Raw genomic sequence first — 55,042 nt, 5'->3', positions numbered from 1 at the left:
CCCTGAGCGAGGCCGCATCGGGCGCCGACGGCCAGGCGCGGCCCGGCCGCAACGGTGCGACGGACCACGGCATGAGGTCCGCCAGCAGCGGAGCGTCGTCGTGCGTCACGCACGGCATGCTACGACAGCGGGTGGCGCCCCCGAAGGGGCGCCGGGAACCGCGCGACCAGCCCCCGCCACACCCGCAGTGGGCCACCGGCCCGGCGTGGCCCCCCTCGCGGCCGACGGCGGAGCGCTCACGCGTCGAGGGTGACCGTGAACGAGAAGCGGTCGCCCCGGTAGTGGATGACCGCCACGTCCAGCACCCGGCCCTCGGTGTCGTACGTCACGCCCGTGTAGTGCAGGATCGGGCTGAGCAGCGGGACCTGGAGCAGCCGGGCCGTCTCCGGGTCCGCGAGCCGCGCCTCCACCGTGTCCGTGATCCGGCTGATGTCCGCTTTCACCAGGTCCCGCAGCACCTTGGTCATCGGCCAGCGGACCAGGTCGTCCAGGTCGACGTGCTCGGCCAGTTCGGGACGGATGTGGTTGACGGCGTGGTTGGTCGGCTCGCCGGTCTTCTCGTCGCTGCGCAGCCGGTGGTACGCCGCCACCTCCGCGAGGTCCGGGAAGTGCTCGGCGAGCCCGGCCGGCACCGGCACCCGGCCGTGGCCGAGCAGTTCGGTCGTCATCCCGGACTGCTGGGCCACGATCGCGTCCACCGAGCCCAGCAGCCGGACCGGGGCCCCGCGCCGGACGTCGGGTTCGATGAACGTGCCGCGCCGCCGGTGGCGGCTGATCAGACCCTCGTCCTCCAGCTCCTTCAGCGCCTGCCGCATGGTCAGCACGCTCACGCCGTAGTGCTCCGCCAGCTGTTCCTCGGTGGGCAGGCGCAGCGGGTCCTGGGGCGAGCGGCCCAGTATGGAGGCGCGCAGCGACTGCGACACCTGGTACCACAGCGGCAGCTTGCGGTTCAGGACGATCGAATCCGGAGCGAAGGAGGTCACGCGGCTATCCGTACCTGGCGGAGAACGTTCGGCGCAACGGCGGCGGTCACCCCCGGAAGTGCCGCTCCAGTCCCTGCCACACGTCGTCGTAGCGCTGCTGGAGGTGCTCGGCGCCGGCCGCGTGCGGGGTGAGGGTCACCGGCCAGCGGGTCTCGAACATGAAGGCGAGCCCGTCGTCGATCCTCTGCGGCCGCAGCTCGGCCGCGCTCGCCCTGTCGAACGTCTCCCGGTCCGGGCCGTGCGCCGACATCATGTTGTGCAGCGAACCGCCGCCGGGCACGAAGCCCTCGGCCTTGGCGTCGTACGCGCCCTCGATCAGGCCCATGTACTCGCTCATCACGTTCCGGTGGAAGTACGGCGGCCGGAAGGTGTCCTCGCCCACCAGCCAGCGCGGCGCGAAGACCACGAAGTCCACGCCGGCCAGGCCCGGGGTGTCCGACGGCGAGGTCAGCACGGTGAAGATGGACGGGTCGGGGTGGTCGTAGGAGATGGTGCCGATGACATTGAACCGGCGCAGGTCATAGACGTACGGCACATGGTTGCCGTGCCAGGCGACCACGTCCAGGGGGCTGTGGTCGTAGGTGGCCGTCCACAGGTTGCCGCAGAACTTGTTCACCACCTCCACCGGGCCCTCGACGTCCTCGTACGCCGCGACCGGAGCGCAAAAGTCCCGCGGGTTCGCGAGCCCGTTGGCGCCGATCGGGCCGAGGTCGGGCAGCCGGAACGGCGCCCCGTAGTTCTCGCAGACATAGCCGCGGGCGGACTCGTCCAGGAGCTCCACACGGAAGCGCACCCCACGCGGGATCAGGGCGACATGGGCGGGTTCCACATGGAGCCGGCCGAACTCGGTGTGCAGCAGCAGTCCGCCCCGCTCGGGCACGATGAGCAACTCGCCGTCGGCGTCGGAGAAGACCCGCTCCATCGAGGCGTTGGCGTGGTAGAGGTGCACGGCCACGCCGGTGCGCTGGGTGGCGTCGCCGTTGCCGCCCAGGGTCCACAGGCCGGCGAGGAAGTCGGTGCCGTCCGGGGGCTCCGGCAGCGGGTTCCAGCGCAGCCGGTTGGGGTCGGGCACGGTCTCGGTGAAGGGGGCCGTGCGCAGGGCACCGTTGTCGGTGCGGGTGAACGCCGGGTGCGCGGCCGACGGGCGGATGCGGTACAGCCAGGAGCGGCGGTTGTGGGCCCGCGGCTCCGTGAACGCCGTACCGCTCAGCTGCTCGGCGTACAGGCCGAGCGGCGCGCGCTGCGGCGAGTTGCGGCCCTCGGGCAGGGCGCCCGGCACCGCCTCCGAGGCGTGTTCGTTGCCGAACCCGGTCAGATAGGCCAGCCCCTCGGCGGTCTTCCGTGCGTCCCCGCTCATGATCGCTCCCTTGCGCTCCCGATTCCTATGCAACACCGTAGGAATGAGTGGGGGCCCGCGCAAGAGGGCCCCGGGTCCTCCCACAGAGGTAGGCCCGGAACCAGACTTGAGGGGGATCCGGCGTGCCGGGCCGCTGTTCTACGCTCCCGGTCATGTCGTGGACGAAGTGGAAGCGTGGACCGCTCGCCGCGCTCGCGGTGTGCGTCCTGCTGCCGTTCGGAGCGGCGGCCTGCGCCGACGGCGAGGCGCACGGCGGGACGGTCTCCTCCTCACCCGTGGGGAAGGTGCTGGACGAGACGGACACCACCGGCCGGAACCTGCGGGAGGTGCCCACGAAGAACGCCCCCCGGGTCGGCATGGAGGTCACCCCGGACCCGGCCGGCGGCTGGGACGTCCGGCTCACCTTCCGGCACTTCCGCTGCTCCGCGCCGGGTGCGCGGCCGGCGGCGGTCCCCGGCCGCGGCTTCGCCCGCCTCTTCGTGGACGGCCGCGGGATCGCCCGGCTGCACGGCCCCGCGTACCACGTGGCCGCCGGCGTCGTCCCGCGCGGCACCCACGGGGTCACCGCGCGCCTGTACGCCGACGACGGCACGGTCTGGGCCGTCCACGGCAAGCCGGTCGAGAGCACCGCCGACATCACGGTGTCCGACGCGGAGGCGGACGCACCGGACCCGTCGGCCGGGGCCGCGTCACCCGCCGGGGGCGGATGAGCACAGCCGGTGCCTGAGTGCACCGGCCACCCGTCTTCGTACTGGGGGAGAGGTTCACCGGACCCCGGCGGAAAGGCATCATGAAGCCCGTGCCCCACGCGACATCGCTTCGCCGCGCGCCCGTCCAGCGGCGCAGCGCCGAACGGCTGACCAGGATCCTGGACGCCTGCGCCGAACTCCTCGACGAGGTCGGCTACGACGCCCTGAGCACGCGCGCGGTCGCCGAGCGCGCCGGAGTCCCCATCGGCTCGGTCTACCGCTTCTTCGGCAACAAACGGCAGATGGCCGACGCCCTCGCCCAGCGCAACCTGGAGCGGTACGTCGAGCGCGTCACCGAGCGGCTGAAGGACACCCGCAAGGGGGACTGGCGGGCCGCCATGGACGCCGTCCTGGACGAGTACCTCGCCATGAAGCGCACCGCGCCCGGCTTCTCCCTGGTCGACTTCGGCAACCAGATCCCGGTCGGCGTCCGGCAGGCCGAGCCCAACACCCGGGTCGCCGACCGGCTCATCCAGCTGCTCTCCGGCTATCTGGGCCGCACCCCGGACGAGGAACTGGGCCGTGTCTTCCTGGTCGCCGTGGAGACCGCGGACACCCTGGTCCAGCTGGCCTTCCGGGTCGACCCCGCGGGAGACGAGGCGATCATCCACGAGACGCGGGAGATGCTGCGGGCGTATCTGGCGCGGGTGCTGGACTGACGCGTGGTGCACCGGTCGGGCCGGCAGGCCCGCAGACCGGTGCGTCCGGATCCCGCGTCCTGACGGCCGCCGGCCGACGACCGCGGAAAGACAAGCCCTGGCGAGCGGTTCGCCGAGACGGTGGAGCTCGTCCGCGCGCTCGCCGGGACCGGTCCGTGGTGAGGAATCGGGGTGAAACCGGGGCCGGGCACCACCACAGGTCCTGCCGGCCGGCGAGTACGCGATCTCACCCATCAAGGGCTCCCCTTCATGCCGACTGGTCGGTATCCTCGCCTGACGTCCGTGCGGCATCGCCGACGTCACCCACCGGGAGGACCCGTGTCCCGCACCGCCCTGCGTATCTGCCCGCTCTGCGAGGCCACCTGCGGGCTGACCCTCACCGTCGAGGGCACCCGCGTCACCGGCGCCCGCGGCGACCGGGACGACGTCTTCAGCAAGGGGTTCATCTGTCCCAAGGGCGCCGCCTTCGGTGCCGTCGACGGCGACCCCGACCGGCTGCGCGCCCCGCTCGTGCGCGAGGACGGCACCCTGCGCGAGGCCACCTGGGAGGAGGCCTTCGACGCGGTGGCCGCCGGCCTGCGCCCGGTCGCGGAGCGGTACGGCCCCGACGCCGTCGGCGTGGTCCTCGGCAACCCCAACGTGCACACCATGGCCGGCGGCCTCTACCCGCCCCTCCTGGTCGGCGCCCTGCGCACCCGCAGCCTGTTCACCGCCTCCACGGTCGACCAGATGCCCAAGCACGTCTCCAGCGGGCTGCTGTTCGGAGACGCCAACGCGATACCGGTGCCGGACCTGGACCACACCGACCATCTGCTGCTCCTCGGCGCCAACCCGCTGGAGTCCAACGGCAGTCTGTGCACCGCCCCCGACTTCCCCGGCCGGCTCAGGGCCCTCAAGGCCCGCGGCGGCCGGCTCACCGTCGTGGACCCGCGCCGCACCCGCACCGCCAAGCTCGCCGACCGGCACCTCGCGATCCGCCCCGGCACCGACGCCCTGCTGCTCGCCGCGATGGCACACACCCTCTTCGCGGAGGACCTGGTCGACCTCGGCCACCTCGCCCCGCACGTCCAGGGCGTCGAGGAACTCCGGGACGCACTGGACGACTTCACCCCCGAAGCCGTGGCCCCCGCCTGCGACCTGGACGCCGGTGACATCCGCGCCCTGGCCCGCGACCTCGCCGCCGCCCCCACCGCCGCCGTCTACGGCCGCATCGGCAGCTGCACCGTCCCGCACGGCACCCTGGCCAGCTGGCTGGTCGACGTCCTCAACATCCTCACGGGCAACCTGGACCGCCCCGGCGGCGCCCTCTTCCCGCAGGCCGCCACCGACAGGACACCCCGCCCGGCGGGTCCCGGCCGCGGCTTCGCGCTCGGCCGCTGGCACTCCCGGGTGAGCCGGCACCCCGAGGCCAAGGGCGAGTTGCCGCTCTCCGCGCTCGCCGAGGAGATCGACACCGCCACCGACGAGGGCACCCCGGTACGGGCCCTCATCGCCATCGCCGCCAACCCGGTGCTCTCCGCGCCCGACGGCGAACGCCTCGACAAGGCCCTGGAGTCCCTGGACTTCATGGTCAGCGTCGACCCGTACCTGAACGAGACCTCCCGCCACGCCGACGTCGTGCTGCCCCCGCCCCCGCCCGCGCAGAGCCCGCACCACGACTTCGCCTTCAACACCCTCGCCGTGCGCAACCAGGTCCGCTACAGCCGTCCCGCCGTCCCGCTGGAGCCCGGCCGCATGGCGGAGACCGAGATCCTCGCCCGGCTGGTCCTGGCGGCGAGCGGCATGCACGGCACCGACCCGGCAGCCGTCGACGCGATGGTCATCGAGCAGACCCTCGGCAAGGCCGTCCGGGACGCGCACGGGCCGGTGCACGGCCGCGACCCGCACGACCTCGCCGCCCGGCTGACCGGCGACAACGGCCCCGAGCGGCGGCTCGACATGATGCTGCGCCTCGGCCCGTACGGCGACGGCTTCGGCGCCCGGCCCGACGGGCTGAGCCTGGCCCGGCTGCTCGACCACCCGCACGGCATCGACCTCGGCCCGCTGCGCCCGCGCCTGCCGCAGCCGCTGAAGACCCGCAGCGGCAAGGTCGAGCTGCTGCCGGAGCCGATCGCCGGCGACCTGCCCCGGCTCCGCGCGGCCCTGCGCGAGCGCCCGGCGGGTCTCGTCCTGGTCGGCCGCCGCCATCTGCGCTCCAACAACAGCTGGATGCACAACGTGCCCGCGCTCACCGGCGGCAGCAACCGCTGCACCGTGCACATCCACCCCGAGGACGCCGCCCGCCTCGGCGTCCGGGACGGCGCGGCCGTACGGGTCAAGGGCGCCGGGGGAGAGGTGGTGGCCCCCGCCGAGGTCACCGACGGCGTCCGGCCCGGGGTGGTGAGCCTGCCGCACGGCTGGGGCCACGACCGGCCCGGGACCCGGCTCCGCCACGCCGCCGCCGACCCCGGCGTCAACGTCAACCAGCTGCTCGACGGCAGTCTGCTCGACCCGCTGTCGGGCAACGCGGTCCTCAACGGCGTCCCCGTTGAGCTCTCGGCGGTCGCAGCACAGCCGTGACCTGGAGTTTTGCGCTTATTGCTCGCGCGTCAACGTCTTGTTAACGCCGTTTGGACGGACCTAACGTCATCGCACCGCCGACCCCCAGGTGGGATGTTCAAGGGCGAACGTTAGGTATCCACTCATGCTGACCATCCTCGGCTTCGCCATGATCGCGACCTTCCTGGTCCTGATCATGCTGAAGAAGATGTCGCCGATCGCGGCGCTCGTGCTCATACCCGCGCTGTTCTGCGTGTTCGTGGGCAAGGGCGCCAAGCTCGGCGACTACGTCATCGACGGCGTCACCGGCCTCGCCCCCACCGCGGCGATGCTCATGTTCGCGATCGTCTACTTCGGTGTGATGATCGATGTCGGCCTCTTCGACCCCGTCGTGCGGGGCATCCTGAAATTCTGCAAGGCCGATCCGCTGCGCATCGTGGTCGGTACGGCGATCCTCGCCGGGATCGTCTCCCTGGACGGCGACGGCTCCACCACCTTCATGATCACCGTCTCGGCGATGTACCCGCTGTACAAGCGCCTGAAGATGTCCCTGGTCGTGATGACCGGCGTCGCCGCGATGGCCAACGGTGTGATGAACACCCTGCCGTGGGGCGGCCCCACCGCCCGCGCCGCCACCGCCCTCAAGCTCGACGCCGGCGACATCTTCGTGCCGATGATCCCGGCCCTCGCCATGGGCCTGCTGTTCGTCTTCGCCCTCGCCTACGTCCTCGGCCGCCGCGAGCGCAAGCGGCTCGGCGTGCTCACGCTGGACGAGGTGCTGGTCGAGGAGAACGAGACGGTGCTCGTGGGCGCCGGCTCCGGCACGGCGGCCCGGCCCGCGGCGGGTTCCGGCACGGGCATCGCAGACGCGGCGGGTTCCGGCTCCGGCACCGGTCTGCCCGGCGACGAGCACGCCGACGAGGACTTCCAGGGCCTCGACCCGAACCGTCCCACCCTGCGCCCGAGGCTCTACTGGTTCAACGCGCTGCTCACGGTCACCCTGCTCACCGCCATGATCATGGAGTGGCTGCCGATCCCGGTGCTGTTCCTGCTCGGCGCGGCCCTCGCCCTGACCGTCAACTTCCCGCACATGCCGGACCAGAAGGCCCGCATCGCCGCCCACGCCGAGAACGTCCTCAACGTCTCCGGCATGGTCTTCGCCGCCGCCGTCTTCACCGGCGTCCTGCAGGGCACCGGGATGGTCGACCACATGGCAAAGTGGCTGGTGGGCAACATCCCCGACGGCATGGGCCCGCACATGGCCCTCGTCACCGGCGTACTGAGCATCCCGCTCACCTACTTCATGTCCAACGACGGTTTCTACTTCGGCATCCTGCCGGTGCTCGCCGAGGCCGGGCAGGCGCACGGCGTGCCCGCGGTGGAGATCGCCCGCGCCTCGATCATCGGCCAGCCCCTGCACATGTCCAGCCCGCTCGTCCCGGCCGTGTACGTGCTGGTCGGCATGGCCAAGGTCGAGTTCGGCGACCACACCCGGTTCGTGGTCAAGTGGGCCGCGCTCACCTCGCTGGTGGTGCTCGGCGCCGGGATCCTGTTCGGCATCATCTGATCACCCGACGGAGGTCGTACCCATGGCGCCCGGTGGGAACCGCGGCTGGCTGCTCCGCCTCGTCATCGCCTTCTCCTTCGTGCAGGGGGCGGTGTCGATGGCCCGGCCCGCCGTCTCCTACCGGGCCCTCGCGCTGGGCGCCGACGAACGCGCGGTCGGTGTCATCGCCGGTGTGTACGCGCTGCTGCCGCTGTTCGCCGCCGTACCGCTCGGCCGGCGCACCGACCACGGCCGCTGCGCGCCCCTGCTGCCGACGGGCGTGGTCCTCGTCGCCGGCGGCTGCGCGCTGAGCGGGCTCGCCGGCTCGCTGTGGGCGATGGCCCTGTGGAGCGGGGTGATGGGCCTCGGCCACCTGTGCTTCGTGATCGGCGCCCAATCGCTGGTGGCCCGCCAGTCGGCGGCGCACGAGCAGGACCGCAACTTCGGCCACTTCACCATCGGCGCCTCCCTCGGCCAGCTCGTGGGCCCGATCGCCGCGGGCGCGCTCATCGGCGGCCCCGACATGGCGCACAGCAGCGCGCTCGCCCTCGTGGCGGCGGGCGCGGGCGCGGCCGTCGCGTTCACCTCGCTGTGGCGCATCGAGGACCGTACGGCCGCCGGCTCCGGCCCGCGGCAGGGCGCCCGCGTGCCGGTCGCCGGCATCCTGCGGGCCCGGGGCGTGCCCGCGGGCATGCTGATCAGCCTGTCGGTGCTGTCCGCGACCGACATCCTCACCGCCTACCTCCCGGTGGTCGGCGAGCACCGGGGCATCGCTCCCTCGGTGATCGGTGTCCTGCTCAGCCTCCGGGCCGGCGCCACCATCGCCTGCCGGCTCGTGCTCACCCCGCTGCTGCGGCTGCTCGGCCGGCCCGCGCTGCTCACCGTGACCTGTCTGCTGGCCGCGCTGCTGTGCGCGGGGGTGGCGCTGCCGGTGCCGGTGTGGGCGCTCGGCGCGATGCTCGCGGTCCTCGGCTTCTGCCTGGGCGTGGGCCAGCCGCTGTCGATGACGACGGTGGTGCAGGCGGCTCCCGACGAGGCCCGCTCCACCGCGCTCGCCCTGCGGCTGACCGGCAACCGGCTCGGCCAGGTCGCGGCGCCCGCCACCGCGGGTCTGGTCGCCGGTCTGGCGGGGGTCGCTGCGCCGTTCGTGATGCTGGGGGCGTTGCTGCTGCTGTCGTCGGGAGTGGCGCTGCGGTCGCCGGGCCGGGCCGGCGGCCCGACGGGACGGGTGACCGGGAAGGGGCCGAGGCGCCCGGGATTGCGCCGCACGAGCGATCTCTGACGGCGCGTCGGGCCCGGGTGCCGACGGCCCCCGGGGTGGATGACGCAGAGTCCAGGCGGAAGAACGATTTGTATGAAAATCGTCTGAACTTGGAGGATTGCGCATGCCCACCCTGACACTCCCACGCGCCGCCGGCTCCCGCGCGGGCGCCGCAGTCGTCCTCACCGCCCTAGCCGCGGCCGGCGCGTCTTGGGTGGCGGCGCCGGAGGCGGCGGCCCAGGGGGAGAACGGCGACATCCGGATCCACGACGAGCGCCACCTCCACGGACCGCTCGTGGGATCGGCCAAGGACGACCCGGTGGTCTGCAGGTTCTATCTGGAGGCCGTCAACTTCGACACCCTCACCGCCGTCGCCTACACCATCACTCCGCAGCCCCCGCTGGCCACCGCTGCCACCGTCACCGGCACCATCCAGCTCGCGGGGGGCGCCGGGCACACCGACCCGCTGGGCCTGGCGGACGGCCAGTACAAGATCAGCTGGGCCGTGGGCACCCCCGTGGCGCTGAAGGAGAAGGTCTTCCGCGTCAACTGCAGGGACGGGCGCCACGAGGGGGCCAACGGTCCCAACGGGCAGATCGCCGACCCCCAGCACAACGACGGGTCCTGGGGCCAGGGCGGCGACCACAACGGCCCCAAGGGCGGGGTGCACGCGGGCGGCGGCGGTCTCATCGACACGGCCGCCGCGTACTCCCCGGTGGCCGCCGCGGGTGCCGTGGGCCTGATCGCCGTCTGCGGTGTCGTGTACGTCCGGCTGATCCGCCGGCGGCCCCATGGTGCCGCGTAGGTACCGACGCAGGCCCTGGTACCGGACCCGCGCCTACCGCCTCGCCAGGACGGCCCTGCTCGCGGTCGTCCTGGTGACGGTGGGCTCCCGGTGCGGGGCGGGCGGCGCAGCCGCCGGGCACGCCCCGGAGACCGTGGCGGCCGGCGGGGGCGGCGCCGAACCGGCCTCCGCCGCTCCGCCGCCGCCCCGCCCGCTGCCCCGGTCCCGGCCGACATCCTTCCGCGTGCGCTTCCTGGGCATCGACGCCCCCGTCATCCCGCTCCGCCTCGACCGGAACCGGCAGCTGGAGACACCGCCCGTCGACAGGCCCCGGCTCGTCGGCTGGTACGAGGGCGGCCCCACGCCGGGCGAGGCCGGCACCGCCGTCGCCGTCGGGCACCGCGACACCAGGACCGGTCCCGCCGTGTTCGCCGGGCTCGCCCAGGTCGGTCCCGGCAGGCGCATCGAGGTCGGGCGCGCGGACGGCCGTACCGCCGTCTACTCCGTGGACCGGGTGAAGGTCTACGACAAGGCCGGCTTCCCCGACAAGGAGGTCTACGGCCCGGCCGGCCGCCCGGAACTGCGGGTGATCACCTGCGGCGGCCTCTTCAGCCGGCGGACCGGCTACACCAGCAACGTGGTGGTCTTCGCCCACCTGACCGCGACCAGGTGACCGGCGGGCCGGCCGGCGGGGACTGCGTGTCCGCGCCGGCCGGCCCGTTCGCGATGATGTCCCGGAACGTCCGCGGCCCAGGAACGTCTGGCGCCAAAAAACTATCATCGCTAGTTTGTGTGCCGGACGACGCGGACCCGCCGGGAGGACACACCATGAAGGCACATGACGGCCTGTACATCGACGGCGCCTGGCGCCCCGCCGAGAGCAGGGACGTGATCGACGTCGTGAACCCGGCCGACGAGCAGGTCGTCGGCAGGGTCCCGGCGGGCGGCGCGCTGGACGTCGACACCGCCGTACGGGCCGCGCGCGCCGCCCTGCCCGCCTGGGCCGCCACACCGCCCGCCGAGCGCGCCGCGCGCCTGGCCGCTCTGCGGGACGCCCTCGCGGCCCGCAAGGACGAGATCGCCGAGACGGTCACCGCGGAACTGGGCTCGCCCCTTCCGTTCTCGCAGAACGTGCACGCCGCCGTGCCGATCGCCGTCGCGGGCTCCTACGCCGAGCTGGCCGCGACCCACGCCTTCGAGGAGAAGGTCGGCAACTCCACGGTCCTGCACGAGCCGATCGGCGTGGTCGGCGCGATCACCCCCTGGAACTACCCCCTCCACCAGATCGTCGCCAAGGTCGCCCCGGCCCTCGCCGCCGGCTGCACGATCGTCCTCAAGCCCGCCGAGGACACCCCGCTCACCGCGCAGCTCTTCGCCGAGGCGGTGCACGAGGCGGGCGTGCCCGCGGGTGTGTTCAACCTGGTCACCGGCCTCGGCCCGGTCGCCGGACAGGCCCTGGCCGAACACCCCGGTGTCGACCTGGTCTCCTTCACCGGCTCCACGGCGGTCGGCCGGCAGATCGGCGCGGTGGCCGGCGCGGCCGTGAAGAAGGTCGCCCTCGAACTGGGCGGCAAGTCCGCCAACGTCATCCTGCCGGGCGCCGACCTCGCCAAGGCGGTGAACGTCGGGGTCGCCAACGTGATGTCCAACTCCGGTCAGACGTGCAGCGCCTGGACCCGGATGCTGGTCCACCGCGACCGGTACGCCGAGGCCGTCGAACTGGCCGCCACCGCCGCGGCCAGGTACGGGGACCGCATCGGTCCGGTCGTCAGCGCCGGGCAGCAGGCGAGGGTGCGCGGTTACATCGAGAAGGGCATCGCCGAGGGCGCCCGGCTGGTCGCGGGCGGCCCCGAGGCCCCGCGCGAGAAGGGCTACTTCGTCAGCCCCACGGTCTTCGCGGACGTCACACCGGAGATGACCATCGCCCAGGAGGAGATCTTCGGCCCGGTCCTGTCGATCCTGAGGTACGACGACGAGGAGGACGCCCTGCGCATCGCCAACGGCACGGTGTACGGGCTCGCGGGCGCGGTCTGGGCCGCGGACGAGGCCGAGGCCGTGGCCTTCGCCCGCCGCATGGAGACCGGCCAGGTCGACATCAACGGCGGCCGGTTCAACCCCCTCGCGCCCTTCGGCGGCTACAAGCAGTCCGGCGTCGGCCGCGAACTCGGCACGCACGGGCTCGCCGAGTACCTGCAGACCAAGTCCCTCCAGTTCTAAGGAAGTCCGACACCATGGCCGTACGAGCCGCCGTCCTGCCCGCCATCGGCGCCCCGCTGGAGATCACCGGCATCGAACTGCCCGACCCGGGCCCCGGCCAGGTCCGGGTCCGCCTCGCCGCCGCCGGCGTCTGCCACTCGGACCTGTCCCTGTCCAACGGCACCATGCGGGTTCCGGTCCCGGCCGTCCTCGGCCACGAGGGCGCCGGCACGGTCGTCGCCGTCGGGGAGGGCGTCACCCACGTCTCACCCGGCGCCCCGGTGGTCCTCAACTGGGCCCCCTCCTGCGGCGGCTGCCATGCCTGCACGCTCGGCGAGGTCTGGCTGTGCGCCAACGCGCTGAACGGCGCCGCGGACGTCTACGCCCGCACCACCGACGGCACCGCACTGCACCCCGGGCTGAACGTGGCCGCGTTCGCCGAGGAGACGGTGGTCGCCGCGTCCTGCGTGCTGCCGCTGCCGGAGGGCGTGCCGCTGGCGGACGCCGCGCTGCTGGGCTGCGCCGTCCTCACCGGCTACGGGGCCGTCCACCACGCGGCGAAGGTCCGCGAGGGCGAGACCGTCGCCGTGTTCGGCGTCGGCGGGGTCGGCCTCGCCACCCTCCAGTCGGCCCGCATCGAGGGCGCGTCCCGCGTCATCGCGGTCGACGTCTCGCCGGAGAAGGAGGAACTGGCCCGCGCGGCCGGCGCCACGGACTACGTCCTCGCCTCCGACACCACCCCCCGGGAGATCCGCGCCCTCACCGGCAAGCAGGGCGTCGACGTCGCCGTGGAGTGTGTGGGCCGCGCGGTCAGCATCCGCGCCGCCTGGGACTCCACCCGCCGGGGCGGCCGTACGACGGTCGTCGGCATCGGCGGCAAGGAGGAGCAGGTCACGTTCAACGCCCTGGAGATCTTCCACTGGGGCCGCACCCTCTCCGGCTGCGTGTACGGCAACACCGATCCGGCCCGCGACCTGCCGGTACTCGCCGAGCACGTACGGGAGGGCCGGCTGGACCTGTCGGCCCTGGTCACCGAGCGGATCGGACTGGAGGGCATCCCGGCGGCCTTCGAGAACATGCTCGCGGGGAAGGGCGGCCGGGCCCTGGTCCTCTTCTAGCGCTGCGACCGGAGAGGCCGACCGGCACGGCGCCGCCCCGGCCTCCGCGCGAGGCCGGGGCCGCAGGCGTGCGGCGCGACGCGGTGCTCACCGTCTCAATTCCGCGTCAGCTCACCCAGCTCGTGCTGATCCCGGCCGCCGCGGCGCTGTCCGACCGCATCGGCCGCATCCGGATCTACGCGTTCGGCGCGGCCGGCATCGCGCCGTGGGCCGTCCCGCTGTTCCTGCTGATCGACACCGGCTCGCTGCTGTGGCTGGCGGTCGGCACCTTCGGCGCCGGCTGTTTCCTCAGCATCATGTACGGCCCCAGGCCGCCCCGTTCGCCGAGCTGTTCACGCCCGAGATGCGCTACACCGGCGCCTCCCTCGGCTATCAGATCGCGGCCGTGCTCGGCGGGGGCCTCGCGCCCTTCGTCATGGTGCTGCTGGAGACGACGGGCACCTCGATGGCGGTCTCCGGCCACCTCGTCGCCCTCGCCGTGATCGCCCTGCTCTCGATCAGGGTCCTTGCGCGCAGGGCGGGTTCCCGCTGAACCCGGCACGCCCCCGGGCCGCGGCTCCCCGGCCGCGTCCCGGGCGCGTGCCCGCGGACACCGTCGAGCCCGCCCTCCCGCACTCGGGGCCGGCCCGCACGCGGGGCCCCGCGCACGCCGCCCACCCGGGGTCAGCGCAACGCCGTCGCCTCGATGCCCAGCAGGTCGCACAGGGCCCGCTCTCCCGACGGGGTCACCTTCACGGCCCGCTCGGACCCGATCCGGACACACCACCCGGCGTCCAGGACGTGCCTGCACAGTGCGGCACCGGCCGCCCCGGCGAGGTGGGGCCGCCGTTCGGTCCAGTCGAGGCACCCGCGGGCGAGCGGGCGGCGCCCCGCGCGATCGAGGGGGATGCCCGCCGCACCGAACCACTCCAGCCCGGCGTCCGTCAGCGCGAACCCGGAGTCCTGGCGCAGCAGGCCCCGCTCGGTCAGCGCGTCGGTGACCGTGGTGCCGAGCCGCCCGGCCAGATGGTCGTAGCAGGTGCGGCCCCGGGCCATGGCGGCGCCGGCGCTCGACTGCCGCAGGGTGCGCGGAGCCTGCCGCGCGGCCGTCTCGGGCACCTGCGCGGCCAGGTCCTCCACGAGCTGCGCCACCCGCGCGCCGGCCAGCCGGACGTACCGGTGCCGCCCCTGCCGTTCCTCGGCGAGCAGGCCGCCCGCCACCAGCCTGCCCAGGTGCTCGCTCAGCGTGGACGGGGCGACCCCGGCGTGCCGGGCCAGCTCACCGGCGCTCCGGGCCCGCCCGTCCAGCAGTGCGAGCAGGCACGCGGCGCGGGTCTCGTCGGCGACCAGCGAGGCGAGTGCGGCGAGGCCGGCGGCCAGGGGCTCCTTCGTGCGCATGCACCCAGCATGCGGCAGTGACACTTCGGCGCCGGCCGAAGCCTCCTCACGCGCCCTGCCGCACCTGCTCGTACTGCTGCGCCAGCCCGTCCAGCAGCGCCGTCAGCCCCGTCTCGAAGGCCCGCTCGTCGATCTTCTCCTGCTGCTCGGCGAGCAGATGGGCCTGGCCGAGGTGGGGGTAGTCGGCGGGGTCGTACGCGCTCGCGTCGTCCACGAAGCCGCGGGCGAACGAACCGAGTGCCGAGCCCATGATGAAGTACCGCATCAGCGCGCCGATGGAGGTCGCCTGGGCCGGCGGCCAGCCCGCGTCGACCATCGCGCCGTAGACCGCGTCGGCCAGTCGCAGCGCGGCGGGACGGCGGCCGGGGCCGTGGGCGAGTACCGGGACGATGTTCGGGTGGTCGCGCAGGGCGGCCCGGTAGGAGACGGCCCAGTCGTGCAGCGCGGTCCGCCAGTCCCGGCCGTCCTCGAACATCGACAGGTCGACCAGCGCGCTCACCGAGTCCGCGACCGCCTCCAGGATCTCGTCCTTGGTGCCGAAGTGGTTGTACAGCGAGGGCCCGCTCACCCCCAGCTCCGCGGCGAGCCGGCGGGTGGAGACCGCCGCCAGGCCCTCCCGGTCCACGAGGTCCCGGGCCGTCTCGACGATCCGGTCGGGGCTGAGGAGGGGCTTGCGCGGTCGGGCCATGGCGCACATAGTAGGGCTGCGACTGGAAACTAGCAGTGCTAATTTAAATGTACGGCTTTCAAGGTGTGGGGTGATCTCGTGGTGAACCTGGGGCTCGGCGAGGAGCAGACGGCCGTACGGCGGCTCGCCCGGGACTTCGTGGAGCGCGAGATCGCCCCGCACACCGTCGCCTGGGACCGTGCCGAGGAGGTCGACCGGGCCATCGTGAAGAAGCTCGGTGAGGTCGGTTTCCTCGGCCTGACCGTCGACGAGGAGTACGGCGGCTCCGGCGGCGACCACCTCTCCTACTGCCTGGTCACCGAGGAGCTGGGCCGCGGCGACTCCTCGGTCCGTGGGATCGTCTCCGTCTCCCTCGGGCTCGTCGCCAAGACGATCGCCGCCTGGGGGAGCGAGGAGCAGAAGCGGCGCTGGCTGCCGGGGCTCACCTCGGGCGAGTACGTCGGCTGCTTCGGCCTCACCGAGCCCGGCACCGGCTCCGACGCGGGCAACCTCACCACCCGGGCGGTGCGCGACGGCGACGACTACGTCGTGAACGGCACCAAGATGTTCATCACCAACGGCACCTGGGCCGACGTCGTCCTGCTCTTCGCCCGCTCCACCGACACCCCCGGCCACAAGGGCGTGTCGGCCTTCCTGATCCCCACCGACACCCCCGGCCTGACCCGCCGCACCATCCACGGCAAGCTCGGCCTGCGCGGCCAGGCCACCGCCGAACTCGTCCTGGAGGACGTGCGCGTGCCCGCCTCGGCGATGCTCGGCGAGGAGGGCAAGGGCTTCTCCGTCGCCATGTCCGCGCTGGCCAAGGGGCGGATGTCGGTGGCCGCGGGCTGTGTCGGCATAGCCCAGGCCGCGCTGGACGCGGCCGTCCGGTACGCCGGCGAGCGGGAGCAGTTCGGCAAGCCCATCGCCCGGCACCAGCTGGTGCAGGAGCTGATCAGCGACATCGCCGTCGACGTGGACGCGGCCCGGCTGCTGACCTGGCGGGTCGCCGACCTCATCGACCGCGGGCAGCCGTTCGCCGTCGAGTCCTCCAAGGCCAAGCTGTTCGCCTCCGAGGCCGCCGTGCGCGCCGCCAACAACGCCCTCCAGGTCTTCGGTGGCTACGGTTACATCGACGAGTACCCCGCCGGGAAACTCCTGCGCGACGCCCGCGTGATGACCCTCTACGAGGGCACCAGCCAGATCCAGAAGCTGCTCATCGGGCGCTCCCTGACCGGGGTTTCGGCCTTCTGAGTACGTTGCGCCGCGTGCGAGTACCTCTTTGAGTATCCCGGCGGATGGAGCCCGGGCCGCGTCCGCCGATGCTGGGGCCATGAGTGACACACCGGTCAAGCAGCAGAGCACGGCCGCGTTCTACGGCCAGGCCGTCGCCTCCTTCGCGATCGCCATGGCGGCCACCGCCATCGGCATCTTCCGGCTCGACGCCGACGCCTGGGTGCGCGGCTTCCTGGCGATCGCCGTCCTCTACCTCGTCACGTCCGCCTTCACTCTCGCGAAGGTCATCCGGGACCGGCAGGAGGCCGGGCAGCTCGTCAGTCGCGTCGACCAGGCCCGCCTGGAGAAGCTGCTCGCCGACCACGACCCCTTCGAGAAGCTCTGAGCGGCTACGCTAAGCGATCGCTCACCGTCGGCGGTATGGTGGTGCTCCTGTCACGAGAGGGGCGAGCGAGCGATGAGTACGGCGGAGGAGACGACCGGCGGCGAAGTGGAGCCGTGGGAAGAGGTCACCCCTGACGCGGCCCGGCGGCTGCTCATCGCCGCCGTGGAGGCCTTCGCCGAGCGTGGCTACCACGCGACGACGACCCGGGACATCGCGGGCCGCGCCGGCATGAGCCCGGCCGCGCTCTACATCCACTACAAGACCAAGGAAGAGCTGCTCCACCGGATCAGCCGGATCGGCCACGACAAGGCCCTGGAGATCCTGCGCACGGCGGCCCGCCGCGAGGGCAGCGCCAGGGAGCGGCTGGCCGACGCCGTCGGCTCCTTCGTCCGCTGGCACGCGGGGCGGCGCACCACCGCGCGGGTCGTGCAGTACGAACTCGACGCCCTCGGCCCCGAGGCCCGCGCCGAGATCCTCGCGCTGCGCCAGCAGGTGGACGCCGAGGTGCGCGGGATCATCGAGGACGGCGTGGCCTCGGGCGAGTTCGACGTGCTCGACGTCAAGGGGACCACGCTCGCCGTGCTGTCGCTCTGCATCGACGTGGCCCGCTGGTTCAACGTGAACGGCTCGCGCACCCCCGAGGAGGTCGGCGCGCTCTACGCCGACCTCGTGCTGCGCATGGTCGGGGCGGACTAGAGGTAGTACCGGGCCACGGACTCCGCGACGCACACCGGCTTGTCGCCGCCCTCGCGCTCCACGGTGAACGCGACCGTCACCTGCACGCCGCCGGTGACGTCCTCGACGCCGGTGATCTTCGCGGTGGCACGCACCCGGGAGCCGACGGGGACGGGCGAGGGGAAGCGGACCTTGTTCGTCCCGTAGTTGACGCCCATCTTCACGCCCTCGACCTGGATGAGCTGCGGCCCGAAGAGCGGGATCAGTGACAGGGTGAGGTAACCGTGGGCGATGGTGGTCTTGAACGGTCCCGCGGCGGCCTTCTCCGGGTCCACGTGGATCCACTGGTGGTCCCCGGTCGCCTCGGCGAACAGGTCGATCCGCTTCTGGTCGATCTCCAGCCAGTCGGTGTGGCCCAGCTGCTCGCCCACGGCTGCCCGCAGCTCGTCGGGGGAGGTGAAGATCCTCGGTTCTGCCATGTTCCCGGCCCTCTCGCTCGTATCTCTAAGCAACTGCTTAGCATGGTCGGGTCGAGGGGCGATGTCAACGGACGGCGGGCCCTGGCGGAGCGAGTCGTCTCTGTAGGCTCTGAGGGGTGCCCCAGATTCCCGAGAAGATCCACGAGCTGACCGTCGGCCAGTTGTCCGCACGCAGCGGAGCCGCGGTGTCCGCCCTGCACTTCTACGAGTCCAAAGGCCTGATCTCCAGCCGGCGCACCCCCGGCAACCAGCGCCGGTACAGCCGTGACACCCTGCGCCGGGTCGCCTTCGTCCGCGCGGCCCAGCGGGTGGGGATCCCGCTCGCCACGATTCGCGACGCCCTGTCCGAACTGCCCGAGGAGCGCACGCCCACCAGGGAGGACTGGGCGCGGCTGTCGGAGCGGTGGCGCTCGGAACTGGAGGAGCGGATCCACCAGCTGAACCGTCTGCGCGACCACCTCACCGACTGCATCGGCTGTGGCTGCCTCTCCCTGGAGACGTGCGTACTGTCCAACCCGGACGACGTGTTCGGCGAGCGGCTGACGGGGTCGCGCCTCATGGCCGAGCGGCGCTGAGGGGTGCGGCCCGGACGGGCGACGGCTCGTCGCCGGGCGCGGGTGCGGGGGAGTCGCCCGCACAGCTCCCCGCACCCCTTCGGGGCGCCGCCGAGCCGCCGCACAGGTCGGCCGGTGGCCTACTCGTACTCGGTGCCCCCCTTGCGCGTCAGGTACGCCGGGCTCACCGCCTTGGCGATCGCCCGGCCCCCCGTCACCGCGCTGTACCGCTCCACCGCGGGCCGTATCACCACGCCCTCCCGCAGATGCAGCCCCCGCCCGGACACCGTCTCCCGCCCGCTGGTGAACTCCAGCACCCGCTCGACGGCGTACGGCCCGCAGTACAGCCGAGGCGCCAACGGCAGTTCGCCCTCCAGCAGTTCGGCCGCGTCGAGCCACCGCACCGCCCCGTCCACCTCCGCGGAGACGTCGAACGCCGCGTACCCCAGCGTGTCCCGCCGCCCGTCCGCGCCGTACGACAGGTCCTGCACGCCCGCGCCGTACACCTCCCCGAAGATGCCGACCCGCCGGGCACCGAGCCGCTCGCAGAGCCGCGCCGCGGCCTCGGCGACGCCGTGCCCGCGCACCGCCCGCCAGTACAGGTTCCGTGGATCCTCCCTCAGCGCCAGGGACTTGGCGCCGAAGCCCTTGGAGGAGACGTACACGCGCCCCTCGCCGGCGACATACGTCAGCAGGCAGGCCGAACCGTGCAGCTTCTCCGTGAGGACGACCGGTTCGCCCGGCGTGAAGATGTCCGGGTAGCGCTGGATGTTCTCGATGTCGACCCAGGGCAGCAGGTCCGGTGCCGGTTCCACGTCCCCGTTCATCGTCGGCGGAACCGGCGGCACCCACTTGGTGATGCCCAGCCGCTCGGCGAAGTCGGTCCCCTCCGCGGCCGCCCGCGCGAGGTCGACGTCCGCGAGCGCCTTCGGCCGGCACACGAGGCCCTGCGACAGCTCACCGCGCAGCCGCACCGCCTTGACCCGGTTGGACTCGCCGCCCGCCAGCCGCCCGGTCAGTCCCAGCTCCTCGATCAGCCCGGCCGGCAGGACCGCCTGCTCGGGGATGTAGACGGCGGCCTCGCCGGTGCGGTACGCGCCCTTGGCGACGACGGCCCGGTACAGGCCCACCTGGGCCAGCTCCAGCGCGTCGGCGTTCGGATGCTCGTGGACGGTCAGCACTTCGGCGGTGACCCGCAGTGTGGACATGGAACTCCCCGTTCACCAGTTCGGTTTCATCGCGTCCCACTGTCCGGACGTGAAAGGGGTGGAGCGAGCCGATTTCGGTCTGCTAATGTCGCGATCTTCGGCGGGCGGTGACGCTGCGCACGGAGTCACGACGGGACCGCTCCCTTGTCCTCCACCGCTCTTGCCGCCGCCCTGGCGGACATCGACACCGTCTTCGACGGCTTCGCGAACCCGCACGAGACCGGCTGCGGCTACTGCCACGCGCCCGAGGAGACCGCGTATCTGCGCACCCCGCACGTGCGCGTGCCCCTGGACGTCGTGAAGTACTACCTCTTCGAGGTGCCCGACCACTTCGACGACCACGAGAGCGCGATGCGCCGTCTGCTCCCGCAGGCCGCGCGGGCGCTGGCGGACGGCGCCCTCGGGACCATCGGCTTGGGATCGATCGGGCTGTCCCGGGTGGACTGGCGGTCCTGGCCCCCGCAGCAGGCCGCCGCGATCGACGCCTTCCTGCACGCCTGGTGGCAGCACGCCCTGACGCTGCCCACCCCGCCGACCGGCATCGACGAGATATTCGACACGTGCGTCACGGTCGCCCGGACCGTCACCCCCTTCCTGGACGGCTGGGGCCGCGGTCCCGTCGCCGACGCACACCTGGTGGACTGCGCCGACACCTGGCTGTACCACCTGATCCACGACGACTCCCCCTTCTCCTGGTGGTACGGGGACGGCGCGGAGGCAGGCGTCGCCGCGCTGCGCGCCTGGCTGTCCGGCCCGGGCGCCGCCCGCCTGCACGCCCTGGGCGAGCGCGACCTGGCCGCCCGCTGCGAGATCCTGGCCCTGCCCTACGAGGAGCGCCGGGACCACCCGTACTGGGCGAACGCCTCCCGCACCAGCTGAGCGTTGGACGCGGCCCGTCGGCCGTCCGGCAGCAGCAGGGTGTCCTCCAGGCCGATCCGGGTGGCCAGGCCCAGCCGGCCCGCCAGCCGGAGCACCGGCCAGGTGCCGCCCTCCTCGCCGTGCAGCAGCACCGGCCGGCCGTGTGCCGGGCCCAGCTCCGCCAGCAGCGCCCGCGCCGACGCCTCGGCGGTCGCCGGGTCCGGGTCGGTCACCTCGGCCAGCACGCGCAGCACCCTCGGCCCGAGCGGCGAGCCCGCGAAGCGCCCCGCTGCCCCGGTGCCCGACCAGATGCCCGCCTCCACGGCCACACCCCTGGCGAGCAGCTCCTCGGCGACCTCCTCGGCGCCCGGCTCGTGCCAGTTGACGGAGGCGAAGTCGGGCAGCACCGACCAGGCGCGCACCCGGTCGAGCCGGGCCGCCGGGTCGGGCTCGGCCCAGGCACCGGTGGTCACGCCGACCGGCACCTCCACCCGCGCCCGTATCGCCTCCAGCGCCGGGCCGAGGACGCGCGCGGAGAGACTGTCCCGCCCGCACGGCGACTTCGGATGGACATGCACGGAGGTGGCCCCGGCCGCCACCGCTTCGGCGGCCGAACGCGCCAGATCCTCGGGGGACATCGGGACGCCCGCGCCGTCGGCGGCCGAGCGGCACCCGTTCAGACACACCTGCACCATGATCCGATGGTGCCAGTCACCACCGACAACGGCCCCCGGGCTTCGCGAAAGGGGGCGCGGCATCCCCTGCGCACCCCCCGGTACCGGTACCGGCCCGCCGCTCGGGCCGCATCCGGTGACACCTGCACCGCTCAGGCCGACATCAACAGCCGTTCCCGCCGGGCGTACTCGAGGGCCCGCGCGCTGAGGACGGGCCGCGGCACCAGGATCCCGCAGTCCGTGCAGACCGGGCCGGACGACGGCTCGTGGTCCAGGCCGTGCTTCCAGACCAGCCGTTCCCCGCCGCAGACCGGGCACGACGAACCCGGCTCCCGCTCCAGCGCCGCGATCAGCCGGCGCAGCACCTCCGCCAGCGGCTCCTCGGGATGCACCCGCGGGTCGTCGCACCAGGCGACCCCGAACCCGCCCCAGGTCAGCCGGTGCCAGTCGTCCACACTGCCCGGCCGGCGCAGCCCGTCGTGCTTCTCCTTCCTGCGTCGCTCGGTGAAGTCGGTCTCGTAGGCGAGCCAGACGTCACGAGCCTCCTCCAGCTCCTCCAGTGCGGCCACGAGCCGCGCCGGATCGGGGGAGCGGTCCTCGGGACCGAAACCCGCCCGCGAGCACAGGTGGTCCCAGGTCGCCCGATGCCCGTAAGGGGCGAACTTCTCCAGGCACTTGCGCAGCGAGTACCGCCGCAGTGCCAGATCACAGTGCGGATCGCGTACCTGTCTTGCCAGACTCCGGAAACCGGCCATCGCCCTGCACCTCCGTCACACCTGCACCTGTACTTCGGTCACCTCGGCGTCGTCGCGCGGACGTCGCCGAATAGACGTATCGACAGGCGATTCGGCTCCATCTCTTCTCCAGATCTCCTTGCGGACTCCGGAACGTGACGCATGTTCATCTTTGAACGGGGGGATACCGGCGGTAACGTCCGGTCACCCCTGTCGCTAGGAGCTGCCATGCCACGGCGAACCCCACGTATCACCCTTGACAGACAGAGAACGTCCCGCCGTCTCCCCGGGTTCCTGAAGACCGCGTCGGTATGCGTCCTCGTCGCCGGTCTTCTCTCCCCGCTCACCCGGGCCGCGGTGGCGGCGCCCGGCGCCACGGCCGCCAACGACTACTGCGGCGGCCAGTGTTCCGACATCCTGCCGCCCGGCGAGAACGGCAACGCGACGCTCGCCCAGATCCTGCTCAACCAGGCCTTCGGCACCCAGCCCGCGCACGCCGAGGACCAGCTCGGCCCCTACGCCAACCTGGCCACCGGCTACAAGGGCCTGACCGACGCCACGATCAACTCCTTCTTCAACGACTCCTCGTTCGGCGTCCCCGCCGACCAGGTCGCCTCCACCGAGAAGCCGGCCGGCCGCGGTGACGTGACGATCGTCCGCGACAAGAAGACCGGTGTGCCGCACATCACAGGAACCACCCGCTACGGCACCGAGTTCGGCGCCGGATTCGCGGCCGCCGAGGACCGGCTGTGGCTGATGGACGTCTTCCGGCACGTGGGCCGCGGCCGGCTGACCTCCTTCGCCGGCGGCGCCCCCGCCAACCAGGGCCTGGAGCAGCAGTTCTACCGCAGCGCCCCCTACACCGAGGCCGACCTCCAGGCGCAGATCGACAACGCGGTCGCCAAGGCCGGCGCCCGTGGCCAGCAGGCCCTCGCCGACGTCAAGGCCTACATCGACGGCGTCAACGCCTACATCGACGCCTCCGACCGCGGCCGCTACTTCCCCGGCGAGTACGTCCTGACCGGCCACAAGGACTCGATCACCAACGCCGGCACCATAGAACACTTCAAGGTCACCGACCTGGTGGCGCTGGCCTCCGTGATCGGCTCGCTGTTCGGCTCCGGCGGGGGCGGGGAGGTGAACAACGCCCTCTCACTGCTGGCCGCCCAGGCCGAGTACGGAGTCGAGGAGGGCACCCGGGTCTGGGAGTCCTTCCGCGAACGCAACGACCCCGAGGCGGTGCTCACCGTCCACAACGGCGAGAGCTTCCCCTACGGCGCCAGACCCGCCGACGCCCAGGGCGAGGCCCTGCCCGACGCCGGCTCGGTCACCGAGGAACCGCTCGTCCACGACCGCACCGGCAGCGCCGGCAGCGCGGCCGCGAGGAGCGCCGCCGCCACCGCCGCGAAGACCGCCCTCGGCTCCGCGCGACGCGGCATGTCCAACGCCCTCGTGGTGAGCGGCAAGTACACCGCGAGCGGCCACCCGATCGCCGTCTTCGGACCGCAGACCGGCTACTTCGCCCCGCAGCTGCTCATGCTCCAGGAGATCCAGGGCCCCGGCATCAGCGCCCGCGGAGCCTCCTTCGCGGGCCTGAGCATGTACGTCGAACTCGGCCGCGGCCAGGACTACTCCTGGAGCGCCACCACGTCCGGCCAGGACATCATCGACACCTACGCGGTCGAGCTGTGCCAGGACGACTACCACTACCTGTACCACGGCACCTGCACGGCGATGGAGAAGATCGAGCAGAAGAACGCCTGGAAGCCGACCACCGCCGACGGCACCGCCGAGGGGTCGTACACCATGCGCGTGTGGCGGACCAGGTACGGGCCGGTGGAGTACCGGGCGACCGTCGGCGGCAAGAAGGTCGCCTACACCACCCTGCGCTCCTCCTACCTGCACGAGGCCGACTCGATCATCGGCTTCCAGATGCTGAACGACCCCGACTACGTCAAGGGCCCGGAGGACTTCCAGAGCGCGGCGCAGCACATCAACTACACCTTCAACTGGTTCTACGCCGACTCCCGGCACACCGCCTACTACAACAGCGGTGACAACCCGGTCCGGGCCGGCGGGGTCGACACCGAGTTCCCCGTGTGGGCGCAGCCGGCGTACGAGTGGCGGAACTGGGACCCGGCCACCAACACCGCCGACTACACCCCGGCCTCCGCGCACCCCAACTCCGTCGACCAGGACTACTACGTCTCCTGGAACAACAAGCAGGCCGAGGACTACACGACCGCGTCCTGGGGCGACGGCTCGGTCCACCGCGGGAACCTGCTGGACGACCGGGTCAAGAAGCTGGTCGCGGCGGGCGGGGTGACCCGTACCAAGCTCGTGCAGGCCATGGCGGACGCGGGTCTCGCCGACCTGCGCGCCGAGGACGTGCTGCCGAAGCTGCTCAAGGTGGTCGACTCCTCGCCGGTGACCGACTCCACGGCCGCCGCGGCGGTGGGCCGGCTCCGGGCATGGGTGACCGCGGGCGCCAAGCGCACGGAGACGTCGGCCGGTTCGAAGACCTACGCCTACGCCGACGCGATCCGCATCCTGGACGCCTGGTGGCCGCTGCTGGTCAAGGCGGAGTTCCAGCCGGGGCTCGGCGACGGCCTGTACACCGCGATCACCAACAACCTGCCGGTCGACGAGGCGCCGTCCGCCGGCCACGGCCCGACCGGCTCGCACGCCGGCAGCGCCTTCCAGTACGGCTGGTGGAGCTACGTCGACAAGGACATCCGGTCGGTGCTCGGCGAGTCCGTCCAGGGGCCGCTCGCCCGGAAGTACTGCGGCGACGGGAGCCTCACCGCCTGCCGGGACATCCTGATCGGCACCCTGAAGCAGGCGGCCGGACTGACCGCCGCGCAGGTCTACCCGGGCGACGAACAGTGCTCGGCAGGCGACCAGTGGTGCGCCGACTCGATCGTCCAGCGCACCCTGGGCGGCATCAAGCACGGCAAGATCGGCTGGCAGAACCGACCGACGTTCCAGCAGGTCGTGGAGTACACGTCCCACCGGTGAGCACGGGCGTGCCAACGGGCGTCGGCAAACAGCTGTGGGCCGACGCCCGTTGGCCAACGCCGGTTCACCGCCGAGGTCGACGCCGGGAGGTCAACGTGTGTTGGCTGTCGACCGGAAGGCCAACACCGGTAGGCCAACACCGGTAGGCCAACACCGGTAGGCCAACACCGGTGGGCCAACGCGGGTAGACCAACTGCCGTTGACCGCGCGTCAGGTGATCCCGCCCGCCGCCAGGACCAGCCGCGCCAGTTCGGGGTGCACGATGTCGCCGTGTGCCCCGGACGGCGCGCCTCCGCGTCGGACGACGGCCGCCGCGTCCACGTTCACACAGCCGGACGCGGGCAGCGCGCCGCCGAGGGCCGCCGCCAGGTCCAGCCGGGCGGTGTCCGGCACGGCCTGCACCCCGTCGTGCCCCATGGCCCCCCAGCGCGGCCCGAGCACGGCCGCGATCTCGCTGCCCGCGCACGCGCGGTCGTCCCCGGCGAGCCGGGAGGCCAGCGGGTAGAACGTGCCGAGGGCCGCGTCGAAGTGCGAGTAGCAGCACACCAGCGGTCCGTCGACGTACCGCTGCCGGCCCTTGAGCGCCCCGGACCGGTCCGGGGCGTGCGGCAGCCGGTCCGCGAACGCGTAGTGCGAGAAGGCCCCCTGGAACAGGGTCACCGACTTCACCGTGCTCACGCCCGCGGGCAGCCCGCGCAGCGCGAATGCCACCAGCCGGCCGCCGAAGCTGTGCCCGGCCAGGTGCACCCGCACCCCCGGCGCCACCCCGGCCAGCTGCCCGAGGACCGGCCCGAGCCCCCGCTCGCCGACCGTCCCGGCCCGCCGTTTCATCCGGTAGTACGTCGCCTGCCGCAGCAGCTCCTTCGCTCCGTCCCAGGGATTCGGCAGGCTGAATCCCGCCCCGCCGCCCTCCGGTCCCAGCGCGGCCAGGGCCTCGGCGAACTGCTCGCACACGGTCACCGGATCCCCGCCGAACATGGCCGGTTCGCCCTCCTCGTCCGTGTCGGCCACGTCCGGCCGTCCGTCCGGGTCCAGCAGCAGCCGCACCAGCCGTCCGAACTCGGTCAGCCCCTGAGCGCCGCCGGGCCGTTCGTCCAGCATCCGGGCCAGCTGGTCCAGCACGGGCGCCCGGCCCGGAAAGGTCTCCAGCAGGGCGCGCCGGGTGTCCTTGTCCAGTGCCGGGCGCGGTGCCGCCTCCGCCTCCACGGCCGCCACGGACCTCGGGAAGTCCGGGATCGGTTCGTCGCTGAACCGCATCGACGGCCAGATCACGCCGACGTACCCGAGCCGCGCCTTCGGGGCCAGCTTCGGGATCGGGGCGAAGAAACGGCGGTACAGGGCGGTCGCGCCCGAACGGTCGTTGTTCCAGCCGTGCGAGAAGACGATCAGGTCGCGGACGCCGTGCTCCGCGACCTGCGCCAGCAGCCGGTCGCGTTCGGGGCCGTCCGGGTCCCCGTCCGCGTCGAAGGTCAGCTCCCAGTAGGGAGTCACGCTCATCCCAGCATCCGCCATACCAGGCTCCCTCGGCCCCCGAGTCACGGTGCGAAACGGTGCGCTTCGCGCGTATCGTCCTGCGCGGACGCGGGATTGGCCATACCGCGCGACTCACTCGTAGAGGAGATATTCCTTTCGAATCCGCCGGAACGCGGCGAGCTCCTCCTGCCAGGCGCCCGTGACCTCGTCCGTGCCGGCGCCCGCGTCGATCATCGTGCGCACCCTGGCGGAGCCGGTGAGCTTGTCGATCCAGTTGTCGGACCGCCAGGCGAAGCCGCTCCACACCTTCCGGGCCGTCACCAGCAGCGCGATCCCGGTGCGCACGGGGTCGTAGGCGGCCCGGTCGGTCAGGTGGATCTGCACCCCGCCGACGGTCCTGCCCTGGAACTTGGAGAACGTGGGCGTGAAGTACGCCTCCCGGAACCGCACGCCCGGGAGCCCCAGTTCGTTCGCGGCGGCGGCCCAGCGCCCGTCGACGCCCTCGGCACCGAGGAGTTCGAAGGGCCGGGTCGTGCCGCGCCCCTCGGAGAGGTTGGTGCCCTCGAACATGCAGGTGCCGGAGTACACCAGCGCGGTGTCCGGGGTGGGCATGTTCGGGCTCGGCGGCACCCAGGGCAGGCCGGAGGCGTCGTAGAACCGGGAGCGTCTCCAGCCCGTCATGCGTACGGTCTCCAGGGGGACCGGCGTGGTCAGGAACTCCCCGTTGAACAGGCGGGCCAGCTCCGCGACGGTCATCCCGTGCGCCTGCGCGATCGGCTGGCGGCCGACGAAGGTGGCGAACTCCTTGTGCAGGACCGGGCCGAGGGCCTCGCGGCCGGTCACCGGGTTGGGGCGGTCCAGGACGACGAAGCGCCTGCCGGCGAGCTGGGCCGCCTCCATGCAGTCGTAGAGGGTCCAGATGTAGGTGTAGAAGCGGGCGCCGACGTCCTGGATGTCGAAGACGACGGTGTCGACGCCGGAGGCGGTGAAGATGTCGGCGAGCGGCCGGCCGCTCTTGAGGTACGTGTCGTACACCGGGAGGCCGGTGGCGGGGTCGTCGTAGCGGCCCTCGGAACCGCCGGCCTGGGCGGTGCCGCGGAAGCCGTGCTCCGGGCCGAAGACGGCCGTCAGCTCGACGCGGGGGTCCTGGTGCATGACGTCGACGACGTGCCGGGCGTCCGTGGTGATGCCGGTGGGGTTGGTGACGATGCCGACGCGCTGGCCGCCGAGTACCGAGTAGCCGGCGGCTGCGAGTCTTTCGAAGCCGGTGCGGAGGTGCTCGCGGTGCGGCACCCGCGACGGCAGGGCTGTCATCGTGGTCGATGCGAGGAGGGTCCGTCGGGACAGGGGCATGGGGTCCTCCGGTGAGTGGACACGTGCGGACCGTGCGTGGTTCTCGCGCAACGCGCGGCGGAGCCGCCTGTCGGCAACCCGCGCCCCTAGAGGTTGGTGCAGTGACCCTTTCCTTTACACATACCGACTGGTTAGTCTGGACCGTCCAGAGCCGATGCGCGCCGCGCGAAAGTCGTGTCGAAGGAGACCGATGGTGGAAGCCGTGCAGGATGCGGGAGTGGTCGTCACCGGAGCCGGCGGCGGGATCGGGGCCGCGCTGGCCCGGCGGTTCGCCGCCGCGGGGGCCCGGGTCGTGGTGAACGACCTCGATGCCCGGAAGGCCGAGGCGGTGGCCGACGAGATCGGCGGGACCGCCGTGCCCGGCGACGCCTCCACGATCGTCGCCGCGGCCCGCGACGCGCTCGGCGGCACGGTGGACGTCTACTGCGCCAACGCGGGCGTCGCCTTCGAGGACGGCGACCTCGACGGCCCGCTGGACGAGAAGACGTGGGCGACGTCCTGGGACGTCAACCTGATGGCCCACGTCCGCGCGGCCCACGCGCTGCTGCCCGGCTGGCTGGAGCGGGGCAATGGACGGTTCGTCTCCACCGTCTCCGCCGCCGGACTGCTGACGATGATCGGCGCACCCTCCTACAGCGTGACCAAGCACGGCGCCTACGCGTTCGCCGAGTGGCTGTCCCTGACGTACCGCCACCGGGGGATCAAGGTGCACGCCATCTGCCCGCAGGGCGTCCGCACCGACATGCTGGCCGCCACCGGCAGCGCGGGCGACCTGGTGCTCCAGCCCACCGCGATCGAGCCGGCGGCCGTGGCCGACGCGCTGTTCCAGGGCATCGAGGAGGACCGCTTCCTGATCCTGCCGCACCCCGAGGTCGCCGGCTTCTACCAGGGGCGGGCCGGTGAGCCGGACCGCTGGCTCGCCACCATGAACCACATCCAGCAGAAATGGGAGGCCGCCCGGTGACCGCATCGCCCTACGCCGCCCGCCCCTGGCTCGCGCTGCTCGACGAGGCCCAGCGCGCCCCGCTCGACCCCGCCGACTCGCTCGTGCACGCCCTGCGCGGCGCCGTCGCCGAGGCCCCCGACCGCACCTTCCTCGCCTACTTCGACGCCCGGCTCGGCTACCGCGAGGTGGACGAGCTGAGCGACGGCGTGGCCGCCCACCTCGCCGCGCGCGGGCTGGAGCGCGGCGACCGGGTGGCCGTCCTGCTGCAGAACTCCCCGCACTTCGTACTGGCCGTGCTCGGCGCCTGGAAGGCGGGCGCGACCGTCGTCCCGGTCAATCCCATGTACAAGTCGGCCGAGGTGGCGCACGTCCTGCGGGACGGCGAGGTGACCGCGCTGATCTGCTCCGACCGGGCCTGGGAGGCGTACCTGCGGGAGACGGCCGCCGGTTCGCCGGTGCGGATCGCGCTCACCGCGTGCGAGCGGGACTTCCAGACGCGCGACGACCCGCGCGTGCTGGCCTTCGAGCGGCTGCCCCAGGCCCCGGACGCCGACGACCTGGTGACGGTTGCCCGGCAGGGCGGCCGGGCCCCCGAGGGCCGCCTCCCGCGCCCGGACGACATCGCCCTGATCAGCTACACCTCGGGCACCAGCGGCACCCCCAAGGGCGCCACCAACACGCACGCCAACATCATGTACAACGCCGAGCGGCAGGCCACCAGCCTCGGCCTGCCCGCGGCACCCGGGTACTACGCGCTCGCACCGCTGTTCCACATCACCGGCATGGTCTGCCAGTTCGGCGCCTGTCTGAGCAGCGCGGGCACCCTGGTGCTCACCTACCGCTTCGAGCCCGGCGTCGTCCTCGACGCCTTCGCCGAGCACCGCCCGCACTACACCGTCGGCCCGTCCACCGCCTACATGGCGCTCGCCGCCCACCCGGACGTCCGCCGCGAGCACTTCGCCTCCCTCGTGAACCTGTCCTCGGGCGGCGCCCCCGTGCCGCCGGCCCTGGTGGAGACGTTCCGGGAGCGCTTCGGACCGTACATCCGCGTCGGCTACGGCCTGACCGAGTGCACCGGCCCCTGCGCCTGCGTGCCACCCGGCCTGGAGGCGCCCGTGGACCCGGTCTCCGGGACGCTCTCCGTGGGCCTGCCCGGCGCCGACACCGTCGTGCGGATCCTGGACGAGCAGGGCGCGGAGGTGCCGTTCGGCGAGCAGGGCGAGATCGTCGTCCGCGGACCGCAGGTGGTGCCCGGCTACTGGCGGCGCCCGGACGCCACCGCCGAGACCTTCCCGGACGGCGAGCTGCGCACCGGCGACATCGGGTTCATGGACGAGCAGGGCTGGCTGTACGTCGTGGACCGCAAGAAGGACATGATCAACGCGTCCGGCTTCAAGGTGTGGCCGCGCGAGGTCGAGGACGTCCTCTACACGCATCCGGCGGTGCGTGAAGCGGCCGTCGTCGGGGTCCCGGACGGGTACCGTGGCGAGACCGTCAAGGCCTATATCAGCCTCCGTCCAGGGGCCGAGGCGGACCCGGACGAACTCGCGGTGTACTGCAAGGAGAGACTGGCCGCCTACAAGTACCCGCGGCAGGTGGAGGTCCTGCCCGACTTGCCCAAGACGGTGAGTGGGAAGATCCTCCGGCGGGAACTGCGTTCCCGCACCGGACGCGACTAGCAGCAGACACGATCAGCACAACGGGAAAGGCAGGTGGCGGCAGTGCCCAGGACGACGGACGGAGACGGCACGCCCGTCCCGCAGCGGCTGCTGGCCGCCGCCACCCGGCTCTTCGCCGAGCAGGGCTACGACCGCACCTCCGTGCAGGAGATCGTGGAGGCGGCCGGCGTCACCAAAGGGGCGCTGTACCACTACTTCGGTTCCAAGGACGACCTGCTGCACGAGGTGTACGCGCGCGTGCTGCGCCTCCAGCAGGAGCGGCTGGACACCTTCGCGGGCGCCGACGAGCCCGTGGAGAAGCGGCTCAGAGACGCGGCGGCGGACGTCGTCGTCACGACGATCGAGAACCTCGACGACGCGATGATCTTCTTCCGGTCCATGCACCACCTGAGCCCGGAGAAGAACAAGCAGGTCCGCGCCGAGCGCCGGCGCTACCACGAGCGCTTCCGCGCGCTGATCGAGGAGGGCCAGAAGGCCGGCGTCTTCTCCACGGCCACCCCGGCCGACCTGATCGTGGACTACCACTTCGGCTCCGTCCACCACCTGTCGACCTGGTACCGCCCCGACGGCCCCCTGAGCCCCCAGGAGGTGGCCGACCACCTCGCCGACCTGCTGCTGCGGGCCCTGCGCCCCTAGTCCGCGGGCCGGCCGGCTAGCCGATGATCTCCTTGAAGAACAGCACGGCGGAGCCGGCCGCGCCGCCGCCCACGCTCACCGCGACCCGCCACGGGTTGCCGGCCAACGCCGCCAGCACGGTGGCTCCGGCCCCGGCCAGGGCGGCCAGCAGGAGCCCGTCCCGGTCGGGCCGCGAACGCCCCCGCGGCGGCCAGGCCGGCCCGCACCACTCCCACCAGCTGCTCCCAGTCGCACCACCGGGTGCGGTACAGCACCGCCACCCCGGTCTCCTCGGCGGCCGAACGCAGGGCACGGGCGGACTGTTCGGTGCGCTCGGGTCCCAGCACCACACCGCCGGCCCCGGCGGCACCGGCCCGCCGCACGACGTCCAGGGCCTGGGCCGAACCGGGATCGACGCCGAACGCGAGCAGCAGCACCCGCGGCCTGATGTCGGGGTCCAGCACACACCGGGCCCGCGCTCAACGGCGCACGCGGGCGGCGAGGGGGAGAGGGCCGGTGCGGTGACCTGACCGCACCGGCCCGGGCGTCACAGGTACTGCTTCAGCTCCCGGCGGGCCAGCGACCGCTGGTGGACCTCGTCCGGGCCGTCGGCGAGCATCAGCGTGCGGGCGCTCGCGTACAGCTCGGCCAGCGGGAAGTCCTGGCTCACCCCGCCCGCGCCGTGCAGCTGGATCGCGCGGTCCAGGATGCCGACCACCGCGCGCGGGGTCGCGATCTTGATGGCCTGGATCTCGGTGTGGGCGCCCTTGTTGCCGACGGTGTCCATCAGCCAGGCCGTCTTCAGCACCAGCAGCCGCAGCTGCTCGACGGTGACCCGGGCGTCGGCGATCCAGTTCTGGACGACGCCCTGCTGGGCCAGCACCTTGCCGAACGCGGTACGGCTCACGGCCCGCCGGCACATCAGCTCGATCGCCCGCTCGGCCATGCCGATCAGCCGCATGCAGTGGTGGATCCGGCCGGGGCCGAGCCGGGCCTGGGCGATGGCGAAGCCGCCGCCCTCCTCGCCGACGAGGTTCGCCACCGGCACGCGCGCGTGGTCGAAGACCACCTCGGCGTGGCCGCCGTGCGAGTGGTCCTCGTAGCCGAAGACCTGCATGGCCCGTTCGACCGTGACGCCGGGGGTGTCACGCGGGACCAGGACCATGGACTGCTGGCGGCGGATGTCGGCGCCGTCCGGGTCGGTCTTGCCCATCACGATGAAGATCTTGCAGTCCGGGTTCATCGCCCCGGAGATGTACCACTTGCGGCCGGTGATGACGTACTCGTCACCGTCCCGCTCGATGTGGGTGGTGATGTTGGTGGCGTCCGACGAGGCCACCTCCGGCTCGGTCATCGCGAACGCCGAGCGGATCTCGCCGGCCAGCAGCGGCTCCAGCCACTGCTTCTTCTGCTCCTCGGTGCCGAACTGCGCCAGCACCTCCATGTTCCCGGTGTCGGGCGCGGCGCAGTTGGTCGCGGTGGGCGCGAGGTGCGGGGAGCGGCCGGTGATCTCGGCGAGCGGGGCGTACTGGAGGTTGGTGAGCCCGGCGCCGTGCTCGGCGTCGGGGAGGAAGAGGTTCCACAGGCCCTGCCTGCGGGCCTCGGCCTTCAGCTCCTCGACCACGGCCGGGGTGTCCCAGGGCGAGGCGAGCGCGGCCCGCTGCTCCTCGGCGACCGGCTCGGCCGGGTAGACGTACTCGTCCATGAAGGCGAGGAGCTTGGCGCGCAGTTCCTCGGTGCGCGCGTCGAACGCGAAGTCCATGCCGGTCAGCCTTCCTGGAGAGTGGTCAGTCCGTTGTCGATGAAGACGGGAACGAGGTCGCCGATGAGCTCGAAGCCGCGGCCGACCGTCTGGCCGAGCGTGTACCGGTAGTGGATGCCCTCCAGGATCACGGCGAGCTTGAACCAGGCGAACGCCGTGTACCAGGAGACGGCCGAGACGTCCCGGCCGGAGCCCGCCGCGTACCGCTCGATCAGCTCCCGCGGGTCGGGGTGGCCCGGTGCCTCGGCGGTGGTGGAGACGGGGGAGTTCGGCATCCCGAGCGGCCGGCTGTACATCACCAGCAGGCCCAGGTCGGTCAGCGGGTCGCCGAGCGTGGACATCTCCCAGTCGAGGATCGCCTTGATCCGGTCGTCGTCCCCGATCAGGACGTTGTCGAGCCGGTAGTCGCCGTGGACGACCGCCGGGGCGGGGGAGCGGGGCAGTTCACGGCCGAGGGCCGCGTGCAGCTCGTCGATGCCCGGCAGGTCGCGGTTGCGGGAGGCGTCCAACTGCTTGCCCCAGCGGCGCAGTTGCCGGTCCAGGAAGCCCTCGGGGCGGCCGAAGTCCGCCAGGCCCACCGCGGCCGGATCCACCGCGTGCAGCTCGACCAGCGTGTCCACCAGGGACAGCACCGCGTTCCGGGTGCGCTCCGGGCCGAGCGGGGCGAGCTGGTCGGCGGTGCGGTACGGGGTGCCCGCCACGAACTCCATCAGGTAGAACGGAGCACCGAGCACCTCCTCGTCCTCGCACAGCAGCACCGGGCGGGGCACCGGCACCTGCGTCGGGTACAGGGCGCTGATGACCCGGTGTTCGCGCTTCATGTCGTGCGCGGTGGCCAGCACATGACCGAGCGGAGGCCGGCGGACGACCCACTTCGAGGTGCCGTCGGAGAGCGCGTAGGTGAGGTTCGACCGTCCGCCCTCGATGAGCCGTCCGGTCAGCGGACCGCTCACCAGACCGGGGCGCTCGCGGTCGAGCAGGGCGCGCAGCCGGTCGAGGTCGAGTCCGGGCGGGTGGTCGGCGCTCATTCATCACTCCTACCAACGGGTGAACAAGAACAGGACTCATGATGCCGACCGGTCGGTATGTCGTCCAGTGCGGGAGCCGAACCCGGTGTGAAACGTGACCGGAGCCACGATAGGACGGCGGTCCCCCGGTGCGCTGCCCTGGAGGCCGTCGCGCTCTGTCCGCGGGGGCCGGCGGCGGTCCCCGGGGCCCGCGCGGTGCCGGTGCAGGCGGCCGCGGTGGGTGCCGTTCCCCTTCGTGGGTACGGGGGACGGCGGCCGAAAGACTGCCACACGAAAGCCGCGTACCGGGGCATCCCGGTTGCGTGGCGCACGAGTACCCCGGAGGGTCGAGGGCATGAAGGGCATCAGCTACCGCCGATACGGCGGACCCGAGGTGCTGGAGTACGGCGAGCTGCGCGACCCCAAGGTCGGCCCCGACCAGGTTCTGGTGAAGGTGCGCGCGGCGGCCGTCAACCCCGTCGACTGGAAGTGCCGCGAGGGATATCTGGACCCGGTCCTGGACGCCGTCTTCCCGGTGATCCCGGGGTGGGACGTCAGCGGGGTGGTCGTGCAGCCCGGTGCCGCGGTCACCGAGTTCGCCGTCGGCGACGAGGTCATCGGCTACGTCCGCGAGGACTTCCTCTCCCGGGGCACGTTCGCCGAGTACGTCGCCGCGCCCGTGCGCACCCTGGCCCGCAAGCCGCGCAGGCTGTCCTTCGAGGAGGCCGCCGGGCTGCCGCTGGCCGGACTCACCGCCTACCAGGTGCTGGTCAAGGCGCTGGAGGTGAAGCGGGGCGAGACCGTCCTGGTGCACGCGGCGGCCGGCGGGGTCGGCTCGCTAGCCGTCCAGCTCGCCGCCCACCTCGGGGCCCGGGTGATCGGCACGGCCGGCGAGCGGCACCACGACCACGTCCGTGCCCTGGGCGGCGAGCCGGTGGCCTACGGCGACGGCCTGGCGGAACGGGTGCGCGGGCTCGCCCCCGAAGGGGTGGAGGCGGTCTTCGACACCATCGGCGGCGACACGCTGAAGACCTCGGCCAACCTCATCGCCCCGGAGGGCCGGCTGGCCTCGATCGCCGACCCCGAGGTGGTGGCCTACGGCGGCCGCTACTGCTTCGTCCGCCCGGACGCCGAGGACCTGCGGCACCTGTCGCACCTGGCGGACCAAGGAGTGGTCACCGTCCACGTCCAGCAGACCTTCCCGCTGACCCGCACCGCCGACGCCCACCGTCTGAGCCAGGAGGGCCACACCCGCGGAAAGATCGTGGTGACGGTGGAAGGGGAGACGGACGAAGGCGCCGGCTAGCGCCGTGGCCGGAAAGGTCTGCGGACGGCTCGCGGGGTCCGGTGCGGCGCATCGCACGGCGGAGCACCACCCGCCTACGGGACGTACCCGGGCGATGCGAGGACACGGCGAGGTGCCGAGCCGCGCGTCGTGAGCCGGTGAGCCTGTTCCGCTCGCGGTACCGGACCATCGCGCCTGCGCCGCCGTGCCTACACCACCAGCGCGGCAGCGCACGCGGCCATCGCCACCGCGCACAGCACCGCCGCCGTCGCGTGGCGGGGGGTGAGGGCGGGCGGTGGGGTGCCGGCGGACAGGGCGCGGATGCGGTGGTGGGCCACGGCGAGGAAGCCCAGCCACAGCCCGCAGCACAGCGCGCCCAGGAGGATGCCGGTGGCCGAGGCGCCGCCGTGCAGGGCCGTCTTGACGCCGAGTACGGCGACCACCGCACCGGACAGGGTCGTACGCCGCCAGGCCAGCCGCGTCCGCTCGGGCTGCAACCCGGGATCCCGGCCCGCCGTGCCCGCGTCCTCCGGACCCGCGTCGCCCGGACCCGCGTCGCCCGTGCCCGCGTCGTCCGTGCCCGCGTCGTCCGGGCCCGCGTCGTCCGGGCTTCCTTCGCCCGAACCCGCGTCGCCCGGGCCCCCGTCGTCCGGACCCCCATCACCCGGACCCGCGTCGCCCGGACCCGCGTCACCCGGGCCCGCGTCGCCCGGACCCGCGTCGCCCGGGCTTCCGTCGCCCGAACCCGCGTCACCCGGGCCCGCGTCACCCGGGCCCGCGTCGCCCGGGCTTCCGTCGCCCGAACCCGCGTCACCCGGGCCCGCGTCGCCCGAACCCGCGTCGCCCGTGCCCCCGTCGCCCGAACCCGGCCGTGGCGTCATCCCTCCCACCCGGCCAGTACGACCACGACCATCGCGACGGCCACCACCGCCACGACCAGGCTCAGCAGGGCCGGGAAGCGGGAGGCGGGCAGGTCGTCCCCGCGGCGCATCGCCCGCTCGCAGCGCACCCAGTGGTTCACCGCGCGCAGGGAGCACAGCACGCCGGCCGCGAGCAGCGCGAGCGCGAGCCCGGCCCGCCACGCCCAGCGCAGGTCCGGCAGGAACTGGTCCACCGCGAATCCGCCGCCGATCAGCGCCAGCGCGGTACGCAGCCAGGCCAGGAAGGTGCGCTCGTTGGCCAGCGAGAACCGGTAGTCGGGCGTGCCGCCCTCGGCCCGCACCCGCTCCGGCGCGAACCACAACCGGATGTTCCGTACGAATTCGCTCACGCGGCCGACCCTACCCGGCGGTCACCGGGCCGCCCGGAACGCCCGCAGCCGCTCGTACGCGGCCAGCCCGTCCGGCACCCACTCCCACGTGCCGAGCCGCCGCTCGACCTCCTCCTCCGGCAGGAAGGCGTGCCACTGGACCTCTTCCGCCTGCGGCTGCACGGGCGGTTCGCAGCGCACCTCGTACACCGCCGACCACCAGCTCCGCCCGGCGCCGTCGTCGTACAGGAACTTGAAGAGGAAGACCGGCTGCGGCAGCCCGCGCACCCCCAGTTCCTCCTCGGCCTCCCGCAGCGCCGCCTCGTCGTAGGACTCGCCGGCGCCGACGACCCCGCCGACGAACATGTCGTACAGGGAGGGGAACACCAGCTTCGTCGCGGTGCGCCGGTGCACGAAGAGCCGGCCCTCCGCGTCGCGGGCCTGGACGAACACGCAGCGGTGCCGCAGCCCGCGCGCGTAGGCCTCGGCGCGTGGGGACTGCGCGACGACCCGGTCGTGCTCGTCGACGATGTCGAGGATCTCGTCAGCAGGGTTCATGCCCGTATCCAAGCAGGGCGGACTCGGCTCCAGGCGGGGCGGGCTCAGCGTCGCTGGAGGTGCCCGGCCCGGTGCTCCTGCTCGACGGCTCCGCACGGCATCGCCGGATGCAGTCCGAGCAGCACGATGCCCGCCACCACGGCCGCGAGCCCGGCCGCCTCCCAGGCCAGTGCCCCGGTGTCGGTGCGCAGCCGGTCGCCGAGGAAGCCCACCCCGCACAGGATCCCGGCGAGCGGCTCGGCCGCCGTGAGCGCGGGCAGCGACATGCGCAGCGGGGCCGTCTCGAACGCGCTCTGCACCAGGACCAGCCCGGTGACCCCGCACGCCACCACCCCGTACGGCTGCCAGCCGGTGAGCAGCTCGGCGAAGCCGCCGTCCGAGAAGCGGACGCCGCTCACCCGGGTCAGCGCGTCCTGGACGCCGTACAGCAGCCCGGCCGCCAGGGCCAGCAGTACCGGTCCCCAGCTCAGCCGGGAGCGGGTGGCGTACGCCGTGAGGATGAGAGCCGTTCCGGTCACGGCCCCGATGATCAGCCAGTGCCGCAGCGGATCGGCGACGGCCGCACCGCCGTGCGGCTCGCCGGCCACGATGAACGCGCTGACCCCGCCCGCGAGCAGCAGCAGACCGGCCCAGCCCTGGCGGCCCAGGGCCTGCTTGGTCCGGTACCGGGACAGGGCGAGGGCGAACAGCAGATTGGTGGCGAGCAGCGGCTCGACCAGGGAGATCTCGCCCCTGCCCAGGGCGACCGCGCCGAGCACCATGCCGGCCACCATCAGCCCGAGCCCGCCGAGCCAGCGCGGGACCCGCACCAGGTCGAGCAGCAGCCGGAAGGAGAGGAAGTCGTTCAGTGGCGCCTTCTGCGCCGCGTCCTGCTGGAGAACGAATCCGAAGCCCAGACAGCAGGCCGCGCTTACGGCGAGAAGGAGAACCAGAACCGACACGCTGTGTACCTCGATCATCCGGCCGGACCACGGGCGCGTAGTGGCCGACTGTAGCGCTCCCGGGCGGCGGTGCCCCGGAAGTGCCCGGAACCGGGCGGTTGACTCGCCATGCTCCGCAACCGGAGGGCGCGGCGCCATGGCGTACGCCACAGAAGCCGGGGCGGACGGCCCGGAACGCGATGGCATAGGCCACAGGAAAATTCCGTTGGGCGGCCGCCCGGGACGCCGCCCACCTGCACCGGAGCGACCAAGTCCGGTACCGCAGCAGGAAGTTGAAGTCGGAAACAGTGGGGTTCCGCTTGACGCGACCCCAGGCTGGGGGTTTGCTGTGCGTGATCGGTCGATGGCAGCCCGAGAAACAGGAAGCCCCGCGGTGCCCCCTCTCCCGCCTCTGCTCGGCGCTCGCCGGGACCCCACGGAACCGTCCGGCGCGACCGCCCAGGACGACTCCGGAGCCTTCGACGCCGCCCTCGACGACGCCGAGCTGCGCACCGCCCGGGCCGCCCTGGCCCAGGGCCGGCGGCAGGCCGCCCGCTCCCTGCTGGTGCACACCGGCGACGACTGGGACCGCCGCGGCCACCGCCTCTGGGTGCTCGCCCAGGACCCGTACGCCGCCGCCTGGGCGAGCGACTGGCTGGCCGCCGAGCCCGGTTCCGCCGACGCCGCCGCGCTGCTCGCCCTGGCCCTGGTCCACCGGGCCCTGCGCGGCAAGGAGGAACCCGGCCGGGCCCGCGAGGCCTGCGACACCGCCGCCGCGCTCGCCCCCGCCGACCCGACCCCCTGGCTCGGCCGGCTGCTGCTCGCGTGCGGCCGCGGCCCCGAGCGCGAGGTGCTCGGCGCCTTCGGTGAACTGAGCCGCCGGCACCCCGAGCACCACCACGGCCACCACCTGCTGATCGCACGCCTCGCGGAGCGGCCGGCGGGCGGCCGGGGAGCGGAGGCCCACGAGGTCTACGACCTCGCCGAACTGGCCGCCGCCGAGGCCCCCGCCGACTCCCCGCTGGCCGTCCTGCCGGTCGTCGCCTACGCCGAGCGCTACCGGGTCCTGGCCGCCACCGGCCTGGCCCCGGCCGACCCCGCCGCCTCCGGGCACTGGTCCGGCCCCCGCGCCCGGCGCGTCCTGCGCGCCTGCTTCGACTGGTGGCTGGAGTGGGAGCACGACGAGCACCCGCGCCGCCACATCGACCTCAACCACCTCGCCTTCGCCCTGACCTGCGCCGGCCGCCCCGCCGAGGCGGCGGCCCTGTTCCAGCGCATCGGCGAGCACGCCACCCCGGCACCCTGGTCCTACGCGCACCCCGATCCCCGGGCCGCCTTCCACGCGGCCCGCACCCGTGCGCTCGGGCAGTGAGAAACATCCGCCTGTCCGACGTACAGAGGGCAGGTACGGAAAAAGTGACGAGAGTCTGACCGGCGACCCGATCATCTGGCCCCGCGCGGCCCCGAGTGCTCGAATGAACACGTGAACTCTGAACGATCCGAGGTACCGACACCCGAACCGGAACCGGACGGCCGGCCCATCGGCCGCCGGGTCTTCCTCGGCACCCTCGGCCTGGGCGCCCTCGGCGTGGTGGCCGCACCCACGCTGCAGCGCGGCCTGGAAGGCTTCCTCGGCGGTGTCGCCGACAAGGACCCCACCGGCCTGACCGGTCTGCTGCCCAACGGCGGTGGCTTCCGCTACTACTCCGTGGCCGCCTCCGTCCCGCACCGGACCGCCGCGGACTACCGGCTCACGATCGACGGCCTGGTCGACCGCCCGCGCCGGTACACCCTCGCCGACCTGCGCGCCCTGCCGCAGACCCGGCTGGTCCGGGACGTCCAGTGCGTCACCGGCTGGCGGGTCCCGGGCACGCCCTTCCAGGGCGTACGCCTGTCCCACCTGCTCGACGCGGCGGGCGTCCGCCCCTCCGCCAGGGCCGTGCGCTTCACCTGCTTCGACGGCACCTACACCGAGAGCCTCACCCTCGACCAGGCCCGCCGCCCGGACGTCCTGGTCGCCCTGCGCATGCAGGACAAGGACATCGGCCACGACCACGGCGGCCCGGTCCGCCTCTACGTGGCCCCCATGTACTTCTACAAGTCCGCCAAGTGGCTCTCCGGCATCACCGTCACCGACCGGGTCAGGCCGGGCTACTGGGAGAACCTCGGCTACGACGTCGACGCCTGGGTCGGCCGCTCGAACGGACGGACCGATGACCCTACGAGCTGATACCCCGGCCCCGCCGGACGCCCGCGTCCACCGCTTCACCCGCGCCGAACGCCGGGTGCACCGTGCGACGGCCGCGCTGATGGGCGTGTGCGTGCTGACCGCGGCCGTCCTCTACATCCCGCAGCTGGCGGTCCTGGTCGGCCGCCGGGAACTGGTCGTACGGGTCCACCAGTACGCCGGCCTCGCGCTGCCGGTGCCGGTCCTGCTGGGCCTGGCCTCCCGCGCCTTCCGCGCCGACCTGCGGTTCCTCAACCGCTTCGGCCCGCACGACCGGGTCTGGCTGCGCGCCGCCCTGCGCCGCGACCGACGCCGCGAGGAGCGCCCCGCCGGCAAGTTCAACGCAGGCCAGAAGATCTACGCCGCCTGGATCGCCGGCGCGACCCTGGTCATGCTCGGCACCGGCCTGATGATGTGGTTCACCCACCTCACCCCGCTGGTGTGGCGCACCTCGGCGACCTTCGTCCACGACTGGCTCGCCCTGACGATCGGCGTGGTCCTGGCGGGCCACATCGGGATGGCCCTGGGCGACCCGGAGGCGCGACGGGGCCTGCGGACCGGAACGGTGAGCGAGGAGTGGGCGCGACGCGAGCACCCGCTCTGGCGCCCGTAGCCCTCCGGCCCCTCCACCGTGCGGCCGGCCTCGGCCGGGCCCCGGGCCGGGGCGGGGACGGTGCCCCGGCTGGACCCGGTGACCAGGGCCGCACGGCCGCCGGTGCCGAAGAGGGGGCGAGCCGTCGTCGCCGTACCCCTAGACGACCAGGGAGAGGAGCATGACCAGGCCGCCCGCGACCACCGAGATGATGGTCTCCATCACCGACCAGGTCTTCACGGTCTGCCCGACGGTCAGCCCGAAGTACTCCTTCACCAGCCAGAAGCCGGCGTCGTTGACATGGCTGAAGAAGAGCGAGCCCGCGCCGATGGCCAGGACCAGGAGCGCCGCGTGCGTGGTCGACATGTCGGCCGCGAGCGGCGCGACCAGGCCGGCCGCGGAGATCGTCGCCACCGTCGCCGAGCCGGTCGCCAGCCGGATCGCCACCGCGATCAGCCAGCCCAGCAGCAGCGCCGGGATCGACCAGTCCTTGGAGATGTCCAGGATCATCTGACCCACGCCCGAGTCGATCAGCGTCTGCTTGAAGCCGCCGCCCGCGCCGACGATCAGCAGGATGCCGGCGATGGGCATCAGCGCCTTCTCGACGGTCTGCTGCAGCCGTTCCCTGGTGAACCCGGCGGGCCGGCCCAGTGTGAAGAAGCCGACGAGCACGGCGGCGAGCAGGGCGATCAGCGGGGAGCCGACGACGTCGAAGACACGCTGGGTGGTGTGCGTGGGGTCGTCGACGACGATGTCCACCAGCGCCTTGGCCAGCATCAGCACCACCGGCAGCAGCACGGTGGCGAGGGTGGCGCCGAAGCCCGGACGGCGCTCAAGCTCCTCCGAGGCGCGCTGCGGCAGCATCCGGTCGGGTACCGGCACGTCCACCCAGCGGGCCGCGACCTTGGAGAACAGCGGACCGGCGATGATCACCGTCGGGATCGCGACGAGTATGCCGAGCGCCAGGGTCACCCCCAGGTTGGCCTTGACCGCGTCGATCGCGACCAGCGGGCCGGGGTGCGGCGGGATCAGGCCGTGCATCACCGACAGCCCGGCGAGCGCGGGGATGCCGATGCGCATCAGGGAGTAGTTGCCGCGCTTGGCGACCATCAGCACCACCGGGATCAGCAGCACGATGCCGACCTCGAAGAACAGCGGCAGGCCGATCAGGGAGGCGATCAGCACCATCGCCCACGGCATGGCGCGCCCGCCGGCCCTGGCGAGGATCGTGTCCACGATCTCGTCGGCGCCGCCCGAGTCGGCGAGCAGTTTGCCCAGGATCGACCCGAGCGCGATCAGGACGCCGACGCCGGCCACGGTCGCGCCGAGTCCGGTGGTGAAGCTGGTGATGGCCTTGTCGAGGGGCGCCCCGGCGACCGCCCCGAGCGTCAGCGACCCGATGGTCAGCGCCAGGAAGGCATGGAGCTTGAACTTGGTGATGAGCAGGACGATGACGGCGATGCCCACCAGAACGGCGATGCCCAGCTGGGCGTGCCCGGCGGAGGTGATCGGCGCAGGTGCGTCCGCTGCCAGCATCTCGACGCTGAGTCTGGTCACGGGGGGTTCCCTTGGGTTACGGGGGACGGGGGTGGGGTGTTACTCGGATGCGAGGGGAAGCGCGTCCAGGGCTCGCACGGCTCGCTCGGTGATCTCCTGCGGGCTGCCGCTGACGTCCACGGCCACTCCGGCCTCGTCCGGCTGGAGTGGCTGGAGCGTGGCGAACTGCGAGTCCAGCAGCGCGGTCGGCATGAAGTGACCCTGCCGCTGGGACATCCGCCCCTCGATCAGCTCCCGGTCGCCCGTGAGGTGCAGGAACACGATTCCGGGCGCCACGGCCCGGAGCCGGTCGCGGTACGACCGTTTCAACGCCGAGCTGCTGACCACCCCGCCCAGTCCGGCCCGGCCGTGCGCCCAGTGCCCGATGGCCTCCAGCCACGGCCACCGGTCGGCGTCGTCGAGCGGGATCCCGGCCGACATCTTGGCGATGTTGGCCTGCGGGTGGAAGTCGTCGCCCTCGGCGTACGGGACGCCCAGCCGCGCGGCGAGCAGGGGACCGATCGTGGTCTTGCCCGTCCCCGCGACGCCCATCACGACGACGACCTGGGGGGTTCGCATGACTGCCTCGCTGTCTTCCTCGACATCCGACGCCACTGGCGGCGTCGCCACACTGAAACCCATTAGGTACGACTAATTCAAGAGTCTGTGACTTATAAGTCTGACTTTTTGTCTCCGTGATCCACGCCGTACTCTGAGTGCATGAGCACACCGGGCCGGGGGCTGCACGGCCGTGTACTGGACACCCTCGGCCCCGCGATCACCGCCGGCGAGTACCCGCCGGGCAGCGTTCTGCGCACCGACGAGCTGGCCCAGCACTTCGAGGTGTCGCGCTCGGTGATGCGCGAGGCGGTCCGCGTGCTGGAGTCCATGCACCTGGTCGAGTCCCGCCGCCGGGTCGGCGTCACGGTCCGCCCGAAAGCCGAGTGGAACGTCTACGACCCGCAGGTCATCCGCTGGCGCCTGGCCGGCGCCGACCGGCCGCACCAACTGCGCTCGCTCACCGTGCTGCGCTCCGCGATCGAACCCGTCGCGGCCGGCCTCGCCGCCCAGCACGCCACGGCCGAGCAGTGCGCCGAACTCACCGAGTGCGCACTCGGCATGGTGGCCAACTCACGCGGCCACAAACTGGAGAAGTACCTGGTCCACGACATCGCCTTCCACCGGGTGGTCCTCACCGCCTCCGGAAACGAGATGTTCGCCCGGCTCGGCGACGTCGTCGCGGAGGTGCTGGCCGGCCGCACCCATCACGAGGTCATGTTCGAGGACCCCGACCCGGCGGCCGTCACCCTGCACGTGCAGGTGGCCGAGGCGGTCCGCGCGGGCGACGCGACCCGCGCCGAGGAACTGACCAGGCAGATCACCGTGGGCGCCCTCCAGGAACTGGACATCCTCGCGCCCTAGCCCCCGGCGCCGGACCCCGGGCTAGTCGACGAAGTCCCCGTCCACGTACACCCACGCCCCGTCCACCCGCTCGAACCGGCTCCGCTCGTGCAGCGAGCCGCCCCGGTAGGAGGCGCGGAAGGTCACCGTGCCGGTGCCGTGGAAGGCCGACCCGTCGGTGGTGTCCAGGATCTCCAGCCCCGTCCACCGCATCCGCGGGTCGAGGTCCAGCCGCCCGGGCCGGGTCCGCGGATGCCAGGTGCGCAGCAGGTACCCCGCGTCCCCCTTCACGAACGCGCTGTACCGCGACCGCATCAGCAGCTCGGCGGTCGGCGCGGCCGCCGCTCCCGCGTGGAAGCGGCCGCAGCAGGCGTCGTAGGACCGGGGGAGTCCGCAGGGGCAGGTGCGCGAGGTCATGGCCCACATTGTGCCCGCAGCAGGGGAGGCGTCGGCCCCGGGTCGGGTGCACAGTGGAAGTGCCGGACTGGAGCACCCCGTAGGGGCGCTGGGAACTGCGCGACCGGCCGCGGCGGAACCGGCGGACGGCCGACCGCCCGTCGCGGCGCGGTCCGCGGAGCGAGGTGGCGGACGATGACCGGACCCGTGAGCAGCCGTCCCGCCGTCAAGGAGTGGCGGCTGAACGTGTACCTGTGCGAGCACGATCCGGACACCACGGCCCGGATCATCCTGGACACCGGGGACAACGTCCTGGAGAGCCACGCGGAGGCCCGCCGCAATCCCTACGACCGGGCGATGCCGGAGATCGGCGACGAACTCGCCGCCGGGCGCGCCCTCATCGCCATGGGCCGCATGCTGCTGCGCGCCGCCGACGGCGACATGAAGGCGACGGGAGCCGCCGACACGGACGCCCCGGTGCCGCTCTGGCTGCCCCGCGAGTGAAGGAGCGCCGCCGTGCACTTCAGGAACCGCCTCGAAGCGGGCCGACGGCTGGGCGAACGCCTGGAGTACCTCAGGGGCCAGGACGTGGTGGTGCTCGGACTGCCCCGGGGAGGGGTGCCGGTCGCCGCCGAGGTCGCCGCCGCGCTCGACGCGCCCCTGGACGTCTGCCTGGTGCGGAAGCTCGGCGTGCCGTACCAGCCCGAACTGGGGATGGGAGCGATCGGCGAGGACGGCGTCCGCGTGATCAACCAGGAGGTGCTGCGCGGGACCGGCGTCTCGGACGCGGACCTCGCGGGCGTCGAGGAGCGCGAGCTCCGGGTGCTGCACGACCGGGCCGCGCGCTACCGGGGCGCGACGCCCCCGGTCTCCGTCGCCGGACGGACCGCCGTCGTGGTGGACGACGGCGTGGCCACCGGCTCCACCGCGCGGGCCGCCTGCCGGATCGCCCGGGCCCGGGGCGCGGCCCGCATCGTCCTGGCCGTCCCCGTCGCCCCGCGGGACTTCGCCCGGCGGCTCGGCGGGGACGCCGACGAACTGGTCTGCCTGCACACCCCCTGGGACTTCGCCGCGGTCGGCCAGTTCTACGCCGACTTCGCCCAGACCGAGGACGAAGAGGTCACCGCCTGCCTGCGCCGGGCCGCGAGCCGGCACCGGCACACCGCGGGCGCCGGGTCCGCCGACCGCGAAGTGACGGTGACGGCCGGAGCCGTACGGCTGGGCGGACGGCTCACCCTGCCCGAGGGCGCCACCGGCGTGGTGGCCTTCGCCCACGGCAGCGGCAGCAGCCGGCACAGCCCGCGCAACCGGTTCGTGGCCGAGGGGCTGCACCGGGCCGGCCTCGGCACCCTGCTGTTCGACCTGCTCACCGACGCGGAGGAGGCAGACCGGGGCAACGTGTTCGACATCGCCCTGCTGGCCGGTCGGCTGCTCGACGCCACCCGCTGGCTGCGCGAGGAACCCGACGTCGAGGGGCTCGCCGTCGGCTGGTTCGGCGCCAGCACCGGTGCGGCCGCCGCGCTGTGGGCCGCCGCCGACCCCGACGCCCGGCCCGCCGCGGTGGTCTCCCGCGGCGGCCGGCCGGACCTCGCCGGAGCCCGGCTGGCCGCGGTGACGGCACCCACCCTGCTCGTCGTCGGCGGCGCGGATCCGCTGGTCCTCGACCTCAACCGGGAGGCGCAGGCACAACTGCGCTGCGAGAACCGGCTCGCGGTGGTCCCCGGCGCCACCCACCTCTTCGAGGAGCCCGGCACGCTGGAACAGGTGACCGAGCTGGCCCGTGACTGGTTCACGGACCACATGGCACCCGCCCACGTCTAGGGCCGCCCGTCCGGATCAGGCCGGATCAGGGAGCGCGGTCCGGTGCCGTGCACCGCAAGGCGGAGGAGGGCGTCAGGGCGCAGCCATGGCAACCGACGACAACGGGGCGAGGCGCGATGCCGGGGCGCCCGGGCCCCGCACGACCCGAACGGCAGGCCCCGGCCCGCGGGCCGGGGGCGGGGACGCCGTCACCCTGTTCCTCGCGGGGGACGTCATGCTCGGCCGGGGCGTGGACCAGATCCTCCCGCACCCCGTCGCCCCCCTCCTGCGGGAGGACTACGTGCGCGACGCCCGGGAGTACGTCGCCCTGGCCGAGGCCGCAGGCGGACCGGTGCCCCGGCCCGTGGACCCCGAATGGCCCTGGGGCGAGGCGCTGCCCGTCCTGGAGCGGGCCGCCCCGGACGTCCGGGTGCTCAACCTGGAGACCGCCGTCACCCGGGACGGCGACTTCGCGCCCGGCAAGGCCGTCCACTACCGCATGCACCCCGCCAACCTGCCCTGCCTCGCCGCGGCCCGCCCGGACGTCTGCGTCCTCGCCAACAACCACGTACTCGACTTCGGGCCGGCCGGCCTGCAGGAGACGCTGGAATCCCTCGCCGCGGCCGGACTGCGCACCGCCGGGGCGGGCCGGGACGCGGCCGCGGCATGGCGCCCGGCGACCGTCCCGCTGCGGTCCGGCGGACGCGTCCTCGTCTTCGCCTTCGGCATGCCCTCCAGCGGCATCCCGCACGGCTGGGCCGCCACCGCCGACCGGCCCGGCGTCGCCCTCGTCACCGCACCGACCACGGCCGCCGCCGCCGAGTTCGCCGACCGCCTGCGCCGGGTCGAGCGGCCCGGCGACCTCGTCGTCGCCTCCGTCCACTGGGGCCCCAACTGGGGCTACGTCCCCTCCCGCGCCGAGGTCCGGTTCGCCCACGCGCTCGTCGAGGCGGGCGCCCACGTCGTCCACGGACACTCCTCGCACCACCCGCGCCCGCCGGAGATCTACCGCGACCGGCTCGTCCTGTACGGCTGCGGCGACCTCGTCGACGACTACGAGGGCATCGGCGGCTACGAGCGCTACCGCGACGACCTGCGCCTGCTGTACCTGGTCTCGGCCGAACGCGGCACCGGCCGGCTCACCGGTCTGCGGATGGTGCCGCTCCAGGTCCGCCGGCTCCGCCTGGAGCACGCCTCGGCCGAGGACACCTCCTGGCTGCGTACCGTCCTCGACGGTTACGCCCGCGACCTCGGCACCCGGGTCGAACACGGCGACGACGGCACGCTGACGGCACGGCCCCTCCCGTGAGACGGCTCCTCACTCCCGTCCGCCCTTGCGCAGGAACCGGCGCAGCCGGCTCAGCGGCCAGGTGTTGATCACGTCCTCCCCGGTGAGCCAGCCGCGCTGCGCGGTGCCCACGCCGAAGCGCAGCTGCGCGAGGTGCGGGACGGAGTGCGCGTCGGTGTCCACGGCGAACTTCACGCCGTGCTCCCGGGCCCGCAGGATGTCCTCGTCGCGCAGGTCCAGCCGGTCCGGCTGGGCGTTGACCTCCAGCGCGGTGCCGGTGCGCGCGCACGCGGCGAACACCGCGTCCCAGTCGGCGTCGACGCCCGGCCGCTTGCCGATCAGCCGGGTCGTGGGGTGCCCGATGATGTGGACGTACGGGTTCTCGCAGGCCCGCACCAGCCGCCGCGTCATCGCGGTGCGGCCCAGGTCGAAGTGCGAGTGCAGCGAGGCCACGCACAGATCGAAACCGGCCAGGAACTCCTGTGGCCAGTCCACCTCCCCGTCCGGGCCGATGTTCAGCTCGGTGCCGTGCAGCAGCCGCATCCCGTGCCGGGTGCCGTCCAGCTCCCGCAGCCGCTCCCGCTGGGCGAGGATCTTCTCGTCCGTCATGCGCTGCATGTACAGGTCGGGCGCGTGGTCGGTGACCGCGTAGTACGCGTACCGGCGCTCGGCGGCGGCCTCCACCATCGCCTCCAGCGACGCCAGACCGTCCGTGAGATCGGTGTGCGTGTGCAGGTCACCGCGGATGTCCCGCTCGGTCACCACCTCCGGCAGGCCGTCCCCCAGCGCCGCCTCGATCTCCCCGCGGTCCTCGCGCAGCGTCGGCGCGATCCACGGCAGCCCGAGCCGCGCGTACACCTCCTCCTCGGTGCGGGAGGCCACCGACTCCCCGCTCCCGGTGTCGAACACGCCGTACTCGGAGAGCTTCAGCCCGCGGTGCACGGCGATGGTCCGGGTACGGATGTTGTGCGCCTTGGACCCGGTGAAGTACTGCAGCGCGGCCCCCCACGACTCCGGCGGCACCACCCGCAGGTCGACCTGGAGCCCCTTGCCGGTGCGCACCGAGGTCTTCTTCGTGCCCCGCGCGACGACCTCGGCGGTGACCGGCAGCTCGCACAGCGCGTCCATGAACGGCGCCGACCGCTTCGCCGCGACCAGCACGTCCAGGTCGCCGACGGTCTCCCGCATCCGGCGCAGCGAACCGGCGTACGCGCAGCGCGTGCAGCCCGTCACGGCGGACAGCTCCCCGACGATCTCCTCCGCGGTGTCCAGCGCCAGCGACAGCGGCACCCGGTCGCCCGCCCGCTGGAGCAGCTCGATGCCGTGCCGGATGTTCTCCTGCGTCTTCTCCCCGAAGCCCTTCAGATCGGCCAGCGCGTCCGCCTCGACGGCCGCGGCCAGCTCGCTCACCGACGAGATGTGCAGGTCCTCGTAGAGCCGCAGCGCCTTCCTGGGGCCCAGCGTCGGGATCGTGATCAGCTCGCGCACCCCGGCGGGGATCCTCGCCCGGCGCTCCTCGACCGCCGCCATCCGGCCCGTGCGCAGGTACTCGGCCACCTTGTCGGCGATCGACCGGCCCACGTTCGGTATCTCCCGCAGCCCCTCGGCGTCCAGGGTGGAGATGTCCGCGGGGTACCCGCCGATCGCCCGCGCCGCCTTCTCGTAGGCGCGCGCCTTGAAGGCGTCGCCTCCGGTGATCGCGATGAGGTCGGCGTACTCCCGCAGCAGCGCCTCGACCTCGTCGTTGGGCCGGGCCATCCCTCAAGTCTAGGGAGCCGCGCCGGGGCATGCGAAAGGCCCCCGCAGAGCAGGGGCCTCACTGGTGTCCGAGGGGGGACTTGAACCCCCACGCCCGATAAAGGGCACTAGCACCTCAAGCTAGCGCGTCTGCCATTCCGCCACCCGGACAAGGTGTCTGTCGTGCGGGGTTTCCCTTTCGGCGGGGTTTCCCTCGCGGCGACGAAGGAGACTTTACCAGGCTTTCGGGGGTGGCTGATCACCCCGGCCTTCGGGGGTGGCTGATCACCCCCGGTCCCGGGCCGGGCTCGTAAAGGACGTGTGTCGGGCCGGGTCCGGTCTTGGGCCCGGAGCGGGGCCGGGGAGAGGATGAGGGGACCACCAGCAGTGACAGCGGGAGGAAGCACGTGAGCGAGACGGACACGGCCAGGGGCGTCACCGGCGAGGACGAGGTCGTGGACCTCTGCCGCGAGCTGATCCGGTTCGACACCAGCAACTACGGCGACCACTCCGGCCCGGGCGAGCGCAAGGCCGCCGAGTGGGTCGCCGAGAAGCTCGCCGAGGTCGGGCTGGAGCCGAAGATCTACGAGTCCCACCCCGGCCGCGCCTCCACGGTGGCCCGCATCGAGGGCGAGGACCCGTCCCGGCCCGCGCTGCTCATCCACGGCCACCTGGACGTCGTACCGGCCAACGCCGTCGACTGGACCCACCACCCGTTCTCCGGCGAGATCGCCGACGGGTGCGTGTGGGGGCGCGGGGCCGTCGACATGAAGGACATGGACGCCATGACGCTGGCGGTCGTCCGCGACCGGCTGCGCAGCGGGCGCCGGCCCCCACGGGACGTCGTGGTCGCCTTCCTCGCCGACGAGGAGGCCGGCGGCACGTACGGCGCCCGCTACCTGGTCGACCACCACCCGGAGCTGTTCGAGGGCGTCACCGAGGCGATCAGCGAGGTCGGCGGCTTCTCCTTCACCGTCGACGACCAGCGGCGGCTGTACCTGATCCAGACGGCCGAGAAGGGCATGCACTGGATGAAGCTGACCGTGGCCGGCACCGCCGGGCACGGGTCGATGATCCACCGCGACAACGCCATCACCGAGCTGTCCGAGGCGGTCGCCCGGGTCGGCCGCCACAAGTTCCCGGTCCGGGTCACCAAGACCACCCGGGCCTTCCTCGACGAGCTCGGCGACGCGCTCGGCACCGAGCTGGACCCGGAGGACATGGAGTCCACCCTCGCCAAGCTCGGCGGCATCGCCAAGCTGATCGGCGCGACCCTGAGCAACACCGCCAACCCCACCCAGCTGAACGCCGGCTACAAGGTCAACGTCATCCCGGGCGAGGCCACCGCCCACATCGACGGCCGGTTCCTGCCCGGCCACGAGGAGGAGTTCCTCGCCGACCTCGACCGGCTGCTCGGCCCGAAGGTCCGCCGCGAGGACGTGCACGCCGACAAGGCCGTCGAGACCACCTTCGACGGCGCGCTGGTGGAGGCCATGCAGTCCGCGCTGCTCGCCGAGGACCCCACCGCCAAGGCGATCCCCTACATGCTCTCCGGCGGCACCGACGCCAAGTCCTTCGACGACCTCGGCATCCGCGGCTTCGGCTTCGCCCCGCTGAAGCTGCCGCCGGAGCTGGACTTCGCCGGCATGTTCCACGGCGTGGACGAGCGGGTGCCGGTCGACGGCCTGCAGTTCGGCGTGCGGGTGCTCGACCGGTTCATCGACGCGTCGTGACGTCGTGCCCTGCGGCATTCGGGCAGTCGTACGAGACCGACTGAGAAGGGTGAATGCGACCATCGGTTCGTAGCTTCATCAGTCCCTCCTCGTTACAGGTGATGTGATCCCGCACCTTGGGGTCGCATTGCCAACGAGGAGGAAGAATGATCAAGAAGGTCGTCGCTGCTGCGGCCGCCACCGGCGGGCTGGTTCTCGCGGGCGCGGGCCTTGCCGTCGCCGACTCCGGTGCCCAGGGTGCCACCGCGCACTCGCCGGGCGTCGCGTCCGGCAACGCCGTCCAGGCGCCTGTCCACGTCCCGGTGAACGTGTGCGGCAACACGATCGACGTGATCGGGCTCCTGAACCCCACCTTCGGTGCCGCCTGCGTCAACGAGTGACGCCGGTTCTCTGAAGGGCGTCCTTCGACAAGCCGTCGGCCTCGGAGCACGCGTCATGCGCTCCGAGGCCGACCGGTCTCTCCCACGAAGACATGGAAGGCAGGGGGGAATTCAGCATGCGACAGGGCACGCGCAAGGGCTTGATGACCATGGCCGCCGCGACCGGTGTGATCGCCGCCGCCAGTGGCTACGCACACGCCGACTCGGGCGCGGCGGGCAGCGCCGGCGCTTCACCGGGCGTACTGTCCGGCAACATCGTGCAGGCGCCGGTGCACGTCCCGGTGAACGTCTGCGGCAACACCGTGAACGTCGTCGGGCTGCTCAACCCGTCGGTGGGCAACAAATGCGCCAACCACGACGGCCCTTCCGAGGGTCAGTACGGTGAGCACGGAGGCTCCGGCGGCTCACACGCGAGCGGCGACACCGCCGACTCGCCGGGCGTCGGCTCCGGCAACACCGTGCAGGTGCCGGTCGACGTCCCGGTGAACGTCTGCGGCAACAGCGTCGACGTCGTCGGGGCCGGCAACCCCACGGCGGGCAACGACTGCGCCAACGGTGGCGGGAGCGAGCAGGGCACCCCGCCCGGGAAGCCGGGCGGGCCGGGCGAGCCGGGTCAGCCTGGTCACCCGGGTCAGCCTGGTCACCCGGGCCAGCCTGGTCACCCGGGGCACCCCGGTCAGCCGGGTAAGCCCGGTCACCCCGGTCACCCCGGCACGGGCACCCAGACCGGCAAGGGCGGCTCCACGGGCCACGGTGCCTCCCAGGTCAGGGCCGAGGCGGGCCGCTCCACCCAGCCGCTGAGCACCGCCCAGCTCGCGCACACGGGCAGCGAGGTGCCGCTCGGTATCGCGCTGCCGGTCGGCGCGGGTGCACTGCTCGCCGGCTCGGTGCTGTACCGCAAGGCACGGGCCGCGGCGTGACCACAAGCGGAGCGGGCCCTGCCATGCCGGCGGGGCCCGCTTCCGTCTTGTCCGGTCACAGGTCCGGAGTCACCACGTGGCACGCACCTGGCGGATGATCCGCCGGCGCAACCGCACCCTGCGGCTGCCGTCGCGCAACAGGCTCAGTCGGTCCAACTCCCAGTGTCCGTACTCGGCATGGTCCGTCAGCAGACGTGTCGCCTCCTTGCGGGAGACCCCGCGAGGCACGTACACGTCGACAAATTCGTATTCCGGCATCGCATCTATTGTGCGGGCTGGTGCCCGGTACGGATAGCGTCTGCACTATGTCTGATGCTGCGCAGCCCACCGCTGCCGAGGTACGTGCCGCCGCCGAGGCGGTCAAGACCGCGATCGACCGCCACCTGGCCGCGGTCGAACGCAGGACGGGGGAGGACGACCCGGCCGTCTCCGAGGCGTTCAACCAGCTGGCCGCTGCCGCCGAGGCGTACGACGAGCTGCTCTACGACCGTTTCGACGAGGTCACGCCCTTCGAGATCCCCGGGGCGGAGGACACCCTGCCGCCGTACGCGGGCCCGGACGAACCGAACGCCATCAGTGTGCTGATCCGCCGTGACTACACCGTGGCGGAACCCCAGCGGCTGCTGGCGCAGGCCCAGCGGGTGGAGGCGGCGGAGTTCGACGACGCCGTGGACGACGACCGTGCCGCCGGGACCCTCCCCGGGGCTCTGGGCATCCTCTTCGGCGAGTTCGAACCGGACGAGATCGCGTCCCGGCACAAGGAGTTCGGGCTGGAGGAGGGCGACTCCACGCTCTGGGTCACCGCGGCCGAGGAGCCGCCCGAGGCCGGGGAGTGGCTGGAGGCACCGTTCGAGCACATCGACGCCCAGCAGGTGGTGTGCCGGTTCGATGTGAGCGCGGTGTTCGACGACGACGACGTCTCCGCCGGCGGGGACGACGACCTCGACTTCGTCGACGAGGACGAGGAAGACGCCGAGGACGACGACGAGGAGCTGGAGCCGCTCGACGCCGAGAAGTGAGCGGGGCGGCGGTGCCGTCGCGGCCCGGGGCCGGTACGGCACCGCCACGATCCGCCGCCGTGGCCGGTCGCCCTGGCGGCGGAGACAACCGGAAGCAGCGTCACGCCTCCTGCGGGCGCAGCAGCGTCTGCAGGCGGGTCGTACGGGGCTTCGGCGGGATGTCGGCGACCGCCTTCGGGAGGGCCTGTTCCACGCCGTGGACCACGGACAGGTGCCGTTCCGCCCGGCCGAACGCCGTGTACACCCAGGGGCGGCTGAGGGCCTGGGCGGCGTCGCCGGGCAGCACCACGACCGCCGCCGGCCACCGGGCGCCCACCGCCTGGTGCGCGGTCAGCGCCCAGCCGTGCCGGACACCACCCTCCACCCGCTCCCGCGGTACGACGACGGCGGCGCCGGCGCAGGACAGGTGCAGCCCCTCGGCGTCGGCCCCCACCACCACGCCCGGCACCGCGCGTCCCGGCGCGGGGGAGTAGACGATCCGGTCACCGGGGTCGAAGCCGCCGAACCGGCCGGGGCCGGGGTTGAGGCGCTCCTTCAGGGCGGTGTTGAGCGCGCGGGTGCCCGCGGCGCCACCGTGGCCCGGGGTGATCACCACGGTCTGGTCGGCCGGGACGCCGATCGCCCGCGGCACCGAGTCCGCGACCAGCTGCACCGTCCGGTGCACGGCCTCGCCGGCGTCCCGCACCGGCACGATGACGATCTCCTTGCCCGGGGCGGCGACCTGGTTCAGCTCGCCGATGCCGATGCCGGAGACCAGCTCGCCGAGGGGGCCGGGGTCCGGGACGCGGGAGACGGTCTGCGGGCAGACCCGGGCCGCGAGCAGGTCGGCGAAGACCCGGCCCGGACCGGCCGACCACAGCACCCCCGGGTCGCCGCTCAGCACCAGCCGGGCCCCGTCCGGCAGCGACTCCACCAGCATCGCCGCGCCCTCCACGTCCAGCTGGGGCGCGTCCAGCACGATCAGCAGGTCGAGTTCCAGGGCGCCGTCCGCGTCCCGGCCCGGACCCTCGGCGCCGGACAGCAGCCCGGCCACCGTGCCCACGCCCTGCTCCGCCGGCTCCCCGCCCGGCTGCGCGGCCAGCCGCCCACGCCCGTCCGGGGTGTGGCACACGGCGAAGGCGCGCAGGCCGGCGGCTCGGGCGGCGCCGAGCAGCGCGGCCGGTTCGGCGCGGGCCGCCTCCCCGCCGGTGTGCAGCACCAGGCCGTGCCCGGCGACCGCGCGGGCCAGCTCGGCCGCACCGCCGGACAGCCCGGCGACGACCGCCTCCCAGACCTGCCCGGCCTCCTGGGACGGTGAGTTGACCAGCCGGGCCAGGCCGTCGGCGAGGCTCTCCTCGGCCAGCGCGTACCGCTCCAGACCGACGAGGACCCGGACCGGCCGCTCCTGCTCCTCGTCGGTGTCCCCGCCGGTGCCGGTGCCGGTGCCGGTGTCCCGGGGCGCGGGGGCGCCGGGCTCCTCCAGGGCGTCCTGGAACACCAGAGCCTCGCCCTCGGCGAGCGTGGCCTGCACCGCCGCGTCCGGGTCCGGCACGCCCTGCCGGCCCAGCGCCGCGGTGAGCGTGGGCAGGTCCAGGGCGGTGTGCCCGGCCACGGCCGCCTGCTCCAGCAGCCAGACGGTCACCGCGCGGCCCCGCCGCTCGTCGTCCGGGCCGCAGTCCGCGCCGAGCAGCGCCCGCGCGAAGCCGTCGGCCTGCTCCGGCCGCACCCCGGCGACCCGGAGCAGCTGCCAGGGGTCCTCGCGGAGCGCGGTGTCGGCGCCCTCGCCGAGGGCCGCGGCGACCTGGGGGGCCAGGGCGTCGGGCGCGCCGCCCTCGGCCAGCACCCGGCGCACGGCGTCGACGGTCTGCGGGGCGGGGCCGCCGGGGGCGACCGGCGCGGCAACGGGCTGGGGCCTGCGCACCGGTTCCGGAGCGGGGCGGCGCGGTGCCGGCGCGGGCTCCGCGAAGACCGTGGCCGTCGGCTTCTCGCCGCTCTCCACGGCCCGGACCGCCGCGAGCAGGTCGGCCGCCTTGCCGCGGAGCTTGCCGCCGCTCTCGACCGGGGTCTTCTCGGCCTTGCGCCGCTCGATCCGCTCCCGCTCGATCCGCTGCGCGGCCAGCTCGGCCTCCGC

At 73.2% G+C, this 55,042-nt stretch carries 53 protein-coding genes, 1 tRNA gene and 1 pseudogene (2 of these 55 running past the window's edge); 31 read left to right on the top strand and 24 right to left on the bottom strand.

Going from position 1 to position 55,042, the window contains the following annotated elements:
* The 3 genes from S1361_RS09505 to hmgA all read right to left on the bottom strand — a co-directional run.
* Positions 1–118 carry the start of a type ISP restriction/modification enzyme gene (locus tag S1361_RS09505; protein ID WP_208031403.1) on the bottom strand. The gene continues 1,037 nt to the left of window position 1, outside the view, so only the first 118 of its 1,155 coding nucleotides appear in the window; its start codon is at positions 116–118; its stop codon lies beyond the left edge, outside the window.
* Positions 119–236: 118 nt separating this feature from the next.
* Positions 237–983: a GntR family transcriptional regulator gene (locus S1361_RS09500; RefSeq protein ID WP_208031402.1), complete on the bottom strand. Its 747-nt coding sequence runs from the start codon at positions 981–983 to the stop codon at positions 237–239.
* 46 nt (positions 984–1,029) lie between these two features.
* Complete coding sequence (gene hmgA / locus S1361_RS09495) at positions 1,030–2,340, bottom strand: homogentisate 1,2-dioxygenase (protein WP_208031401.1); 1,311 nt, start codon at positions 2,338–2,340, stop codon at positions 1,030–1,032.
* Between the two features lie 152 nt (positions 2,341–2,492).
* Here hmgA and S1361_RS09490 point away from each other — a divergent pair, with 152 nt between their 5' ends.
* From S1361_RS09490 to S1361_RS09445, 10 genes and pseudogenes are all read left to right on the top strand, one after another.
* Positions 2,493–3,050 carry a hypothetical protein gene (locus S1361_RS09490; RefSeq protein ID WP_208031400.1) on the top strand — a complete coding sequence of 186 codons (558 nt, stop codon included), beginning with the start codon at positions 2,493–2,495 and terminating at the stop codon, positions 3,048–3,050.
* An 80-nt stretch (positions 3,051–3,130) separates the two neighbouring features.
* On the top strand, positions 3,131–3,748 hold the full coding sequence (locus S1361_RS09485) for a TetR/AcrR family transcriptional regulator (protein WP_208031399.1): 618 nt from the start codon (positions 3,131–3,133) through the stop codon (positions 3,746–3,748).
* A 318-nt stretch (positions 3,749–4,066) separates the two neighbouring features.
* Positions 4,067–6,307 carry a molybdopterin oxidoreductase family protein gene (locus S1361_RS09480; protein ID WP_208031398.1) on the top strand — a complete coding sequence of 747 codons (2,241 nt, stop codon included), beginning with the start codon at positions 4,067–4,069 and terminating at the stop codon, positions 6,305–6,307.
* Between the two features lie 124 nt (positions 6,308–6,431).
* Positions 6,432–7,853 carry a CitMHS family transporter gene (locus S1361_RS09475; protein WP_208031397.1) on the top strand — a complete coding sequence of 474 codons (1,422 nt, stop codon included), beginning with the start codon at positions 6,432–6,434 and terminating at the stop codon, positions 7,851–7,853.
* A 22-nt stretch (positions 7,854–7,875) separates the two neighbouring features.
* The gene (locus tag S1361_RS09470) at positions 7,876–9,114 is read left to right on the top strand and encodes an MFS transporter (protein ID WP_208031396.1); all 1,239 of its coding nucleotides are present in this window, start codon (positions 7,876–7,878) and stop codon (positions 9,112–9,114) included.
* A 103-nt stretch (positions 9,115–9,217) separates the two neighbouring features.
* Entirely contained in the window at positions 9,218–9,898 is a 681-nt protein-coding gene (locus S1361_RS09465) for a hypothetical protein (RefSeq protein WP_208031395.1), read from the top strand.
* Positions 9,885–10,550 (top strand): class F sortase, encoded by a 666-nt coding sequence (locus tag S1361_RS09460; protein ID WP_208031394.1) that lies wholly within the window; start codon positions 9,885–9,887, stop codon positions 10,548–10,550. Before S1361_RS09465 ends, S1361_RS09460 begins: the two co-directional genes overlap by 14 nt.
* A 155-nt stretch (positions 10,551–10,705) precedes the next feature.
* Complete coding sequence (locus S1361_RS09455; protein WP_208031393.1) at positions 10,706–12,094, top strand: aldehyde dehydrogenase family protein; 1,389 nt, start codon at positions 10,706–10,708, stop codon at positions 12,092–12,094.
* Between the two features lie 14 nt (positions 12,095–12,108).
* The gene (locus S1361_RS09450; RefSeq protein ID WP_208031392.1) at positions 12,109–13,191 is read left to right on the top strand and encodes a Zn-dependent alcohol dehydrogenase; all 1,083 of its coding nucleotides are present in this window, start codon (positions 12,109–12,111) and stop codon (positions 13,189–13,191) included.
* A gap of 65 nt (positions 13,192–13,256) precedes the next feature.
* Positions 13,257–13,723, top strand: a pseudogene (locus S1361_RS09445) (MFS transporter); the annotation flags it as partial.
* A 131-nt stretch (positions 13,724–13,854) separates the two neighbouring features.
* On the opposite strand, the gene S1361_RS09440 reads toward S1361_RS09445, so the two are convergent.
* Positions 13,855–14,568, bottom strand: coding sequence for an ArsR/SmtB family transcription factor (locus tag S1361_RS09440; RefSeq protein ID WP_208031391.1), 714 nt, complete (start codon positions 14,566–14,568; stop codon positions 13,855–13,857).
* 46 nt (positions 14,569–14,614) lie between these two features.
* The gene (locus S1361_RS09435; RefSeq protein WP_208031390.1) at positions 14,615–15,256 is read right to left on the bottom strand and encodes a TetR/AcrR family transcriptional regulator; all 642 of its coding nucleotides are present in this window, start codon (positions 15,254–15,256) and stop codon (positions 14,615–14,617) included.
* A gap of 81 nt (positions 15,257–15,337) precedes the next feature.
* Here S1361_RS09435 and S1361_RS09430 point away from each other — a divergent pair, with 81 nt between their 5' ends.
* The 3 genes from S1361_RS09430 (at position 15,338) to S1361_RS09420 (ending at position 17,552) form a co-directional block, all read left to right on the top strand.
* Entirely contained in the window at positions 15,338–16,489 is a 1,152-nt protein-coding gene (locus S1361_RS09430; protein ID WP_208036532.1) for an acyl-CoA dehydrogenase family protein, read from the top strand.
* A gap of 79 nt (positions 16,490–16,568) precedes the next feature.
* Positions 16,569–16,856, top strand: a complete 288-nt coding sequence (locus S1361_RS09425) for a YiaA/YiaB family inner membrane protein (protein ID WP_208031389.1) — start codon at positions 16,569–16,571, stop codon at positions 16,854–16,856.
* Between the two features lie 72 nt (positions 16,857–16,928).
* Positions 16,929–17,552, top strand: coding sequence for a TetR/AcrR family transcriptional regulator (locus S1361_RS09420; protein ID WP_208031388.1), 624 nt, complete (start codon positions 16,929–16,931; stop codon positions 17,550–17,552).
* Here S1361_RS09420 and S1361_RS09415 read toward each other — a convergent pair.
* On the bottom strand, positions 17,549–18,010 hold the full coding sequence (locus tag S1361_RS09415) for a MaoC family dehydratase (protein ID WP_208031387.1): 462 nt from the start codon (positions 18,008–18,010) through the stop codon (positions 17,549–17,551). The two genes, S1361_RS09420 and S1361_RS09415, sit on opposite strands and share 4 nt — an antisense overlap.
* A gap of 116 nt (positions 18,011–18,126) precedes the next feature.
* On the opposite strand from S1361_RS09415, the gene soxR reads away from it, so the two are divergent.
* Entirely contained in the window at positions 18,127–18,585 is a 459-nt protein-coding gene (soxR, locus tag S1361_RS09410; protein ID WP_208031386.1) for a redox-sensitive transcriptional activator SoxR, read from the top strand.
* Positions 18,586–18,704: 119 nt separating this feature from the next.
* Here the strand turns inward: soxR and S1361_RS09405 are convergent, their stop codons facing one another.
* Positions 18,705–19,772 (bottom strand): RNA ligase (ATP), encoded by a 1,068-nt coding sequence (locus tag S1361_RS09405; RefSeq protein ID WP_208031385.1) that lies wholly within the window; start codon positions 19,770–19,772, stop codon positions 18,705–18,707.
* Positions 19,773–19,916: 144 nt separating this feature from the next.
* Between S1361_RS09405 and S1361_RS09400 the strand changes: the two genes are divergently transcribed.
* On the top strand, positions 19,917–20,651 hold the full coding sequence (locus S1361_RS09400; RefSeq protein WP_208031384.1) for a hypothetical protein: 735 nt from the start codon (positions 19,917–19,919) through the stop codon (positions 20,649–20,651).
* Here S1361_RS09400 and S1361_RS09395 read toward each other — a convergent pair.
* Positions 20,597–21,325: a 3-keto-5-aminohexanoate cleavage protein gene (locus tag S1361_RS09395; RefSeq protein WP_208031383.1), complete on the bottom strand. Its 729-nt coding sequence runs from the start codon at positions 21,323–21,325 to the stop codon at positions 20,597–20,599. The genes S1361_RS09400 and S1361_RS09395 overlap by 55 nt on opposite strands.
* A 131-nt stretch (positions 21,326–21,456) precedes the next feature.
* Positions 21,457–22,059 (bottom strand): hypothetical protein, encoded by a 603-nt coding sequence (locus tag S1361_RS09390; RefSeq protein ID WP_208031382.1) that lies wholly within the window; start codon positions 22,057–22,059, stop codon positions 21,457–21,459.
* Between the two features lie 207 nt (positions 22,060–22,266).
* On the opposite strand from S1361_RS09390, the gene S1361_RS09385 reads away from it, so the two are divergent.
* Positions 22,267–25,056 (top strand): penicillin acylase family protein, encoded by a 2,790-nt coding sequence (locus S1361_RS09385; protein WP_208031381.1) that lies wholly within the window; start codon positions 22,267–22,269, stop codon positions 25,054–25,056.
* 210 nt (positions 25,057–25,266) lie between these two features.
* Here the strand turns inward: S1361_RS09385 and S1361_RS09380 are convergent, their stop codons facing one another.
* Together S1361_RS09380 and S1361_RS09375 are read right to left on the bottom strand one after the other, a co-directional pair.
* Positions 25,267–26,568, bottom strand: a complete 1,302-nt coding sequence (locus tag S1361_RS09380; RefSeq protein WP_208031380.1) for a serine-threonine protein kinase — start codon at positions 26,566–26,568, stop codon at positions 25,267–25,269.
* Between the two features lie 93 nt (positions 26,569–26,661).
* Complete coding sequence (locus S1361_RS09375) at positions 26,662–27,882, bottom strand: exo-beta-N-acetylmuramidase NamZ family protein (RefSeq protein WP_208031379.1); 1,221 nt, start codon at positions 27,880–27,882, stop codon at positions 26,662–26,664.
* Positions 27,883–28,072: 190 nt separating this feature from the next.
* Between S1361_RS09375 and S1361_RS09370 the strand changes: the two genes are divergently transcribed.
* From S1361_RS09370 to S1361_RS09360, 3 genes are read left to right on the top strand one after another with little or no spacing between them, the layout of a single operon-like run.
* A complete protein-coding gene (locus S1361_RS09370; RefSeq protein WP_208031378.1) occupies positions 28,073–28,846 on the top strand; it encodes an SDR family oxidoreductase in 774 nt (257 codons plus the stop codon).
* On the top strand, positions 28,843–30,507 hold the full coding sequence (locus tag S1361_RS09365; RefSeq protein ID WP_208031377.1) for a class I adenylate-forming enzyme family protein: 1,665 nt from the start codon (positions 28,843–28,845) through the stop codon (positions 30,505–30,507). Before S1361_RS09370 ends, S1361_RS09365 begins: the two co-directional genes overlap by 4 nt.
* A gap of 42 nt (positions 30,508–30,549) precedes the next feature.
* Positions 30,550–31,143 carry a TetR/AcrR family transcriptional regulator gene (locus S1361_RS09360; RefSeq protein ID WP_189985827.1) on the top strand — a complete coding sequence of 198 codons (594 nt, stop codon included), beginning with the start codon at positions 30,550–30,552 and terminating at the stop codon, positions 31,141–31,143.
* Positions 31,144–31,669: 526 nt separating this feature from the next.
* Here the strand turns inward: S1361_RS09360 and S1361_RS09355 are convergent.
* Both S1361_RS09355 and S1361_RS09350 read right to left on the bottom strand, forming a co-directional pair.
* Complete coding sequence (locus S1361_RS09355) at positions 31,670–32,884, bottom strand: acyl-CoA dehydrogenase (protein WP_208031376.1); 1,215 nt, start codon at positions 32,882–32,884, stop codon at positions 31,670–31,672.
* A gap of 5 nt (positions 32,885–32,889) precedes the next feature.
* The gene (locus S1361_RS09350) at positions 32,890–33,912 is read right to left on the bottom strand and encodes a phosphotransferase family protein (protein ID WP_208031375.1); all 1,023 of its coding nucleotides are present in this window, start codon (positions 33,910–33,912) and stop codon (positions 32,890–32,892) included.
* 334 nt (positions 33,913–34,246) lie between these two features.
* Here S1361_RS09350 and S1361_RS09345 point away from each other — a divergent pair, with 334 nt between their 5' ends.
* Positions 34,247–35,197: an NADP-dependent oxidoreductase gene (locus S1361_RS09345; RefSeq protein ID WP_208031374.1), complete on the top strand. Its 951-nt coding sequence runs from the start codon at positions 34,247–34,249 to the stop codon at positions 35,195–35,197.
* A gap of 188 nt (positions 35,198–35,385) precedes the next feature.
* Here S1361_RS09345 and S1361_RS09340 read toward each other — a convergent pair whose 3' ends face one another.
* The 4 genes from S1361_RS09340 to S1361_RS09325 all read right to left on the bottom strand — a co-directional run bounded on the left by S1361_RS09340 (position 35,386) and on the right by S1361_RS09325 (position 37,942).
* A complete protein-coding gene (locus tag S1361_RS09340; RefSeq protein WP_208036531.1) occupies positions 35,386–35,673 on the bottom strand; it encodes a DUF202 domain-containing protein in 288 nt (95 codons plus the stop codon).
* A 380-nt stretch (positions 35,674–36,053) separates the two neighbouring features.
* On the bottom strand, positions 36,054–36,446 hold the full coding sequence (locus S1361_RS09335; protein WP_208031373.1) for a YidH family protein: 393 nt from the start codon (positions 36,444–36,446) through the stop codon (positions 36,054–36,056).
* A 21-nt stretch (positions 36,447–36,467) separates the two neighbouring features.
* Entirely contained in the window at positions 36,468–36,983 is a 516-nt protein-coding gene (locus tag S1361_RS09330) for an NUDIX hydrolase (RefSeq protein ID WP_208031372.1), read from the bottom strand.
* Positions 36,984–37,027: 44 nt separating this feature from the next.
* Entirely contained in the window at positions 37,028–37,942 is a 915-nt protein-coding gene (locus tag S1361_RS09325; RefSeq protein ID WP_208031371.1) for a DMT family transporter, read from the bottom strand.
* Between the two features lie 355 nt (positions 37,943–38,297).
* Here S1361_RS09325 and S1361_RS09320 point away from each other — a divergent pair, with 355 nt between their 5' ends.
* The 3 genes from S1361_RS09320 to S1361_RS09310 all read left to right on the top strand — a co-directional run bounded on the left by S1361_RS09320 (position 38,298) and on the right by S1361_RS09310 (position 40,743).
* Positions 38,298–39,275, top strand: a complete 978-nt coding sequence (locus tag S1361_RS09320) for a hypothetical protein (RefSeq protein ID WP_208031370.1) — start codon at positions 38,298–38,300, stop codon at positions 39,273–39,275.
* Positions 39,276–39,386: 111 nt separating this feature from the next.
* Entirely contained in the window at positions 39,387–40,133 is a 747-nt protein-coding gene (locus tag S1361_RS09315) for a molybdopterin-dependent oxidoreductase (protein WP_208031369.1), read from the top strand.
* Positions 40,117–40,743, top strand: a complete 627-nt coding sequence (locus S1361_RS09310) for a cytochrome b/b6 domain-containing protein (RefSeq protein WP_208031368.1) — start codon at positions 40,117–40,119, stop codon at positions 40,741–40,743. The genes S1361_RS09315 and S1361_RS09310 overlap by 17 nt, the downstream gene beginning before the upstream one ends.
* Positions 40,744–40,881: 138 nt before the next feature.
* On the opposite strand, the gene S1361_RS09305 is transcribed toward S1361_RS09310, so the two are convergent.
* Entirely contained in the window at positions 40,882–42,279 is a 1,398-nt protein-coding gene (locus S1361_RS09305) for a GntP family permease (protein WP_208031367.1), read from the bottom strand.
* A 39-nt stretch (positions 42,280–42,318) separates the two neighbouring features.
* On the bottom strand, positions 42,319–42,837 hold the full coding sequence (locus S1361_RS09300) for a gluconokinase (RefSeq protein WP_208031366.1): 519 nt from the start codon (positions 42,835–42,837) through the stop codon (positions 42,319–42,321).
* 141 nt (positions 42,838–42,978) lie between these two features.
* On the opposite strand from S1361_RS09300, the gene S1361_RS09295 reads away from it, so the two are divergent.
* Positions 42,979–43,680: a FadR/GntR family transcriptional regulator gene (locus tag S1361_RS09295; RefSeq protein ID WP_208031365.1), complete on the top strand. Its 702-nt coding sequence runs from the start codon at positions 42,979–42,981 to the stop codon at positions 43,678–43,680.
* Between the two features lie 21 nt (positions 43,681–43,701).
* Here S1361_RS09295 and S1361_RS09290 read toward each other — a convergent pair whose 3' ends face one another.
* A complete protein-coding gene (locus S1361_RS09290) occupies positions 43,702–44,076 on the bottom strand; it encodes a YchJ family protein (protein ID WP_208031364.1) in 375 nt (124 codons plus the stop codon).
* A gap of 174 nt (positions 44,077–44,250) precedes the next feature.
* Here S1361_RS09290 and S1361_RS09285 point away from each other — a divergent pair, with 174 nt between their 5' ends.
* From S1361_RS09285 to S1361_RS09275, 3 genes are all read left to right on the top strand, one after another.
* Positions 44,251–44,559 (top strand): dsRBD fold-containing protein, encoded by a 309-nt coding sequence (locus S1361_RS09285; protein WP_208031363.1) that lies wholly within the window; start codon positions 44,251–44,253, stop codon positions 44,557–44,559.
* Between the two features lie 12 nt (positions 44,560–44,571).
* Entirely contained in the window at positions 44,572–45,876 is a 1,305-nt protein-coding gene (locus S1361_RS09280; RefSeq protein WP_208031362.1) for a phosphoribosyltransferase family protein, read from the top strand.
* Positions 45,877–46,090: 214 nt separating this feature from the next.
* Positions 46,091–47,164, top strand: a complete 1,074-nt coding sequence (locus S1361_RS09275) for a CapA family protein (RefSeq protein WP_243769505.1) — start codon at positions 46,091–46,093, stop codon at positions 47,162–47,164.
* A gap of 9 nt (positions 47,165–47,173) precedes the next feature.
* Here the strand turns inward: S1361_RS09275 and polX are convergent, their stop codons facing one another.
* Positions 47,174–48,901 carry a DNA polymerase/3'-5' exonuclease PolX gene (gene polX / locus S1361_RS09270; RefSeq protein WP_208031360.1) on the bottom strand — a complete coding sequence of 576 codons (1,728 nt, stop codon included), beginning with the start codon at positions 48,899–48,901 and terminating at the stop codon, positions 47,174–47,176.
* A 62-nt stretch (positions 48,902–48,963) separates the two neighbouring features.
* Positions 48,964–49,051 (bottom strand) — tRNA-Leu (locus tag S1361_RS09265).
* Positions 49,052–49,287: 236 nt separating this feature from the next.
* Between S1361_RS09265 and S1361_RS09260 the strand changes: the two genes are divergently transcribed.
* The 3 genes from S1361_RS09260 (at position 49,288) to S1361_RS09250 (ending at position 51,913) form a co-directional block, all read left to right on the top strand.
* Positions 49,288–50,613: a M20/M25/M40 family metallo-hydrolase gene (locus S1361_RS09260; RefSeq protein ID WP_208031359.1), complete on the top strand. Its 1,326-nt coding sequence runs from the start codon at positions 49,288–49,290 to the stop codon at positions 50,611–50,613.
* Between the two features lie 146 nt (positions 50,614–50,759).
* Positions 50,760–50,993 carry a chaplin gene (locus S1361_RS09255; RefSeq protein ID WP_208031358.1) on the top strand — a complete coding sequence of 78 codons (234 nt, stop codon included), beginning with the start codon at positions 50,760–50,762 and terminating at the stop codon, positions 50,991–50,993.
* 116 nt (positions 50,994–51,109) lie between these two features.
* Positions 51,110–51,913, top strand: coding sequence for a chaplin (locus S1361_RS09250; protein WP_208031357.1), 804 nt, complete (start codon positions 51,110–51,112; stop codon positions 51,911–51,913).
* Positions 51,914–51,982: 69 nt separating this feature from the next.
* On the opposite strand, the gene S1361_RS09245 is transcribed toward S1361_RS09250, so the two are convergent.
* Positions 51,983–52,171: a DUF5703 family protein gene (locus S1361_RS09245; protein WP_014671721.1), complete on the bottom strand. Its 189-nt coding sequence runs from the start codon at positions 52,169–52,171 to the stop codon at positions 51,983–51,985.
* A gap of 47 nt (positions 52,172–52,218) precedes the next feature.
* On the opposite strand from S1361_RS09245, the gene S1361_RS09240 reads away from it, so the two are divergent.
* The gene (locus S1361_RS09240) at positions 52,219–52,932 is read left to right on the top strand and encodes a hypothetical protein (protein ID WP_208031356.1); all 714 of its coding nucleotides are present in this window, start codon (positions 52,219–52,221) and stop codon (positions 52,930–52,932) included.
* Positions 52,933–53,032: 100 nt separating this feature from the next.
* Here S1361_RS09240 and S1361_RS09235 read toward each other — a convergent pair whose 3' ends face one another.
* Positions 53,033–55,042, bottom strand: the 3' portion of a protein-coding gene (locus S1361_RS09235; RefSeq protein WP_208031355.1) for a helix-hairpin-helix domain-containing protein. Its footprint extends 330 nt past the window's final position; 2,010 of the gene's 2,340 nt are visible here — the last part of the coding sequence; its start codon lies off the right edge, out of view; it ends in the stop codon at positions 53,033–53,035.

Source organism: Streptomyces cyanogenus (assembly GCF_017526105.1).
Lineage (GTDB): Bacteria > Actinomycetota > Actinomycetes > Streptomycetales > Streptomycetaceae > Streptomyces > Streptomyces cyanogenus.
The sequence above is the reverse complement of the archived record's forward strand: the minus strand, read 5'-3'. Positions and strand labels throughout refer to the sequence as shown.

What these genes read in the sequence shown, in the direction of transcription:
- hmgA (WP_208031401.1), bottom strand. Translation starts at nt 2,340, where the DNA reads ATGAGCGGGGACGCACGGAAGACCGCCGAGGGGCTGGCCTATCTGACC.
- S1361_RS09490 (WP_208031400.1), top strand. Translation starts at nt 2,493, where the DNA reads ATGTCGTGGACGAAGTGGAAGCGTGGACCGCTCGCCGCGCTCGCGGTG.
- S1361_RS09485 (WP_208031399.1), top strand. Translation starts at nt 3,131, where the DNA reads ATGAAGCCCGTGCCCCACGCGACATCGCTTCGCCGCGCGCCCGTCCAG.
- S1361_RS09475 (WP_208031397.1), top strand. Translation starts at nt 6,432, where the DNA reads ATGCTGACCATCCTCGGCTTCGCCATGATCGCGACCTTCCTGGTCCTG.
- S1361_RS09470 (WP_208031396.1), top strand. Translation starts at nt 7,876, where the DNA reads ATGGCGCCCGGTGGGAACCGCGGCTGGCTGCTCCGCCTCGTCATCGCC.
- S1361_RS09465 (WP_208031395.1), top strand. Translation starts at nt 9,218, where the DNA reads ATGCCCACCCTGACACTCCCACGCGCCGCCGGCTCCCGCGCGGGCGCC.
- S1361_RS09460 (WP_208031394.1), top strand. Translation starts at nt 9,885, where the DNA reads ATGGTGCCGCGTAGGTACCGACGCAGGCCCTGGTACCGGACCCGCGCC.
- S1361_RS09455 (WP_208031393.1), top strand. Translation starts at nt 10,706, where the DNA reads ATGAAGGCACATGACGGCCTGTACATCGACGGCGCCTGGCGCCCCGCC.
- S1361_RS09450 (WP_208031392.1), top strand. Translation starts at nt 12,109, where the DNA reads ATGGCCGTACGAGCCGCCGTCCTGCCCGCCATCGGCGCCCCGCTGGAG.
- S1361_RS09440 (WP_208031391.1), bottom strand. Translation starts at nt 14,568, where the DNA reads ATGCGCACGAAGGAGCCCCTGGCCGCCGGCCTCGCCGCACTCGCCTCG.
- S1361_RS09435 (WP_208031390.1), bottom strand. Translation starts at nt 15,256, where the DNA reads ATGGCCCGACCGCGCAAGCCCCTCCTCAGCCCCGACCGGATCGTCGAG.
- S1361_RS09425 (WP_208031389.1), top strand. Translation starts at nt 16,569, where the DNA reads ATGAGTGACACACCGGTCAAGCAGCAGAGCACGGCCGCGTTCTACGGC.
- S1361_RS09420 (WP_208031388.1), top strand. Translation starts at nt 16,929, where the DNA reads ATGAGTACGGCGGAGGAGACGACCGGCGGCGAAGTGGAGCCGTGGGAA.
- S1361_RS09415 (WP_208031387.1), bottom strand. Translation starts at nt 18,010, where the DNA reads ATGGCAGAACCGAGGATCTTCACCTCCCCCGACGAGCTGCGGGCAGCC.
- S1361_RS09405 (WP_208031385.1), bottom strand. Translation starts at nt 19,772, where the DNA reads ATGTCCACACTGCGGGTCACCGCCGAAGTGCTGACCGTCCACGAGCAT.
- S1361_RS09395 (WP_208031383.1), bottom strand. Translation starts at nt 21,325, where the DNA reads ATGGTGCAGGTGTGTCTGAACGGGTGCCGCTCGGCCGCCGACGGCGCG.
- S1361_RS09390 (WP_208031382.1), bottom strand. Translation starts at nt 22,059, where the DNA reads ATGGCCGGTTTCCGGAGTCTGGCAAGACAGGTACGCGATCCGCACTGT.
- S1361_RS09385 (WP_208031381.1), top strand. Translation starts at nt 22,267, where the DNA reads ATGCCACGGCGAACCCCACGTATCACCCTTGACAGACAGAGAACGTCC.
- S1361_RS09380 (WP_208031380.1), bottom strand. Translation starts at nt 26,568, where the DNA reads ATGGCGGATGCTGGGATGAGCGTGACTCCCTACTGGGAGCTGACCTTC.
- S1361_RS09375 (WP_208031379.1), bottom strand. Translation starts at nt 27,882, where the DNA reads ATGCCCCTGTCCCGACGGACCCTCCTCGCATCGACCACGATGACAGCC.
- S1361_RS09370 (WP_208031378.1), top strand. Translation starts at nt 28,073, where the DNA reads ATGGTGGAAGCCGTGCAGGATGCGGGAGTGGTCGTCACCGGAGCCGGC.
- S1361_RS09355 (WP_208031376.1), bottom strand. Translation starts at nt 32,884, where the DNA reads ATGGACTTCGCGTTCGACGCGCGCACCGAGGAACTGCGCGCCAAGCTC.
- S1361_RS09350 (WP_208031375.1), bottom strand. Translation starts at nt 33,912, where the DNA reads ATGAGCGCCGACCACCCGCCCGGACTCGACCTCGACCGGCTGCGCGCC.
- S1361_RS09345 (WP_208031374.1), top strand. Translation starts at nt 34,247, where the DNA reads ATGAAGGGCATCAGCTACCGCCGATACGGCGGACCCGAGGTGCTGGAG.
- S1361_RS09330 (WP_208031372.1), bottom strand. Translation starts at nt 36,983, where the DNA reads ATGAACCCTGCTGACGAGATCCTCGACATCGTCGACGAGCACGACCGG.
- S1361_RS09325 (WP_208031371.1), bottom strand. Translation starts at nt 37,942, where the DNA reads ATGATCGAGGTACACAGCGTGTCGGTTCTGGTTCTCCTTCTCGCCGTA.
- S1361_RS09310 (WP_208031368.1), top strand. Translation starts at nt 40,117, where the DNA reads ATGACCCTACGAGCTGATACCCCGGCCCCGCCGGACGCCCGCGTCCAC.
- S1361_RS09300 (WP_208031366.1), bottom strand. Translation starts at nt 42,837, where the DNA reads ATGCGAACCCCCCAGGTCGTCGTCGTGATGGGCGTCGCGGGGACGGGC.
- S1361_RS09295 (WP_208031365.1), top strand. Translation starts at nt 42,979, where the DNA reads ATGAGCACACCGGGCCGGGGGCTGCACGGCCGTGTACTGGACACCCTC.
- S1361_RS09290 (WP_208031364.1), bottom strand. Translation starts at nt 44,076, where the DNA reads ATGACCTCGCGCACCTGCCCCTGCGGACTCCCCCGGTCCTACGACGCC.
- S1361_RS09285 (WP_208031363.1), top strand. Translation starts at nt 44,251, where the DNA reads ATGACCGGACCCGTGAGCAGCCGTCCCGCCGTCAAGGAGTGGCGGCTG.
- S1361_RS09275 (WP_243769505.1), top strand. Translation starts at nt 46,091, where the DNA reads ATGCTCGGCCGGGGCGTGGACCAGATCCTCCCGCACCCCGTCGCCCCC.
- polX (WP_208031360.1), bottom strand. Translation starts at nt 48,901, where the DNA reads ATGGCCCGGCCCAACGACGAGGTCGAGGCGCTGCTGCGGGAGTACGCC.
- S1361_RS09255 (WP_208031358.1), top strand. Translation starts at nt 50,760, where the DNA reads ATGATCAAGAAGGTCGTCGCTGCTGCGGCCGCCACCGGCGGGCTGGTT.
- S1361_RS09250 (WP_208031357.1), top strand. Translation starts at nt 51,110, where the DNA reads ATGCGACAGGGCACGCGCAAGGGCTTGATGACCATGGCCGCCGCGACC.
- S1361_RS09245 (WP_014671721.1), bottom strand. Translation starts at nt 52,171, where the DNA reads ATGCCGGAATACGAATTTGTCGACGTGTACGTGCCTCGCGGGGTCTCC.
- S1361_RS09240 (WP_208031356.1), top strand. Translation starts at nt 52,219, where the DNA reads ATGTCTGATGCTGCGCAGCCCACCGCTGCCGAGGTACGTGCCGCCGCC.